We start from the raw sequence: 57,671 nt of genomic DNA, 5'->3' as shown, positions 1-57,671 counted from the left end.
AATCTATGAAATCGAGGGTGGGATTTTTTCTAACGAAACCAAACCATTCTCTTCAAAATCTATCTCTAAATGATATCCTCCCATCAAAGCAGTTCCAAGTAAAGGTTTATAACCCAAAGCTAAAATAGGGACTACTTTTTCTATATTGTCCCAAACAATTGTTGCTAAATGTATAGATAATAAAGCTTCGCTACCGTCAGCTAATCTTGCAAGTGTGCTGGAATATAACAGAAGATTTATCGCACTGACTGAAGAGTGCTGGTAGAGTAAGATGGTCGTTGAATCCAGTATCGATAACAAAATCTAGAGAAAATTTCGTAAAGTTGTTTGGCTCTGTGGGCGACTTCTTCTACACTCCAAAAAATAGCTTGCACGATAATTACACCTACTTTTTGCTCTTTAATTATTGTAACCGAATCCCTGATACCGATGCGTAGGCGTAGCCCGCCGCAGGCATCACCTTTTTCAATATCAGCGTCTCTGAGAACAAGTAAAACGATGTAAAAGTGTCTCTATGTATACATTTGAGGCTATTTTATGGGTGTTTTTTGTCTAAGTCCTATTAGATGCGATCGCATTACAAGCTCAGGCGATTATATTCTTAGAGGTCAATTCAATTAACCTGTAGGACAAATATCATTGTTGGATAAATTTCCCCTGGTTGGGATAGTACTTAACAGAGAGCTTCTTGTTAGTGCTAAAATCTAATTCGGTAGCCACACTCTCTGCACTACCAGAAACTAATTGTTTTGAAGCAATTTTACTCAAGTCAGACTCTAAAATTACCTGATTATGGATAGTGCCATTGATAATGTTATTTGCCAAAAATATCAAAACTTTATCTTCAGGTATGAATTTTACAAATTGTTTGGCAGGCACTAAAGCGGCATTTAGCGGCAGGGCTTGTCTTTCAGAATTATTGAGTTGAAAGGCTTGAGCCATGCCAAAAGTTAACGATTCCGCTTGATTATAAGGCACATCGTTTAAAATCATGTATTGATTGGGTAGTAACATCTGGTTAGATTGTGGAGCAGAAAAAGTTCTATCACTCTTAAATATAAATCTATTCTGTGCTTGTGCTTGAGTTATCGATAATCCTGAAAGGTTGATTCCTTCTACAGGTTGGGTTGGAGAAGCGTATAAAGAATAGTCACTATCCCATGTCACTAAATTTGTTTCAAATGGCTCAAACGTTGCCCAGGCGACCTTATATCCTCCATTAAATACTTTTTTTATTAGTACAACTCTTTGACCAGCTTGATAAATAAGTGGCAAATCTTTTTTATCAATTATTACTTTGAGTGAATCAGCACTTGAACTATCTTGTATATAAAATAAGAACAAGACCAGACTAGCAATTGCCATAAAAACCTGTTTTTGGCAATAACAGCAGTAATAGATTTGAGCAGGTAATTCGATAAACGATCGAAGTCTAGCAACTATTGACATATGAGTATAACTCTTGCCCCATAAAAAACCTTACAGTATACATTTAGTTTATCAACTATGACAACTAGCTTATACAAAAAATATCTAGCAATATAAATAAAACAAAATTGCTAGATAAGGATTTCACAATCATTTATTTTACAACTTAACATCCGATTGCTAGAAGATATCTCCAAAAAAGATGCTGAAATCCAAAATGTCAGGAGTCCATCCTCAGTTTCTGGAGATGTCTATAATTATGCCGTTGCTAAAGCAGATGCCATCACGAATGTACCGGATGACTGGTCGTACTTAATGGTAGGATTGGGGTCCTTGGTGAGATCTACTATCAAAGCATTGCTTGTAATATTGCTAATAATCACACCGTTATCGAAATTACCAAACAAGAAGACCTTGACTATTTCAATTGGTGTAAAAACTGCATTTTGCTTGCTCAGAACTGGGACAGCATTAAGGGGATTAGCGTCAAAAGTATTGCCATTAGCAGTTACTGACTGCGCCATCCCGAAGGTAAACTGTTGAGAATAGTTATTACTAATCCCATAGGTATTATCCCCACCACCAGGAGGATTCGGTGAGTTGAATGTACCATTTACAAAAGGATAAAAAGTATTCGCACTCGCCGGATTTACAGCAGAAGTTTTGAAGATCGTGGCTCCGCTCTGTACCTGGGTACTCGATGCATAAACACCATATTGATTCTGCCATGAAACTTGGTTGTTTTCAAAAGGAGCAAAACCTACCCAAATGACTGGGGTGCCACTAGTGTTACCAACTGACTTAACGATTGCTACCTTTTGTCCAGCACCATTTATCGTTCGTACATCCTGAGTTGCTAGGCGAATATTAAGCTGGTAGTTAACCATACTTGTTTCCTCATTTTTTGTGAATGTTCATTATTAAGACGATCTCACAGAGTAATTTCTGAATTTTTCGAGTTAGAGGCTTTTTTTTATAACCTGATGCACCCGATGAAACAAGCATCAAGAAGATAAACCATTTTGTGCTATTGATTAATAGACGCTACTAATTAAGCAATCATTTTCCTTTAATAGATTAAGAGGGGCGATCGCCCCTCTTAATTGTTGCAAGCTCGAACAAAAAGCCATCCTTTACTTCAACTATTTACATATGAATATAGCGTTTCTCAGACTTCTGAGGTACACTTTATCCCACCAGCTTATTTTACGCAGGAGAAGAGATAAAAATTGACTGTACCTCACCAATATGAGAATTGCTATATTTCCATCTAAATCTTTACCCTAATCTACATTACAACCATCAAATTCAATGAAATCATCTATCATTGGATCGTCAACCATACTCCTGAAAACTGATATACAACATTCATCCCGGCTATAATTGTATTATTAACAACATCTACATTCCATTGATTGTTCATCAACCCGGTGCCTGGATCGTACCACTGACCGTTCGATCCTCGCACTACCCAATGTAAATTATGATTAGCCTGCACACAGACTATTTGCGTTTGGTTTAGAGCAGGCAAAGCGTATACCGCTGTCCCAGTCTCGTTCACATTGGCCATACCGACAGCACATTGACAACGTTGCACTTCGTTTGGATAAAACTGTAATAGCTGTAACCCAGCAGCACTGGTGTCCACCCTAACTGTTAATTGAGGGAGTGGCGCTCCTATCTGCATCGCCACACTGGCAATCGCTGCTGGCGAATTATACAAGTTAAGCCCATTTCCTAATTCTGGGGTTACTGGAAAAACGAGGGGATTGGGTAGTAAGTTTAGAATTCCAACAACTTGATATACCAATGCGGCCAATTGTGCGTAAGTGTTTGTAGGCATTAACACTGCATTTCTAGCGACGGGGAAAGGTCCAGCGTTTTGGTAAGCTATTGGTAATCCTCCTACTTGTACCGGAAATCTTCCAAATGCTCCAATCGCCGCTACTAATGCATATGCTCCGCAGTGATTCTGATTAACTTGTGTCATCTGAGCAACTGTGTTGACGCGTAGACTATCAATACCATCTAGCGTCGTTATATTAATGTTTGCCATAGAAATCCCTCCATTGCATTTATCGTCATTCCAATTTCCTTGATAAATAAGACGGTTCGATTGTGGAATTTCAGAATTTTCGACTCATAAGCCGAGTTGCTTCATTGCCTACCTTGGGTCAGGCATTCTCATAAACCACGATGCCTAGCCTGCCCTTTGCGTAGCATCCCTTGGGCAAGGCATCCCCTCTAGCTCTTATCCCATTGATTCAAAAGAAATGAACTTTCATCATCCCCGACAGATTCTTGACAAAGGATTGAAAATAGGGAAAACGATCCAAAGGAGGAGAGCGGGAAGGTAGCACAAATTCTCCCCATCCTTTCCCTACCTCTAGCTGTTGTTGCATCCTCTGCACCACCAGACAGGAATTCCCCCAACTTCCAGTTTCATTATCAAATTGTGCCAAAGCCAAAATCGGTACAGACCAACTTTCACACAGCGCCGCCTCAACGCAGCGAGAACTATCTCTCTTGACCTCTAACTTCTCATCAGAGATCGCCACAACAGAAGCCGAGTCAGAGTGCTGCACCGATCGCGCTACCTCAATCGATTTCTCACCAACAACACTCTCCACTTCCTCCACCGCAACAGATAATGTCACCGTCTCGCCTACGATCGCTTTAACTCCCACATTCTCCTCGGACATTTCCCCAATTGCCGATTTCGTTGCTGTCGGTGGAACCGATAAATCCGTATCAGTCCCATCCTCCCCGATGAAATATCCCCTCAACTCCTCTCGCAGAATAGCCCGCGCTTGGGAGATGCGCTTGCAGACATTTTGGTAGGAAATCTCTTGCTGTTGGGCAATTTCGTGATAAGACAGTTCTCGATCAAAGTGCAGGATATACGTCTCGCGCAGCCTAGTTGGTAAATTAGCGATCGCACGACGAATCACAATCCTTTTCTCGCCAGTCTCCATTGCAATTTCTGGCGTATCCTCAAAGGAAACCAGTCCTTGCTCCTCACTAGAGGCGTATACTTCTATATTCTCAACTCTATTCGCACCGCGATCGCGTTCTCGATGAATATCCACGCAGAGATTATGAGTCAGTCGAGTCAGCCACGCCTTAAAATTAGCAATTTCCTCCGCATACTTTTGCACCTTCTCCCAAGCCTTGAGCATCGCCCGACTCAGGGCATCTTCCGCATCAGTCAGATTCCCACCCATCCACTTGAGACAGCAACGATAGAGATCATCTCGATATTGCTGCCATTGTTGCCAAAACCTTTTCCCTGAATCTTCATCTTCCGAGTTATTCCGCAGGCAGGACGTAACTGATGCAACCACTGATTGATAATTTGACATAATTTTTGACCTAATAGTGTATCCAATTGGTACAAAATTAATGCCTTCAATTCCTTATAGTGCTAGGCGTTTGAGTATGAAATGTGGTCTGAGATTCAAATAATAAGGTAGTTATATCTGCTTGATATCTGCTGGGACTCTAACATCCCTCTTAATGGGTGTCCTCAGTGAAATCACGGACTTTAATTAAAGAATATTAAATTAACGTGAATTCGATGTTTATAAAAAGGCAAAAAGCTTGCTAGATATGAAGCGCAAGAAACTGGGGAGGTAATGATCTACTGACAGGTGGTGCGGATACTGACAGATTCCTTTATAATACCAGTGCTGCTTTTAACGGCTCTGCTATTGGTCTAAATACCATTAGTGACTTCAACAGATCCCAAGGTGACAAGATTGTACTGGATAAGACTATTTTTAGTGCGTTCCCGCTTCTCCTGTCGGAGACGCTATGCGTAGCTTGCTTCCACGTTGCGCCTTGCGCTTCCCGCAGGGTAGTGGTACGGGTTGCCATAGGCATCGCTTCTAATCCCGTAACTATTTTAAGTAATATTAATGATTATTAAAGTATTGGTTTAGACTTGCATCAACTGATAATTTTAGAAGTCCTTACTTCAAGCGCCCAGACCCCGAAGAGTCTGAGCGCTTGAATATTAGGTTGCAGAGAAACTTCTGCGAGGTAGGGAAATTATGCAGGCATCATGTGCATACTTCTGCAAGACTCTGCACACTTGCGGCAAGCAGCAGCACATTCCATCATTTTCGCGTCATCGCTCATCATCTCACAAGCCATTGCAGTGCGATCGCACATTTCAGCACAGAGCATACAAGTGCGTTCCATGAACTCAGAACCACTCATCATCATATTCATGCACATCATGCACATTTCAGAGCAATCGCGCATCATGCTCATCATGCTCATCATGCTCTTGTCCATGTGCTTACCACCTTTGCTCATGCAGTAAGTCATGGTTTCCATGCACATTTTGTGACAGTCCATACAAACTTCCATGCAGGTTTGCATTTCGGGAGTCATGGTTTCAGCCATCGTCATCATCATCATCGCAAATACCTCCTGATTTTTTGATGCATAAATACTGTCCTTAAAAGGACTACTCATAACATTAGTCCTATCTTTTTAAAGAGTCAATGGGGTTTTTAATTCGGAATTTATAAGCCTACTATCCCGATATAATTACCGGAAATTTGAACGAATTCTACACTAGCTTAGTGTTGTTTTTCTGGGAATTATTACGTACTAAGGCTTATAAACCCCCGTTTTTAAGTGGGGTTTTCTTGAACAAGTTAATTTTCCGTCAGGGATCAAAAGTTAGAGTTAAATCTGGAACAAAAATAATGTCATGTTTTTTAACAAACGCCTAAATAAAGCATTTATGAACTTATATTATTAACCCAGCATTTATTAACTTCTATTAACTTGAAGATAGACACCCTTAAAAATTCGTAATCCATAATTCGTAATTATGTTTCTGGTTGGCTTTAAATCCCTACCAGAAACAAAGCTATCTGTGAAAGTAGGGCGACAAATCAAGTTTACAACGCCAAATGAAAATCGGTTTTTCCCATGCCCAATTTTCAACTTAGAGCATTTTCTAAATCAGCTTGCAAATCTTGCTGATGTTCAATTCCTACCGAAAGACGGACTAAATTATCCTTTATTCCGCGTTTTAATCTTTCTGCTTCTGGTAAAGAACCGTGAGTCATTTTGGTAGGATAGCAAAGCAGCGATTCCACCCCTCCTAAACTTTCAGCCAGCAAAAATAACTTAAGTCGGGAAGCGAATCTTTCAACCTCAGCAAAACCACCTTTTAATTCCAAGCTAATCATCCCCCCAAAGCCAGACATTTGCTCTTTTGCTAGTTGATGCTGTTCATGACTGGGTAATCCTGGATAATAAATTCGCTCAATTTTGGAATGCTTTTCTAAAAATTCAGCCAAAAATAAAGCGTTTTTTTCATGTTCTCGCATTCTCACCGCCAGAGTTTTAATACCTCGCAGCACTAACCAACTATCAAAAGGGCTAGGAATCGCCCCGATCGCATTTTGATAAAACTTCAGTCCGGTGTATAGTTGCTCGTTAGATGTGATGACTGCGCCACCAATAATATCGCTGTGTCCCCCTAGATATTTGGTAGTGCTGTGAACTACAATATCAGCACCTAAATCTAACGGTGTTTGAAAATAAGGACTAGCAAAGGTATTATCAACTACTAATATGATGTTGTTTTTACGGGCAACATTTGCCAGTGCGGCAATATCAATAATTTTTAACAAAGGGTTGGTAGGAGTTTCAATCCAAATCAGCTTAGTATTTGGTAGAATGGCAGTTTCAAAATCAGCGATGTTATCAATATCTACATAGCTAGTTGTCACACCCCAATTCTTTATAACCTTTTCTAGCAAACGATAAGTGCCCCCATACAAATCATCACCAGCAACAATATGATCGCCACTTTTGAGTAGACTTAATACTGTGGTAGTTGCAGCCAACCCAGAGGCAAATGCTAAACCAAATTTCCCATTTTCAAGAGAAGCTAAAGCAGATTCTAAAGCAGTACGGGTGGGGTTTCCCGTGCGAGAATATTCATATCCTTTGTGTTTACCTATAGATTCTTGTTCATAAGTAGAAGTCAAATAAATAGGAACAATTACAGCCCCTGTTTGTGGATCTGATTGTTGACCTTCATGAATTGCTCTAGTCTCAAATTCCATGATTTTTCCTTGATTATTCTTGGTTTTGACTAATCCAATATTTGATTAAATCGGCTCTGGTAATTAATCCAATGGGAACATCATGCCGCGTAATAATAATCCCTGTAGTTCCTGATAAAAGAACTCGATAAGCTTCGGAAACATCAACTTCTTCATCAAGAATTGGCAGCGGTTTACCCATGACTGCGGAAACTTCCTGGTTATAAAAGTTGATACCATCATGAAGAAATTTCATTAAAGAGGCTTCATTGACGCTTCCTACTACATGATTATTATCAATCACAGGTAGCTGGGAAATATTCAGCTTTTGTAGGTAGTTTGTGGCTTTGTTCAAGGTATCACGAGGACTGACAGCAACTAGAGAAGGAAAATCTGTTTTTTGAGCAAGAATTTCACCAATTTTGATGCTTTTTACTGTTGCACCTTCCCAAAAACCATTTTCCTGCATCCAGGCATCAGAGTAGATTTTATTAATGTAGTTTCTTCCGGTATCTGGTAATAGGGCTACAATATACTTCGGCTCTGTTAATCTGGCTACATACTTGAGCGCTGCGGCTACTGCTGTACCACAGGAACCACCTACTAATAAACCTTCTTCTCGTGCTAGACGACGAGCCATATTAAAAGATTCTTTATCACTAACCCGAACCATTTCATCGACTAATTGACGATTAAATGTCTTGGGAATAAAGTCTTCACCAATTCCTTCAACTTTGTAAGATTTAGGGGTGTCACCAGAAAGAATTGAACCCTCTGGATCTGCACCAACAATTACTATATTTGGATTTTGCTCTTTCAGGTATCTAGCAACTCCTGAAATTGTACCACCTGTGCCCATACCTGCAACAAAAACATCAACTTTGCCATTACTATCTGACCAGATTTCTGGGCCTGTAGTCAAATAATGTGCTAACGGATTGTTCGGGTTTTCAAATTGATTTGGTCTGTAAGCTCCTGGTATTTCTTTGGCGAGTCTTTCCGCTACACCGTTATAACTTTCTGGCGAGTCAGGCGGTACTGATGTGGGAGTAACAACTACTTCAGCACCATAAGCTTTGAGTAGGTTGATTTTATCCTGGCTCATTTTATCAGGCATGACGAAAATACAGCGATATTTTTTCACTGCTGCAATTAATGCCAGTCCCACACCAGTATTACCTGCGGTAGCTTCAATAATAGTGCCACCCGGTTGCAGTTGACCTGTTTTTTCTGCGGCTTCAATCATGGTGAGGGCAATTCTATCTTTGGTACTCCCGCCAGGATTGAGATATTCTACTTTGGCATAAATAGTTGAGTGAATGTCTTCGGTAATTTTGTTAAGTCTGACTAATGGAGTTCTACCAATTGCTTGCAAAATATTGTCGTAACTGGTCATATTTACTCCTTATCAGGTTATATAAATTAGGTGTTATGGGTTTTTCATGTTGGATAAATTTGGGATGTTGAAGATAAACGAATCACAGAGGCGCAGAGAGAAGAAATTAGTATTAGGATGTGGGTTGTAGGGTTGCTTGGAGTTTGAGTAAGCGATCGCTCGCTGATTGTAATGTCTCAGGTCTTTTGCTGAAGCAAAATCTGATCAATGAATGTCCTTTTTCTGGTTGGCTGAAAAAGCTGGAACCAGGAACTACGGCAACACCAATCTCTTTAATTAGATGGTAAGTGAATTCTATATCTGTTTTGTAGCCAAATTTGGAAATATCTGCAAGAACGTAATAGGCTCCTTTAGGAACGAAATAGGGAATGCCAACTTGATCTAGAATCTGTAAAATGCACTCTCGCTTCTGGTGATAAAGTTTGCCTAGTTCTTCATAATAGGATGGTGGCAGTTGCATGGCGGCAACTCCGGCTCGTTGCAATGGTGCAGGAGCGCCAACGGTGAGAAAATCATGGACTTTGCGAATCGCTCCCGTCAATTCGGGGTTGGCCAAAATGTAGCCGACTCGCCAGCCAGTGACGCTATAAGTTTTGGATAGACCGTTGATGGTAATTGTGCGTTCTTCCATACCGGGAAGGGTCGCTAGGGCAATATGTTGAGTGCCGTCATAGAGAATATGTTCGTAGATTTCGTCAGTGAACGCTAACACATCCCACTTTTGACAAAGTTCAGCAATTAGGGTGAGTTCTTCACGGGTGAAGACTTTGCCGGTAGGGTTGTGGGGTGTGTTGATAATAATAGCTTTGGTATTGGCATTGAAAGCTTGACGCAACTGTGCTTCATCAAATGTCCAATGGGGGGGATGCAGTGTCACGTACCGGGGTTTAGCACCAGCTAAAATCGCATCGGGGCCGTAGTTTTCGTAATACGGCTCAAATACAATTACTTCCTCACCGGGATCGACTGTCGCTAGCATCACAGCTGCCATTGCTTCTGTGGAACCGCAGGTGACAGTGATTTGGGTTTCGGGATCGATATCTAAGCCGAGATACCAACGAACTTTGTTGGCGATCGCCTGACGAAATGGGCGTAGACGCGCAGCGGCTTGTCGCCAGACATCGCCCCAAGTAATGGCATACTGGTTGACATCTGCCTCTATTGCCTCATAAGCTGCCTGTTTCAACTCCAAGGGACAGGGAAAATCGGGGAACCCCTGCGCCAGATTCACTGCACTGTATTGCAGTGCCACCCGCGTCATCTCTCGAATCACCGACTCTGTAAACTGGTCTGCTTTCGCTGATATTTTTTGGCGCTGCATCTCACTCACTCCTATACCTCCGTTGATCTCGATTGCGCTTCGGCGGGAATTTCTGTCAACCCGATCAAATTCATAATCTCGATAGATTTATCGTAGTATACTCAAATTCCAGATCCAGAGGGAATGCAACCTTATAATCTATATACTTAATTATTGAGATTAATAGTCAATTATTGAAGTACTGATCCAGAATCATCATGAAATCTTTGCACCGTCCCGATCTCTATAGCTGGTCTAATTTCAATCCGGCAAGAAATATTGATTTCAATGGGATTGCCTGGATTCGCCCAGATGGCAACATCTTGATTGACCCAGTAGCCCTATCAAACCATGATTGGAATCATCTGAAATCCCTCGGTGGTGTAGTTTGGATTGTGCTGACGAATTCTGAGCATGTCAGGGCAAGTAAAGAAATTGCCGATCAAACTTATGCTAAGATAGCTGGCCCTCTGGCAGAAAAAGACATTTTCCCCATACATTGCGATCGCTGGCTGTCTGATGGTGAAGAATTTGTACCAGGACTTAAGGTGATTGAACTCCAAGGTTCTAAAACGCCCGGTGAATTGGCTCTGTTACTGGAGGAGACAACTTTGATTACAGGAGATTTAGTCAGGGCACGCAAAGCAGGTAGCTTAACTATATTGCCAGATGACAAGCTGCTGAATCGAGAGGAGGCTGTTGCTTCTGTTCGCAGGTTGGCTCAACTGAGTCGGGTAGAAGCAGTGCTGGTGGGGGATGGTTGGCCCGTCTTCCGCGATGGAAGCGATCGCTTACAAGAACTTGCAGCGACGCTGTAAATGGCTGGGTAGCATAGCTAGCTGTGCTACCCAACAAGAGATTGTGGTTTAAATAGATGAAAAAGGCTGTAAAAAGAATTGTAATGTGAATATTACAGACTGATGCAAGTTAAAACAGCTAATAATAGCGCCTGAATTTGACTCTGTTTAATTAATTATCAGGAGCAAAGCGCGATTCTCCTGTGGAAAGGCTGCGCGATCGCGTGCAGAATATTTACAGTATTGTCTAAAATTATGGATAATTTCCCAGTGGTCGCTCAAGCAGATGCATCCTTACCAAATTCCACTCAGGAAAATATACTTCTAGTGGAGTCAGTAGTTGGCTCGAATTCTCCTATAAAGGAAAAGGTAGGAACTGACTTTGACTCTCGCATGATGCTGCGGTGTTTGGAACTTGCTCGCCGCGCTTTAGGACGGACTTCGCCAAATCCGCTAGTGGGAGCGGTGATTGTCAAGGATGGCGAGATTGTTGGCGAAGGGTTTCATCCTCGTGCAGGTGAGCCTCATGCAGAAGTGTTTGCCTTGAGGGCAGCAGGCGTTGGCGCAGCCTCTCCCCAGGAGAATCGCTCTCGTGGTGCAACAATCTATGTCAGCCTCGAACCTTGCAATCACTACGGACGGACTCCCCCTTGTTCGGAAGGATTGATCCAAGCTGGAGTGGCAAAAGTGGTGGTGGGTATGGTTGACCCCAATCCACTGGTAGCTGGAGGTGGTATTGCCCGTTTACGGGCGGCGGGGATCGAAGTGTTGGTAGGAGTAGAAGAAGAAGCTTGTCATCAGCTAAATGAAGCTTTTGTGCATCGCATTCTCTACAAGCGACCTTTGGGAATTTTAAAATATGCCATGACTTTAGATGGCAAAATTGCTACCACCTCTGGCCATAGTGCCTGGGTGACAAGCCAAGAGGCCCGCAGTGAAGTACATCAACTGCGGGCGGCTTGTGATGCAATAATTGTCGGCGGTAATACAGTCCGACAGGATAATCCTTACTTAACCAGCCATCAGGTGGAGGCACATAATCCCCTGCGGGTGGTGATGAGTCGCCATCTCAACTTACCGGAAAGTGCCCATCTGTGGCAAACTGCGGATGCTCCGACTTTGGTGTTGACACAAGAGGGTGCTAACCCCCATTTCCAAGAACTGTTGCGAAAACTTGGGGTGGAGGTGGTGGAATTAACATCACTTACACCAGATAAAGCTATGGCTTACTTATATGAGCGGGGTTTTTGTAGCGTGTTGTGGGAATGTGGTGGTACTTTAGCTGCTAGTGCGATCGCTCAAGGAGCAGTGCAAAAAGTTCTAGCATTTATCGCCCCGAAAATCATTGGTGGTAGTATTGCTCCCACACCTGTGGGCGATTTAGGTTTTACTACCATGACTGAGGCGTTGTCTCTAGAACGTGTTCGTTGGCGTGTAGTCGGCTCTGACTGCTTAGTGGAAGGTTATTTTCCCCAAAAAACCCCATAGTCAATAGTAATAACACTTGACTATCAATCAATTAATTGTAATTTTGCTATCATGAACACTGGCGTTCATGGGCAATATCACGTATAAGGGCTAGCCGAGATTGAATGTAGTGGCACAGAAAATCAGTTTCGTTAGAATCTAACAACACTTGCGTTTCGGTTTGTTTGACTAACCACTGCACCAAGCTAGCATCATCCAGTTGCAAGAGGAGCTTGGCTTGGGCGGTTTCAACCACTGACCAAAGCTGACGCATAATCGTAGGAGTCATCAGACCTCAATTGAATAATTAGCTTAGTTGTCTTCAGATTACACAATTTTGATCGCACTTTACGATATGAATGTAGAAGCTGAGACAAGTATTATTAAAAACTTAATAATGGTATTTATAACTTTATGAAGATTAAGAATTTAAAACTTAGTTTGAAAAGGGGCATTGGGGATTGGGCATGGGGAAGACAGATTTTCATGGGTTTAGTTGCAAAATCTAGAAAATAAAATGCACTCATTCTAAAAAGTTGGTTTTTGTGCTTGGTAAGACCGAAATTGTGTTGATTTTAGCGCCATAAAACCAGTTTTTTAAGGACTATCTTGAATACTGAATCTGTCTTATGGGATACAAAAATCTCACTTTTTAGTTCAACTTTTCCTAAAAAATTAACACCTTTTGGCTGTCGATGGACTCACAAAATCATGTAAATCTGCATCCCAAATGCTGATGTAAATAAAATCACATTCTTGGCGGATAATCTGACCTTGAACTGAGCCATTCTTAAAACTAAAATTATCAGACTGGCGCTGTTGTACCTGTTTAAGTCCCTGTTTAATTTCTTCAGTGGCTTGCCCACCTAACAATCCATTCAAGGTAGTTTCCATTACCTGCGGGTCTACCGATTGGGCAAAAGATACCTCAGTTTGACGCAGCACTTTAGAATTACGATCAAATAAGTAGCCAAGGTCAATTTTGTCTGGTACTAGTTTGTAAACCACAGCACGGGTTTTGCCCCATGCGCCTCTTAAATCTTGATTTGGTTTGCCGAGGGTAGCTTCTACGATGTTTCTTGTTGTACCTGTAGGGAATGCGGGAACGCTTTCTCTGCTGGTAGTGGCAGCTAATTTACTGCGCGGTTTGTTTTGTGGTGTGGAACGCGCTTCTGGTGTGGGATTGACCACCGGAGGCATCGTCTGATTCTCTGGTTCTGGCTGTGGTGTGGATACTGCTACCGGTGCTGGAGTATCTGAAATTACAGGTTCTTTTTCTGGCTGTGGTCTGGATACAACTGGGGGATCAGAAGCTGGCAAAGGATCGGGAATTACTCGCTGTCGTGGTCGTGATCTCGGTACAACTGGAACTGGAGAAGTTTGGGAAGAAACAGGCGGATTGGGAGATGCAGGAGTGGGCAAAGATTCTGGCGATGGGGTGGGAGTTGTGGCAATGGTTGTTTCTGGTTGTTGCTGACGAGTGATGTTAGAAATTGCGATCGCACCAAGTAAGCCGCCGATCAGCAAACTACCAACAATCACAGCCGGTTTTTGCCAGTTTCCACCAGAATAAGACGGTGCGATCGCAGAATTTTTTTGCGGAGAATATAATGCCTGGGTTTGTCGAGTCGATGCAACAGTGGAATTAGTTTCAGTCGATTGTGGGGGAATATGACTAGTAGATTGCAAGGCGTGTAGCATTTTACTGGCAGTACTGTAGCGATCGCCAGCATGAGGCTTTATAGCTCGATTGAGTACCGCCGCAAATTGGGAAGAGACGTTAGGGGCGTATTGCTGCCAAAGTATTTCCCCAGTTTTCAGATCAGTTATTAGTTCTTGCGCGTATTTGCCAGTCAGCAGATAAATCGCCGTTAAACCTAAGCTGTAGATATCAGTGGCGTAAACTGGGCGGCCAACGGCTTGTTCGCTAGGCATATACCCAGGCGTACCAATGACGAGCGATCGCGTCGGGTATCCTGGAGAATTCACCACTGAACGGATTGTTTCTTTGACTGCACCAAAATCAATCAAAACTGGCTTACCATCAGTAGAACGGAGAATGATGTTCTCAGGCTTGATATCCCGGTGAATAATGCCTTTGCTGTGGACATAATCTAAGACTGAAAGCAGACTCAAGAGAATTTGCCGAACAGCAGTTTCACTCTCAAATCCTTTGGCTTCGACAATTTTTGTCAGGGTTTGGCCGTGAATCCATTCTTGGACGAGGTAAAATTGCCCGTTCTCAGAAAAGTAGGCGTAGAGTTTAGGAATTTGGTGACAACTTTCACCCAAATACTCCAAGGTTGCGGCTTCCCGTTCAAACCGCTGTTGGATAAGTTGGTAGGTTTGCGGGTCATTATTGGTTATCGGTTTGAGTTGCTTAATCACACAGCGACGGCGAGAAGGCATATGGACATCTTCTGCTAGAAAGGTTTCGCCAAACCCACCAGCACCGATTACCTGGATAATTTGATAGCGATTGTTCAGCAGGGTTATTGTCATGAAAAATTACAAGCGTAGATACCGGAGACACTTTGCCTCTGGGCTTGTCGTCAGACATCGCCCTTTCCAAATGTACATCAGAATAAGCAAAGCCAGGGCGAATGGAATTCGCGGCTACACAGCCAAAGTCCGCCTCTGCGGACTAAGAATTTAAACCCACGGAGGTGGGTTTTGCTTGTATAGACGCGGTTTCTAACCGCCGATTTAACTAAGGAAAAGTTGAGGGTTTGAAACCCACGGAGATGTCTTAAGTGAACTCTATAGTCTGAACAAACTCTAAAATACTCTCCTTGATGTCTTCGGCTTCTTCTTCAACGGAATCGGGAGTTTCACCGTTAATAAAGCTGTGCTGACTACTAACTATATACAAAAATTCACCACTGATAAAGGTGAGCAGCCCTCGGTAAGCGTCTAATCTCATCGCAGTTCCATTATTTTCTTGCTTAGAAATCGTCGAACCTTTGGGCATATCGATTAACACATAGTAAGCGCCTCGCAAAGTGTCTTTCAGATATTCGGTATATTCCACAGAAGCATCTGGTACATTGGCAAAAATCGCTTGGGGTACATACTTGTCTACTAAGATTGTTTGTAAATATTCTTCTTGTCCAACAGACTCCAGTTCCTCTAACTGTTCCAGGGGGAAAGGATAATAATCGATTCTCAGCAAAGTCCCGATGTCATCAGAAAAGCCAACTACTCCTTCCTGGCTTTGAATTCTACCGCCCTGCTGCGGATCAACCGGAATTGGCACCGTAAAATTACCTAAAGGGGATTCATAGGTCTGTTCACTAAAATCTTCTATGACTACTGTTTCATCTTCGTCCTCTGCATATTCTTCTTCTGCTTCTTTAAAGGCTGCAATTACCTCCTTAATGATTTCCTCTGCTTCTTCATCCTCCAGTTCCAAAGCTGCTTGTAGCTTTTTGAGGTAGGGTTGTTTCGATTTGGGGATGGCGAGTTCATCGTCTAAAAGCACTATCACCCCAGCTGCAAAACCATCTAGCACTAATTCATCTGAGAGAGATACTTTGGCGACATTAAACAAAGGCCCAATTCCCTCTTCTTCTGCAATGCCTATGAGTCTATCGACTATTTCTGCGATTTCATCTTCTGAGTATTCCTCGAAGACCTCGAATTCCCAGAGGATACCCGCTAAACTTTCTGCATCTACATCTTCAATGGATAAATCAAAGATCGCAGTGACAGTTGCGATCGCCGCCACCGCTTCCTCTGGACTTAGTGATTCCTCTGATGTCTTTGGTGAGTTAAAAACCTTGTCATATTTGGTCATAATTGCTACCTGAATTAATTGCTTGATAGTAATAACAGATTGAAAGTGACAATGGTCAGTTTACCAATGGAGCGAATCTTCTAGAGAAAAAGTTGGCTAATACGTGGTTTACTCAGTATTGCTCAGGTGTAACAAAACCTTGTTGACAAAAATCTCTAAAGAGTTGAGGTATTCTAAAATCTGTTGTCGAATATACACTTAAATCCGATCTAGGCTCAATATTTACCGCAGGTCACTTTGACTAGATATTGTAAATTTTTGTGATCAAGCAATTACCGTTAATAACTGCTATATTCTTTTGTTTTTATCCTCTAGCAGATGAATTATGTCTACCGATCGAATTATAAACTAGCTAGCGATAGATACCTACACCGTGGGCCAGATGTCACAATACCGAAGTTTGTAGTCACACACAATACTCGAAACGTTGTACTGTTGGTTCTACAAATGTGAATTACATGAAATTTTGAGTTTTTTTATGGTACAAACCCCTGCATCCCAGTTTTCACCAGATCAATACAAAGTTGATTCTGCACAAGAAAAAGTAGAAGCTATTATAGAAACACCACCATCAGATACTGAGATTGACCTAGAGTTTCTTTACACCAGAGATATTGAATTTCGTCAGGAAACCATTTACTTTCTTGTGGTCGATCGCTTTCATGATGGCGATCCAGATAATAGCGAAGGTGCAAATTCAGAACTGTACGATCCCAGTAGACAAGAATGGGGTAAGTACTGGGGTGGTGACTTGCAAGGTGTTATCGATAAATTGGATTATCTCAAAAACATGGGAGTGACAGCCCTTTGGCTAACTCCACTGTTTGAGCAGGTAGAAGAATTATTTGTTGGCAATGCAGCGCTACATGGCTATTGGACAAAAGACTTTAAGCGGATTAATCCTCGCTACATTGCTGATGGAGAGAATCCTTCTTTAAACGCCACCCAAGAAGAAAAAAATACGACCTTTGATCGGTTAATTGCGGAACTGCACAAACGGAATATGAAGCTGGTGCTGGATATTGTCTGCAACCATAGCAGCCCTGATACCAGCGGTAGCAAAGGCGAATTGTTTGACGATGGAGTGAAAATTGCTGACTTCAATAATGATGTGAATAATTGGTATCACCATTATGGCGAAGTGCAAAACTGGGAAGACGATTGGCAAGTACAGAACTGTGAACTATCTGGTCTAGCAACCTTCAATGAAAACAATACTGAATATCGGGAGTATATCAAGTCAGCAATTAAACAATGGCTAGACCGGGGTGTGGATGCACTGCGGGTGGATACTGTCAAGCATATGCCTATCTGGTTTTGGCAAGAATTCACTGGCGAGATGAGCAATCACAAACCAGATGTATTTATTTTTGGTGAATGGATTTACAGTAATCCTACTGACGATCGCTCAGTGGAATTTGTTAACCACTCAGGCATGACACTTCTAGACTTTGGGTTGTGCGTGGCAATTCGAGCCGCACTGGCGCAAGGTTCAGAAAATGGATTCCAAACAATTCAATATATTTTTGACCAGGATTATCGCTATAAGGGGGCAACAGAGTTAGTCACTTTCATCGATAACCATGATATGTCCCGGTTTCAATCGCTGAACCCCGATCCAGCGATGCTTAAGATTGCGATCGCCTTAATTATGACATCTCGCGGCATTCCCTGTATATATTACGGCACAGAACAGTATCTGCATAACGATACTGATGGCGGTAACGACCCATATAACCGCCCGATGATGGAAAATTGGGATACCGAGAGTGAGATTTATCGTTGCATCAGGCTGTTGTCTGGTTTACGGCGACTGAATCCCGCAGTGTCAATGGGTAGCCACTGGCAAAAATACTTGACCCCCGACATTTACTGTTATGTGCGCCGCTATCGTGACTCCTTGTGTTTTGTAGCTTTAAACCGGGGAGGAGAAGTTACCTTACCAGAAGTAGAAACAGAATTGCCCGATGGGGAACATACCTGCGTGGTGACTCGCAATAAGTATGAAGTGAAAGACGGCAAGATTTATGACCTAGTACTAGAAGAACGGGGAGTGCTTGTTTTCAGCCACGTTGGCGAACGGATAAAAGCACAGACAATTGTGCGCGTCCAACTCAATGGCGTGGATACCAAACCCGGTGAAATCATTGTGGTGACAGGAGATTGCCCAGAGTTGGGTAACTGGGATATCAGCAAAGCATATCCTTTAGAGTACATCAACTCGAATACCTGGTCTGCTGAGATTCCCTTTGATGAGAGTGCTGGTAAGCTGATTGCTTATAAATATGCCATGTGGCGGGAAGGGCAATCGCCTCTGCGGGAAAATTTGGTAAATCGCCGTTGGGTAATTGCGAGAGAAGGTACCGTAAAATGGCGTGATACCTGGGCATCGGGAAGAGAATCTTAGAAATATAGAATGAGGTAGAGTGAAGGATTAAAATTTTAATTCTTCACTCTATTTAGGAATTTTAAGTAACAAAAAATACACAAATAAGCGGATAAAAACGTAATTACGAATTAGTAATTACGAATTACGAATTGTTAAGTTGGATCTTTTGGTGCGTTACTTGTAAATCGCTGCTGGGTAATTACCAAAGAAGGCACTGTAAAATGGCGTGATACCTGGGCATCGGCAAGAAAATCTTATAAATTTCAGATAAATAATGAAGTGTGAAGGAGCAAAATTTTCATCCTTCGCAATTCATTGTATGTGAATTGATAACGCTTCTCGTACCCTGTTTTAAGCCGCTACATGTCTATGTATGCAATACTCTAATTTCTAAATGCTTCTTGAATATATTTTAGTTTACAGTGATCTGGATCACACCATTTTATGAGTAAAAGTAGATAGTATCAAGCACATAAACACGTAACAACTGTCAAAAGCAGGAGCGAAAAGGCTTTACCTTTTACAGGTTTACAGAATAAAAGGATGCATAATACCTTTATGAGCAGTAAACTCACCAGTTTTTAATTCTTACCAAGTCATCTAAACAAATGAGAAAAAGGTAAATGGTAATGCTCGACCTCTTACAAAAAAATCAATTAACTGCTACAAAAACACTAAAAGTTAAAAATGAAATTTTGGCACGAGTTCAAGGTCGAAAGCCAGAGACTTTAAATGCCGAAATAAATTTTTATAAAACTGAATTACTTCCCTATTTTCTAAAGTTGAGCGAATACAATCCTGTTTTCAGTGTTACAGAGCAATTACGGCTTTTAGTGGGTGTTTGGACACCAATCTGGTCTACCATATCGTTTCATGAAAGTTTACCAAAAAGAATACAAGAGCAGTCCTTCCAAATTTTCCAGCATGATGGTTACTGTGCCAGTATAGCTCGCTATATAATGGGAAAAGAGTCGTCTTTATCCCATAATTTTCAATCAAATTTACCAGCTTATGATTTCATGCTGATTCAAAAATATGGGGTTCAAAATGGTAAATGGTCTCTTCAAAACATTGATAGATTTCAGGCTTTTACAAATAGAGAAATTCCTCTAACTTTAGAATCAGTCTACAACTGGTTTACTAATGTAGTTAACACTAAAGTCAAACCGAATGCGTCAAAACTGGCTTTGCCTGAAGCTATCAAATTAGAAAATATAGAGATAAATGATGCTAATGAATTTAAAAAAACATATTTAGCAAGTTCTCAAGTGTTTGAGCATTTATATATAGATAATGACTGGCGGCTTGTGAAAACTCAAACAGATGCCTCACATCTACCTAGTTACACAATTGCTGTGAAGAGGCAATAAGGATGGTAATTTCTGTAAGATGTCTAGTAAAGCACTGCATTGGACGAAAATAGACGAAATGTTGCTGAAAACAGTGGGATAACTGTTGATGAGTAAAGCGACGCTCTACAATCAAGACTTTCTGGTGTGGACACAACAACAAGCTGAGTGCCTGAAGACAGGACGCTGGGCTGAGTTAGACGTTGAACATCTGGTAGAGGAACTAGAGGCTTTGGGTCGAAGTGAACAAAAGGAACTTGGAAGTTATTTGCAAGTGCTTTTAATGCACTTACTCAAATGCCAATATCAACCAGAGCGAAAAATCAAAAGTTGGGTTAACACAATCTCTAACAGCCGAAACCAAATTCAAGATTGCTTGGAAGATACTCCTAGTTTGCGGTGCTTTCTTGAGGACTGGGAGTGGATAGAGAAATATTATCGCCGTGCCCGTAGAGATGCAGCAAATGAGACTCAAATGCCAATAGAAACTTTTCCCCTTGAGTATCCTTTCACTATGGAACAAGTTCTTAATGCTGACTTCCTCTAAGTTAGACTGCTGATCCTAAGCAAGATGGATGAGTGGTATAAAAAATACCTCGCATCCACGCAAACTAGCATCATAAATACCTGAATCAAATCCTATATCTAATTTTTTTGCTCTGGTGATCCCAAAGAAATTATTAAGTACTTACAAGGTGTCAATCAAGTGACTAGTTGATATAATTGTATATTAAAATACAAATTTACAGAGGTATTTTCTCTTGAAAATGGATCTATTTTGTTACTTATTTGGTTGGGCAATACGCGCTTCAATATCTTCCAATGTTTGTAACAATAGAGTCCTTGCCTGCAATTGCCAACCCCATTTCTGAATTCTGTAAGCTAATACAGTGCCAACTACAGACGCTAACAAGCCTATGGGTTGATTTAAAGAAATTCCGAATAACAAACCCAATCCAGCAATTCCCCAAAATGGTAAAGCTACTGCTTGCCTTTGTTCTTCCACAACTTGGGTAATTATATTAGATTTCATAGTAGCCAGTAATGCCTCTTTGACTTGCTGCTGTTCTGTTGCCGATACTGTTAAACCTATTTTACGGCGCAGTTTTTCAATTTTACGGGCATCAGTGCTGTATTCAGTTAGCTGATCTTCTGCCATTTTCAGCAGTCGTTCTAGTTGCACCATTGTGGATTGCTTCAGGTATTCATATATACCCATTATCTCGAATAATTGTTATTTATAGACTATAGCTAGGAATTTAATTGCACAATCTAAAATCACCTGACTGGCTGCAAAATATAAAATTGAATATGGGAAAAATATACTAGCGGTTACGCACTTACAAATTGAGTATAAACTTAAAAGGTAATATTTATGGCTACAGTATCTAAAAGCACTTTATCTCCATCTGCCCAAGAGCGATCGCTCATCTTGTGGTTTGATGAAGTTGGCATTGCTGATATCGCCGTAGTTGGTGGTAAAAATGCCTCACTGGGGGAAATGATTCAACAGCTAACGCCCAAAGGGATTAACGTTCCCACAGGATTTGCCACCACTGCTTACGCTTATCGTCATTTCATTCAATCAGCGGGGTTAGAAGCAAAGTTACGCAAACTCTTTGCTGACTTGGATGTTGAGGATGTCAAAAATTTACGAGAACGGGGAAAAAAAGCGCGATCGCTATTAATCCACACCCCATTTCCTTTAGAATTGCGGGAGGCGATCGCTACAGCCTACCAGAGTCTCTGCGAGCAATACAACGCAGAGACAGATGTTGCAGTCCGTTCCAGCGCGACTGCTGAGGATCTGCCCGATGCTAGTTTTGCCGGACAGCAGGAAACTTACCTCAACGTTGTCGGTGCTGAAGGAGTTTTAGCAGCTTGTCACAAGTGCTTTGCTTCCATATTTACCGATCGCGCCATTTCTTATCGCCATACCAAGGGATTTGACCACTTTAGCATTGCTCTAGCTGTGGGCGTACAAAAAATGGTGCGCTCTGACTTAGCAACCTCTGGGGTGATGTTCTCCATTGATACAGAAACCGGATTTAAGGATGCGGCACTGATTACAGCCGCCTACGGTTTAGGTGAAAATGTTGTTCAAGGGTCTGTAAATCCCGATGAATACTATGTTTTTAAACCAACTTTAAAAGCTGGTTTCCGCCCAATTATCGATAAAAAATTGGGCAGCAAAGAACTGAAAATGATTTATGATGATGGCTCCAAATTTACGAAAAATGTGGCTGTTCCGGCCAGCGAAAGAGGCAAATTCGCCCTGAGTGATGAAGAGATTCTACAACTAGCAAATTGGGCGTGTTTAATTGAAGACCATTATTCCCAAGTCCACGGCATTTCGACTCCAATGGATATCGAGTGGGCAAAAGATGGAATTACTAACCAACTTTTTATTGTGCAAGCGCGTCCCGAAACTGTGCAATCGCAGAAGACGGGAAATATATTGCGGAGTTATCGGTTGTTATTGGAGACTGGGAACTGGGGACTAGGGACTGGGGAAAAATCTTCCCAATCTCCAACACCTCTAATTACGGGACGGGCGATTGGAGAAGCAATTAGTCAAGGGAAAGCACGCCTAATTTTAGATATTCAAAAACTTGGACAGTTCAAAGCCGGGGAAGTTTTGGTGACAGAGAGAACTGATCCCGATTGGGAACCAATTATGAAACGCGCTAGTGCAATTGTCACCAACTCTGGTGGTAGGACATGCTTTGATGGAAAAACAAAGGTCTTAACCAATAAAGGCTTTATGACCTTGCGTCAGATTTATGAGCAAGGTTATGAAGGTTTGCTAACTCTATCATTAAATACCCAGACAAACAAAATAGAGTGGCAACCAATTCTTGATTCCATGAAAAGACAATCAAGAATGATTAGTGTCAGCGTCTCTCAAACAGCTAGAGTTACTGACAACTGCTTACATCTGACTCCAGATCACAAAATGATTAACATCAGAGGTGGTGAATATCTAAAAACTGAAATTCAAGATATGCTTGCAGCCCAAGAAATGGTGATAGTAGCAAAAAATATCCCCCAGTTGGATGCGCCTCAAAAAGAAAACATCAAGATGGCTTACTTCTTAGGGGGTATTCTCACAGATGGATCAATTTACAAACGCCGTACTCATGGAGAGGTACAGTTTATCCAAAAGGATACTTTGCCAAAGCAGCAATTTATAGCTGCTATGCACGAATGCGTGAATACACTTTACAATAAATCATTTGTCGCATATCCAAAAAATCCGTCTTCTGGGTATATAAGAGGTCAATTAGTAGTAGGTCAAGCAACAGCTTACAGACTCTACTCTAAACAAATAGCCTACGATTTGCACGACAAAGAGCAAAATATTGTTAGTATATTGCTCAACAACTCTGTGGAATTTGCTTATAATTTTCTGGCAGGTGTGATTGATGGAGATGGTTGTTACTTTAATAATCGCATTCATATATATGTGTCAGAAGAACTTTTATTACAAGCTGTAATTGTCGCTTGTTTAAAAATAGGTACTGTTCCTCAAGTGACAAAAAATAGAGGAATACACAATGTCCAGTTGATTGAAAAATTAGTAGAGATATTGCAATTTACCAACAGAGTTAAAGGGAAAGTTAGGGATAGAGTAATACAAACACGCTTTTTTGCTACCAAACAACTATTTGATGAAAATGCCACAGGACAGATAAAACTCAGAAGAGATAATAATTTCCTGATTTCTGACAAACAACTAGATGAAATTGGCAAATTTAATCACCTACTTGCAGGTGATATTCGGATGCATCGGGTGGTTGCAGTTGATGAAGAGACTCATGATGATGTGTTCAATGTTACAGTTGCCGAACATCATAACTATGTTGTATTTACCAGCAAATATACACCAGTGATTGTCTGTAATTGTCATGCAGCAATTATTGCGCGAGAATTGGGTGTACCTGCGATCGTGGGATGTGGCAATGCTACGGAAATTTTGAAACCTGGTCAAGAGGTAACAATTTCTTGCGCTGAAGGGGAAGAGGGAAAAGTTTATGCAGGTTTATTACCTTTTGAAGTTCAAGAAGTTCCTTTAGAGAACTTACCCCGCACCCGCACTCAAATTTTAATGAATGTGGGTAATCCTCAAGAAGCATTGAGTTTATCGGCAATTCCCAATGATGGCGTAGGTTTAGCGCGGACAGAATTTATCATCGCTACCCAAATCCAAATTCATCCAATGGCGTTGATTCACTATCACTTGTTAAAAGATGAATTTGTCAAAGCTAAAATTGCTGACATTACTGCACTTTACGATGATAAACCCCAATATTTTGTAGATAAATTAGCTCAAGGCATAGGTAGAATTGCGGCGGCATTTTATCCTAAACCAGTAATTGTAAGAATGTCAGATTTCAAAAGTAATGAATATGCTAATTTGTTAGGTGGGCGACAGTTTGAACCCCATGAAGAAAACCCAATGCTGGGTTGGCGAGGAGCGGCGCGTTACTATGATGAAGGCTACAGAGAAGCTTTTGCCTTAGAGTGTCATGCCCTCAAACGAGTACGGGAAGAAATGGGTTTGACGAATGTGATCCCGATGATTCCTTTTTGTCGCACTCCCGATGAAGGGCGGTTGGTTTTGGCAGAGATGGCAAAAAATGGTTTAAAGCAAGGTGTTAACGACTTGCAGGTTTATGTGATGTGTGAGTTGCCCAGTAATGTTATTCTGGCTGAGGAATTTGCTGAGGTATTTGATGGTTTCTCGATTGGTTCTAATGATCTAACTCAGCTGACACTAGGGATAGATCGGGATTCGGCTTTGGTGGCGCGGTTATTTGATGAGCGCAGTCCAGCTGTCAAGCGAATGGTGAAAATGGCCATAGAAGCGGCGAAAAAATGCGATCGCAAAATCGGCATTTGTGGACAAGCACCCAGCGATTACCCAGAATTTGCCCAGTTTTTAGTTGAACAAGGAATTGACTCTATTAGTCTGAATCCAGATTCGGTTTTAAAGACGATGCTGGAAGTGGCAAAAGTCGAGAGTGCTGAATCTTAATTGTAAAGGGTTTTAGTGTGTTAAATATTCGAGTAATGTATGCCAGCTAAAGACCGCTATCACGATAACGTCAAAAATGCCCTAATCAAAGATGGCTGGACGATTACCGACGATCCCTTTCATCTAAAGTGGGGAAAAAGGGATATGTATGTTGACTTGGGTGCAGAGAAATTGATTGCTGCTGAAAAGGAAGGACAGCAGATAGCCGTTGAGATTAAAACGTTTCGCAGCGTATCGGACATGACCGCTCTCGAACACGCATTGGGACAGTACCTTGCATACCGCTCTGTGATGATTAGAACTAATCCCGATCGCGTCCTTTATCTCGCCGTTCAGGATGAAGTATACGCCGATATCTTTGATGAGCCAATTGCTAAACTTTTAGTAGAAGATTACAAAGTTAATATTGTTCTATTTCAGCTAGAGCAAGAGGTTATTTTTAGATGGATACCTTGGAGCAATACAGGCAGTTGATTCGGAATATTCTGATTGAACATACAAAAATCCCCTTCAGCGCTGGTAATATTCAATTTGAAACAGTTTTTGATGGCGAACAAGACCGCTATCTTTTGATGATTTTGGGAAGAGAACCAGCCTATGATTTGTCTCCTACTGTGACTCGTCGCGTTCACGGCTGTATGATTCACATTGATATTATTGATGGCAAAATTTGGATTCAACGTGATGGTACTGAAGAGGGGATTGCAATGGAACTAGTTAGGGCAGGTGTGGCGAAGGATCGGATTGTATTGGGATTTCGGTCTGAGGAACTGAGAGAAAATTCAGAATTTGCTGTTGCATAGTGGGGAGTGGGGAGTGGGGAGTGGGGAGATGAGGGGGATGAGGGGAAATATAGCGTTTCCTAATAAGGTACATCATAGCCCCCTCCTCGCTTGCGGGGAGGGGGTTGGGGGTGGGGTTCTTGTACCTCACAAGGGACGAGAACCAATGCCCAATGCCCAATGCCCAATGCCAAATGCCCATTGACAAATCACAAATGACAAATAACTAATGAATAAAAAGTGGTTTCAAATTGGGATGGTGTGTGTATTTCTTCTCTCACTTGCCTTACGGTTTTGGGGACTGGAGCGATTCAACACTCTGGTATTTGATGAAGTTTACTTTGCTAAATTCGGTAATAATTATCTCACGCATACGCCATTTTTTAATGCCCATCCACCCCTGAGTCAATATATTATTGGTATCGGCATTTGGATTGGTAGTCACATTCCTTTTTGGCACGATACGGTAAATGGGCTGACAGGTTCATTGCGATCGCCTTGGACTTATCGGTGGTTAAATGCCCTCACAGGCTCATTTATCCCCTTAGTTGTGGCTGCGATCGCTTATCAATTGAGTTATCGCCGTAGCTTTGCCATCCTTGCAGGTTTGTTCACAGCTTGTGATGGCATCTTTCTAGTTGAATCTCGCTATGCTTTAAGTAATATTTATATCGTCATCTTTGGTTTATTAGGGCACTGGTTTTTATTATTAGCATTAGATAACCAAAATCGGCGACGTTCTTTTTGGTTAGTTTTTGCTGGCATTACTTTTGGTGCGTCAGTCGGTACTAAGTGGAATGGTTTATGGTTTCTGTCAGGTGCTTATCTCATTTGGATAGCAGCTTGGGTAATTTATTTAATCCATTTTTTTCCTAACCCCAAACTCTTTTTTACATCCCCCTCATTGAAGGAGACAGAAGTCAGTACTTATTCTTCCTCATCTCAGACACCACTACAAAAATTGACTCAGCTAAACATTTTTCAGATGCTGTTTTATCTAGGAATTATCCCAGCTTTTATCTACAGCATCATCTGGATTCCCCACCTTCAACTAGATAAAAGGTACGGATTTATCGCAGTACATCAGGAAATTTTGAAGTTTCACTTACATTTAGGTGGCAATAGTCCTAATGTGCATCCTTACTGTGCTGCTTGGTACAAATGGCCTTTGATGACTCGGCCAATGGCATATTATTATCAAACGGCTGAAAGTATCACCGAACCGTTACCTGTGATGGGGCCACCTTTGCCTGCTGGTGCTGGGCAAGTTGTTTATGATGTCCATGCAATGGGCAATCCATTTTTGTGGTGGTTTGGTATTGCTGCCATGTTGTTTTTAGTTGGGATGCTGGTGTCACAATTAGTAATTTCTTGTGTGAAGGAAAAGCGTTTTTCTGTACCTGCAACTCTAAGTGTTGATACTTGGATTGCCTTGTATTTAGTGATCAATTATGTTGCTAACTTATTACCTTGGGTGGAGGTGACGAGGTGCGCTTTTATTTACCATTATATGTGTGCAGTGGTGTTTGTATTTTTAGCGATCGCTTGGTTTGTTGATCAGTGTCTTCGCAGTTATTATCAACCACTCCGGGCGGTAGGTGTCACTATTACTTTTATCATTCTGGTTGCTTTTATTTTCTGGATGCCCATTTATTTGGGTTTACCCCTCTCCCCTGACGGTTATAAACTGCGAATGTGGTTCAACTCTTGGATTTGATTGAATAAAGGGGTATTGGGCATTGGGCATGGGAAGAATAATAACTCCTAACTCATGTACAGACGCGATTAATCGCGTCTGTCCTAACTAATTTCTCAACTTAACATAGCTACACATATACAGATTTGTTTAATCATATAGGTTTCACATTTCTTATCACTATGTAGCTTTATTTACTGTTAAACTGTTCAAAGCGCAAGCAGATGATATTAAGGCTGCAAAACGCAACACCAGGGCATGGTGAATTAAATACTAAGTAAAAATAATGAATGAGAAATTATAAAATTTTTTTACATTTATCATTCTCCATTATTATTAAGTACCTAGTTTTGATGCTCCCGAACAATAGAGGAGGATCGTCATGAAAATGAACTTAGAATTGCCAGATATTAATTTAATTGGCTTACAAGAAGCACCGATTCATCTTTCTAGTCAAATTCAGCCTCATGGTGTTCTGTTAGTCTTGGAAGAGCCTGAGCTAAAAATATTACAAGTTAGCGCTAATACATTAAATATTTTCGGAATGACTCCCGAAAATATATTGCAAAAAAAACTAGAAGATTTACTCGAACCATTCCAAATAGAGAAAATTAAAACAGGGCTATCTGCCACAAATCTTGATTTCATCAATTCCACCAAAGTTTGGGTGCGGAAAAAAGGTGACGACTACATAGTATTTGATGCAGTATTTCACCGCAATGAAGAGGGATTTTTAATTATGGAATTAGAACCTGCTATTACTCAAGAAAATATTCCATTTTTAAACTTTTATCATCTAGCTAGAGCCTCCATAAATCAACTAGAAAAAGTATCAAATTTCCGTGATTTTTGTCAAGTTATCGTTGAAGAAGTTCAGAAACTAACGGAATTTGACCGGGTAATGCTATATAAATTCGATGATGATGGACATGGTTCCGTTGTCGCTGAAGAAAAATTAGAAAGCCTAGAACCATACTTAGGACTGCATTACCCAGAATCGGATATTCCCAAACCAGCAAGAAAATTATTTATTGCCAATTCGATCAGAATCATACCCGATTCTTCTTCTGAGCCAGTAAAAGTTTTTCCTGTCAATAATCGAATTAGCGATCGCCCGATTAATTTAACCAACTCTATTCTCAGAAGTGCTGCTCCCTGTCATCTGGAGTACTTGCATAATATGGGTGTTGCTGCAACCCTGACTATCTCTTTAATTAAAGACCAAAAACTCTGGGGGCTAATTGCTTGTCATCATCAGTCCCCTAAATATATTTCCTACGAATTGCGTAAAGCTTGCGAATTTCTGGGGCGATTAATATTTACCGAAATCTCAGCTAGAGAAGAGACAGAAGACTACGATCACCGGATAAATATGACATATATTCAATCAGCCTTGATTGAATATATGTCTCAAGACGAAAACTTTATTGATGGTTTAGTTAAAAACTCACAAAATCTTCTAGATTTGACCAGCGCTCAAGGCGCAGCCGTGTGTTTTGGGGGAAATTGTACGGTAGTTGGTGAAACGCCTAAAAAAGAAGACCTGAATTTTTTAGTCCAATGGCTCAAGAATAACGTTGAGGAAGAAGTCTTCTATACAGATTCTTTGCCGCAGATTTATCCAGATGCCGAAAGTTTTAAAAACGTCGCTAGCGGTTTATTAGCTATTCCCATCGCCAAACGAAATTATGTTTTATGGTTTCGACCGGAAGTAATTCAAACTGTAAATTGGGGTGGCGATCCTAATAAGGCTTTTGAAGTTAGCCAGTCAGAAGGAAATGTCTGTTTATGTCCACGCAAATCATTTGAACTGTGGAAAGAAACCGTCCGCTTAACATCTTTACCTTGGAAAGATGTAGAAGTTAAAGCAGCATTGGAACTGCGGAAAGCAATTGTCAATATAGTGCTGCGTCAAGCCGATGAACTTGCCCAGTTAGCGGAGGATTTAGAACGTTCTAACGCAGACCTGAAAAAGTTTGCCTACATCGCCTCCCATGACTTGCAAGAACCTCTTAATCAAGTTGTGAATTACGTGCAGCTGTTGGAGATGCGCTATGGCGAAAAACTTGACGAAGAAGCCCACGAGTTTATCAGCTATGCTGTAGAGGGAGTTACCCTCATGCAGACTTTGATTGATGACGTGCTGGCATACTCAAAAGTGGATATGCAGGCGATCGCATTTCAATTGACCGAGGTAGAGACAGCCTTAAATCGGGCGCTGGGCAATTTGCGCCAACGCATTAATGAAACTGGGGCTACTATTACCCACGATCCCTTACCAACGGTGATGGCTGACAGCACCCAACTGATGCAGCTATTCCAAAACCTCATTGGTAACGCCATTAAGTTCCACAGTCACCAACCGCCACAAATCCATCTGGGAGCAGAAAGGATAGAAGATGCATGGCTGTTCTCAGTCCGGGATAACGGAATTGGCATTGACCCACAATTTAGCGATCGCATTTTCGTCATCTTTCAGCGCCTACATACACGGGATGAATATATCGGTACAGGTATGGGTTTAGCTATATGTAAGAAGATTGTCGAATGCCACCGGGGGCGGATCTGGATAGAGTCAAAGCTGGGTGAAGGCGCAACCTTCTACTTTACAATTCCAGTTGGAGGACGTGACCTTGAGCGGAGAAAGGGGAGAAAAACACAAAATGATCTTTTTGGTCGAGGACAATAAAGCCGACATTCGCTTAATCCAAGAAGCGTTGAAAAATAGTTCAGTGCCACACGAGGTGGTAACGGTCAAAGATGGCATAGATGCTATGGCTTATTTACGTCAAGAAGGCGAATATGCTAATGCACCGCGCCCTGACCTTATCCTCCTAGATTTGAATTTGCCCAAGAAAGATGGTAGAGAAGTGCTAGGGGAAATTAAAACTGACCCAGTGCTAAAACGTATTCCAGTCGTTGTGTTAACAACCTCAAAAAATGAGGATGACATTATTGAGAGCTACAATTTGCATGTGAATTGCTATATTACTAAATCCCGCAACCTTAACCAGCTATTCCAAATCGTCAAGAGTATTGAAGATTTTTGGCTCTCGACTGTGACGCTGCCATTAGAGTAAACCCCCAAGATTATGGTTGTGAGCTACTCAGTAAAAATCTTGTTAGTTGAGGATAACCTATCTTACGCTAGGTTGTTACAAGAGTTTTTGATGCAAGTCCAGTCCCAAGAGTTTACTCTGGTTCATGTGAAGCGATTGGGGGAAGCACTTCAGGAACTAACTCAGTGTAATTATGATGTTATTTTGTTAGATTTATCTCTACCTGACAGCCAAGGATTGTTATCTCTGCCTCCTCTGATTGATCAAGTCCCAAACATCCCGATTGTTGTCCTAACCAATACAAATGACGAAGAAGTGGCAATTGAGGCAGTGCGGCAGGGGGCACAAGATTATCTAATCAAGCGCCAGGTAAATTCAGATGTGTTGGTTCGCTCTTTGCGTTATGCCATCGAGCGCAAGCAGCTTTTAGAATCATTACGCACGGTCAATGAAACGTTACAAATCCGGGTTGAAGAACGAACTGCTGAACTGGTGAAAGCCAATGAAATCAACCAATTAAAATCTGAATTTGTCTCAATGTTCTCCCATGACATCCGCAATCCCCTAAATACTATTCTCTTGGCTGCTGGATTCCTACAAAACTACGACGAAAAATTGACCAAAGAGAAAAAACTGAATCATTTGCAAATGATTCGCTCGGCGATCAAAAACATGGGGCAGCTATTAGATGAAGTTTCATTCATCGGTAAAGCTGATTCTGGTAAACTGCGATCTCAAGTCATTCGTTTAGATTTAGAAGCTTTTTGCCGCCAACTGGTTGAAGAAGTTCGATTAATGGCAGGCGAGAAACATCTGACTTTAGTGTTTGCCAGTTTTGGGCAATTAGGCGAAGCACTATGGGATAAAAGCTTGCTGCGGCATATTTTTAGTAATTTACTTACTAATGCTATTAAATATTCACTACCGGACGGCATAGTGCGCTTTGAACTAATTGGTGAGAAAAAAACAGTAATTTTCCGAATTCAAGATTGGGGAATTGGCATTCCTAAAGAAGACCAAAAGCGACTGTTTCAGCCTTTCCAACGTGCGGACAATGTTGGAACCATTCCTGGTACCGGCTTGGGGCTAGCGATCGCCAAAAAGGCTGTCGAAGCACACGGTGGCGAAATTATAGTTAATAGTCAACTTGGAGTGGGCACTACATTTACTGTCACTCTCCCTTTGCTCAGAATTTAAGCTGTTAGGCAGATAAAAATCCTAGTTGATTTCGACACAGATCGGGTGAGGTTAACAAATTATCCACCCAGTAATTACGTTGAACTTTCATACTGCTGTACCAGTGCTTAAGAGCCTCGTTAGATAAGGGACTTCCAGAAAATAAATTATCCAATTTATTCAGATTATATTTTTCTTACTCCCCCTGCCCCCCTGCTTACACAGCGATTGGTTATTTTTTTATTTGGAAGTCCCTAATACTCTTAGCAGCAATCTCTAGTTATAGGTTCTTGATAAAACTTAGCTATATTTAACTAAATCTAAATTTCTTTAAACATATCACACAAGTATAAATACTTATAATTAATAATACAGAAACTTTGTCTGATTTTTGAACAATATTTCAGATAAAACCCTTATAAAACAGGCATTTCAGTCTCAGTATGTTTTCAAAAATATAAATCGGAGTCCTATATAGAATAGTGGTTTTAAGGCTATTTTATTCCTCTCTCCAGATAAAAAACAATAATCCTTGCTACACAAAACTTTCATCTCAAACAGATGATTCTAGCCATAATGTTAGAAAATAAAGCTCGAAACTCAGTTTCCGTCTGTTGTTTAAAAGTTGGCTGAGATTTTTCTTTGACCAGAGTGATGGAAGAGCGCTAAGTAAGTCGGCGTAAATATTTGTAGTTGCGATCAGGCAAAAAGCAGAAAGCATGAGGCAAGAGGGAAGAAGGTTTTAATTCAGTTTATCTTTGTTTACATAGTTGAGTTTTATTGTGCCCACTTATTTACATAGAACATAGTTTTTGAGCAAGCATTTTAAGAAAATTAATTGATGATTTTTCGGAATTTACAAACTTGATTTGTAGTTAATCTATATCTCCACTGTGCGATTGCCACTTTTAGGGTAAAAACTAACACCCGAAAGACTCATTCACAAGTGCTTGATCATTGCTGAAAACATATGATAATCAACAATTTGTCAATAAGCAATAGGGCTTAAAATTTTGCCGAAAATCGGGGTAGAAAACACAATTTTTAAGCTAACGATGCCTACGACTGGCTACGCCTACGCGTGATATTTCAAAGCATCATTCATTTTTACCCTCACGATTCAGTACTAAGTAAAATTTTTTACTTAATAAGTTGGCTGATTATTAGCGTAATTACTATTGACAAAACTGATTTTGTTTTAGCCTGTCATTAATGGAGCTTGACAAATCATGCTACAAGTACGAGTATTCTTATGTCTGCAAAAATAGCAAATTCTACGTATATGTTCGACTGCCAAGCGAAACATGAAACTAAATATTCAAGTGCAACTGGTGGTAAATGTTTAACATCATTTCAACGGAAACTACTGATAGAAAATTTTCACAAAAATTTACCTGAATCCTACCGCCAACGAATTGAAATCATGTTGTTGGCAGATGAGGGAAAAACTCAAAGGTCGATTTGTCAAACATTAAAGTGTTGTCCAGCAACAGCAAGTCATTGGATGCACATAGCCCGGACTGGGATGGCGCACCTATGGCAAGATTGCCCCGTTGGTCGTCCTAAAGCAATAAATGACCAGTATTTAGAACGTTTGAAAGAGCTGATTAGTAGTAGTCCCCGCGATCATGGCTATGTTTTTCGACGGTGGACAACAAACTGGCTGGGGAAACATCTGGCAAAAGAATTTGGAATTGAGGTGAGCGATCGCCATATAAATCGACTGCTCAAACAGATGGGATTATCCACACTACCTAAATCCAGCAATTCTGAAACAAACAGCAATGAACAGGCTAAACGTTCCAAAATTTTGATTAGTGACCTGAAATCGACAACTATTCCCGATAATTCGGAATTGTTACTTATTAACTTTCCAAAATCAACAAAAGATGTAGACATTCATGGCGCAAGATATATCCGCTCAGTTGGTTTCTCTGCAACAGTTCAACAATACTCTGGGTTATTCTCTTTCGGCAGAGGAATTTCAACACTGTCTTCAACAAGTTAAATTGATCAACCCGAAAGTCGGCAAATTCTGGCAAGGAACTGATGCTCAACCAGGTATCTATATTGCGATCGCTGGTAAGGTCAGGTTGCTAGATAGCACCGATGAGTTAATCGCCACCTTGGAGGCGGGAGACTCTTTTGGGGAATTTACCTTGTTTAAGGAGGGTGACTTAAGACCTTATGCAGCAAGGGCTTCAGTCAACTTGCAACTGTGCTTTGTTCCGGGTGAGGCGTTGTGGCCATTGATAGCTAAATATCCTCAAATTCGGGAGCATTTGTGGGCTAAGGCACTATCTCGTAACCCCCAACAGATGGAGTCAGATAACTCCCTAGTACCGCCATCTGACTCCAAACGGCAGCATGAAACAAAGATTTTGTCAACGCTAGCAGTAAAGCCACACGAGAAAAAGATTAGCAAAGCCTATTTTCCTAACTCTACGCAGCGAGTGGGGCATTTATTACAGCGGGTGATTCGGCGCTATCCGTTTTTTGCCCAGCAGAGTGGATCGGATTGCGGTGCAGCTTGTTTAGTGATGGTGTCTCGCTATTGGGGGAAAAACTTTAGTCTAAATCGCCTGCGGGATATGGCCAATGTTGACCGCAATGGCTCGTCGCTGCGGGGGTTATCGGCGGCGGCGGAAAGTATTGGGTTTAGCACGCGACCTGTGAAAGCGAGTCTTGACCAATTGGCGAAGCAAAAATTGCCTGCGATCGCTCACTGGGAGGGCAACCATTACATTGTTGTCTACGAAATTACACCCAAACACGTCATTGTAGGCGACCCCGCCATTGGGCAACGCAGCCTCAGCCATACCGAATTTAAAGCCAACTGGATTGGTTACACATTGCTGCTGCAACCGACAGCCATGCTCAAGGATACCAAAGAGACTTCTACTCCCTTTTGGCAATTCTTTGAGTTGCTCAAGCCTCACTCTTTAGTAATACTGGAAGTGTTTATCGCTTCGGTATTTATCCAGATATTTGGACTTGTTACCCCTCTATTCACGCAGTTAATTTTAGACCGAGTGGTGGTGCAGCGTTCTGAACTAACCTTAACGGCCGTCGGGTTAGGGTTACTGATTTTTAGTTTATTCCGTGTGGCAATGACAGGATTGCGGCAATATCTGTTAGACCATACGGCGAATAAGCTCGATTTAGCACTGATTGTGGGATTTATTCGCCATACCCTGCGGCTACCCTTGAGTTATTTTGAGTCCCGTTATGTGGGGGATATTATCTCTCGTGTACAGGAAAACCGCAAAATTCAACGCTTCCTCTCCGGTGAGGCGTTATCCATCCTGCTAGATTTAGTCACTATCTTTATCTATTTAGGATTGATGTTTTGGTACAGCTGGAAAATGGCGTTGTTGGTGTTGGTGATTATACCGCCTTTTTTCCTGCTGGCATTGATTGCCACACCTTTTTTACAAAAGATTTCTAGGGAAATCTTTACTGCTGTTGCTAAGGAAAGTAGCTATCTGATTGAAGCCCTTTCTGGTGTACGAACAGTTAAATCCACAGCGGTAGAACAGACAGTACGTTGGCATTGGGAAGAGTTATTAAGTAAGGAAGTAAAAACTAATTTTTCCGGGCAAATTATCAGCAATCGCCTACAAATATTCAGCAACACAATTGAAGCAGTAGTAACTACCATCTTGCTGTGGTTTGGGGCGTACCAAGTGATTCACAACCAGCTAACCATTGGGCAATTGGTAGCATTTAATATGTTGTTGGGAAATATTATTACACCTTTTCAACGATTAACAGTTTTGTGGAATCAATTGCAAGAAGTGGTGATTGCTGTGGAACGCATTAATGATGTGTTAGATGCGGAACCAGAAGAGGATTTGCAGCACCAGGTGCGGCAATCTTTACCACCCATTCAAGGTAACATTCGCTTTGACAACGTGACGTTTCGCTATCACCCTGAAAGTGATATCAATGTTTTGGAAAATCTCAGTTTTGAAATACACAGCGGGCAAATGGTTGCCCTAGTGGGACGGAGTGGTTCGGGGAAAACCACGATTTCTAAGCTGGTTTTGGGGTTATATACCCCCACAGATGGCAAAGTGTTGATTGATGGGCACGATATTACCAGTCTTTCGTTGCGTTCTCTACGCGAGCAGGTTGGGGTAGTTGACCAAGATACCTTTTTGTTTGGCGGAACAATTCGGGAAAGTATTAGCTTGGCACATCCTGGGGCCACTTTAGCAGAGATTATTGAGGCGGCGCGATTGGCGGGTGCTGATCAGTTTATTAAAAATTTACCTATGGGTTATGAAAGCCAGATTGGTGAAGGAGGGGGGATGTTATCTGGAGGACAACGACAAAGAATTGCGATCGCTAAGGCGTTGTTAGGCAATCCCAAGCTGTTGATTTTGGATGAGGCGACTTCCCATCTCGATGCAGAGTCAGAAAGGATTATTCAGACGAATTTAAACACAATTCTTCAGGGCAGAACCACCTTAGTAATCGCTCATCGCCTTTCAACTGTGCGGAATGCAGATTTGATTTTGGTGCTAGATCGCGGCGTGTTGATTGAGAGTGGGACTCACCAAGAGTTGATGGCGAAGCGGGGACATTATTTTTATCTCAATCATCAGCAGTTGGATGTTGCGGAGTGAAAGAAGAGGAAAACTAGGAAGTTTTTCTTGTCTCCCCACTCCTAAAATCCCAAATCCCAAATTGATATCAGGAAAAATCATGCCAAAGACATTGAATGGAAAGGTTCAAACCCAAATCCATGAGGTAGAACAGGGGGAAGAAATTTTAAGGGAGCAAACACCAGCTAGATCCACTGATGATTGGGCTGACTCGACCAAGGATTTACTTGATAGCTTGCCCCAAGTTTGGACAAGGGGATTACTATATTTTTTGGTAGTGTTTGTGTCGATCATTTTACCTTGGGCGATGCTATCTAAGGTGGATGAAACGGGTACGGCAACAGGGCGACTTGAGCCAAAGGGAAAGACGGTTAGGCTGGATGCTGCTGTGGCAGGTACTGTTGCCCAAATTCGGGTAAAGGAAGGTGATTCAGTTAAAGTTGGGCAAACTTTATTGGTGTTGGAATCAGAATTAGTTAAGGCGGAATTGCGTCAGGCACAGGAGAAGTTGGAGGGACAATTAAATCGACTTTCTCAATTAAATTCATCTAAAAGTCAGTTAGTTGTATCTTTGACAACGCAACAGCAACAAAATCAATCTCAACAGTTAGAAAAGCAGGCTCAAGTTGATCAAGCGCGACAGAATCTGAATGCTCTTAAGAATTCCTATGATTTACAAAAAGACGAAAAATTGGCTCAAGTAAATCAGGCACGGCAAACTGTTGAGCATAATCAAACTGCTAAGAAGTTAATAAACAGTATTTTGGCGAGTAGCGAGCAAGAAGTTGAACGCTATCGCCGTCTTTGGCAGTCAGGGGTTATTTCAGAAACTTATGTTGTGGAGAAGCAAGACATAGCTAAAGAGAAGCAACAGTTATACGAACAAAATCAGTCAGATATTCAGCAGGCTAAACTACGTTTGGTAGAACAACAGAGTAGTTATGAGCGGACTATTCGACAAGCAAATGCAGATATTGAGCAGGCACAGTTGCGACTGAAAGAACAGGAAAGAAGTTATCAGACCTTAACTCGTTCCGGCAAGCTTGCTTTGCTAAAAATCGATGAAGAACAGAAGAATTTGGAGACAGAAATTACTACGCTTCAGGCAGAAATTGCTCAAAGTAATAGTCAGATTGTCTCGTTAAAATTTCAGTTAGGACAACGAGAGTTAAGAGCCACTGTAAATGGTAGAGTGTTTCAGTTACCGATACAACGGGCTGGATCTGTAGTGCAGCCTGGAGCAATGATTGCGGAGATTGCACCCCAAGGTTCGCCTTTAATAATTCGGGCGCAAATGGCGACAACTGAGAGTGGTTTTTTGCGAAAAGGGTTGCCAGTCAAGTTAAAATTTGATGCTTATCCGTTTCAAGATTATGGAATAGTGGAAGGAGAATTGTTAGAGATTTCTCCTACTACCATCGAGGTAGAAACACCTAATGGAAAGGTGGCAGCTTATGACTTGGAAATTGCCCTAAAACAAAATTGTATTCTCTCAGCTAATAAGTGTATTGCCCTGCGTCCTGGGGATACAGCGACGGCTGAGGTAGTTGTGCGTCAGCGTCGGATTATTGATTTTCTGCTTGATCCGTTTAAGCAGTTGCAGCAGGGTGGGGTGAAATTGTAGGAATTTCGCGGTACTTATACATTCCTAAACCTAACCACCTAACCTTTTCAGGACTATTCCCATGAGAGCATGGGAACGAGAGAACAATTGGAAATCGAGCTTTTTTCGACTTGTGTTCACACTGTAGCTTAAAAAGGGAGGGATCTTAAAGAGCCAACTTTTTAAGGGGGCTGGGGGATCTCTTCTGCATAAATCCTACTCTTTACAAGTAAGGAAAGGGAACGGAAAGCTCTCCTCTCAGTGAAAAATATTTAATTTAGTCTATCTACTTAGGAGAAACATCATGTCACAAACTATCACTATTACCAACCAAGATATTATTTCTCAAGTCAAGCTATCTTGCAAAATTCCTGAGTTTGTTGAGGGGATTGTTACCCGCAAGGTTGTAGAAAACGCCGCATTTGAGGCGAATCTCAAAGTAGAGACAGAGGAACTTCAGATAGTAGCAGACCAAATCCGGTTAATGAACAAACTCAATAGTGCTGATGAAACCTGGGCGTGGTTGGAAAAACATAGTCTTTCCATAGATGATTATGAGGAAATTGTCTACAGCACCGTCATTTCTGGGAAGTTAGCGGCTTATCTGTTTCCAGATAAAGTTGAACCCTATTTCTTGGAACACCAGCTAGATTATGCCGGTGTGGTCATGTATGAGGTTTTTCTGGATGATGAAGACTTGGCGATAGAACTCTTTTATGCGATTAAGGAAGGTGAGATAAGTTTTTATGATGTTGCTCACAAATACATCCAGGATACGGAATTACGTCGAAAAGGTGGATACCGGGGGATAGTGTATCGTCAGGATTTGAAGCCAGAAATTTCTGCTGCTGTTTTTGCGGCTAAACCGCCGCAGCTTCTCAAACCGATTGTTAGTTCTAAGGGAGTACACCTGATTTTGGTGGAGGAGATTATTCAACTGGAATTGGATAATGCCCTATACCAAAAAATTGCTTCAGATTTGTTTTCTGAATGGCTAAAGAAACAAATCGCTAAAGTTGATATTGTTAGGCAGTTAGACTCTAATTGTTTAAGCTCTAATTCCGAAGCCTAACCTTAAGTCCTATAATAATCCTATCTGATTTGTGAAAATTCGCAGTGTCCAGATCCCCGACTTCGTAAAAGTTGTCGGGGATCTAATATCATGTCCGGGCAATTAAGCATAATACCTGGAACCCCACCCCGCCAAAGCTGCGCTTTAGTTCCCCTTCCCGCCTGAGGGGAGGGGTTGGGGGTGGGGTTCTTTTATTAAAAAGTTATTCATTCGTAATCACCTACAATTTCCCTTTAGTATAAAAATACCATAAGATGACAACTCAGATAGGATTGCTATAGTCGCTCAGAGAAAACATTAAAAGACAAAACTCCTGTACTAATGTCTGTAAAAGTAGTCATAAAACATTGGCTTTTTCAATGTAAGGGACTTCCAAGGAATAAATTATTCCAAAAAAACAAGAGACAGCAGATATTTAATAATGATTATGAGGGGGAAAAAATGGGTGGACGACGACAACCAATTTTCTCCCCCTCAGCCTTGTTTCACAAGACTTTTGGATGAAAATATGACTAAAGCCATACCCAACTATAAAAAATGGATGAGGCGTAGTAAAGCTCTATCCCAATATAATTTACTGCCAAAGCAATATTTTAATTTAGTGACATAAAACCTTTAGTTGTGTCTCTAAAAGCGACTGAGAAAGCTTGATTTTCAAGGTTTGTTCAATAATAATGAAATCAAGCGATTAAACAAAACAAAGTTTAATCACTCTAACGAAAGTTGCTCAAATTATTTTTTTTGAAGGAGAAATCTCATGGCTTCCATTAAAATTTCTGAATTACGTCCTGTTGGTTCTGAATTGTTCCAAGATTCCGAAAGTTTTCTTCAAGAACTAGGCGCTCAAGAAATGGGAATCACAGGTGGTGGATTCACTTTCGCCAACTCAATAGGAAACACCGCAGGTAATACTAGTGTAGTTGTAGCAACCAAGAACGCCAACACTGTCAATGCTAATACCTACGGTAACGCAAATACAGTTGTTGTATAATAGTTAATCAAATCAAGGGTTAAACAAAACCAAGTTTAATCCTTGTTAGGCACTAACGAAATTTGCTCAAATTATTTTTTTTGAAGGAGAAACATCATGGCTTCCATTAAAATTTTTGAATTGCGTCCTGTTGGTTCTGAATTGTTCCAAGATTCCGAAAGCTTTCTTCAAGAACTAGGCGCTCAAGAAATGGGGATCACAGGTGGATTCACCGCCGCCAACTCAATAGCAAACACCATATTGAATAGTAGTGTAGTAGTAGCAACCAAGAACGCCAACACTGTCAATGCTAATACCTACGGTAACGCAAATACAGTTGTTGGATAATAGTTAATAAAATCAATGGTTAAACAAAACCAAGTTTAATCCTTGTTAGTGACTTACAAGTAATAAAATGCCCAACCGACCCTTTTGTCCTCTGGGCAAAAGCGCCAAAATATCAAAATAAGCGGCTGGGTATTTTATTTTTTTATCTCCCTAATATCTAATTGGTATTAACTAAAACTTTTTGACATTTTCAACTATTAAATACTTATTGAAGTATGGCATTTTGTTTGAGTTCCCAAAATATTTTTGATTATCTAATCAAGTATGGTTTCTGTACGCCAGAAGAACAGGCTGACACCCAGATTGAACCGAAATCCGCCAAAAATTTTAATTTATTGCTAAATTTACCAAACGCCCGTAAACTCCTGGTCAAGCAAGAACCTCTCAATCCAGAAGGAAAAGGAGCAGGTGAATTTTTACAGGAATGGCAAATTCAAGAATTTGTCCAGAAATTCCCAGAATTAAGTCAGTTACGTAACTGGATATCAGAGGGCATTCATTTTAATCCAGATGATTCCATTATTATTTTTAATTACCTAGACAATTATCAGGATGTAATGGCTTTTTATGGAAAAGAAAACATTTTTCCTACAGAGATCGCCTCTAGTATCGGTACAATTATAGCCAGCATCCATCGCCTGACTTTTAACCATCAAGATTATCAAGATTTTTTCTCTTCATCTTTGGAAAATCAAGCCAGCAGTCTAGTTCACAATTTAGTTAAAAAGCTGGGACGAATTAGCCCAGAAATTTTTGCTTCTGTTCCTGCTGATGGGCTGAAATTCTTTTCTCTGTATCAACGATATGACAGTTTAGGTGAAGCCATAGCCGAACTGGGAAATTCTTTAAAACCCAGTTGTTTAACACACAATGATCTGAAATTGAATAATATCCTTGTGGCTGATGATTGGGAACAAGGTATTGGCAATAGCACGATAAGATTAATTGATTGGGAAAGATGTAGTTGGGGAGATCCAGCTTTTGATTTAGGTACACTCATTGGTAGTTATTTGCATATCTGGTTGAGTAGCATGATTACCAGTAAAACCATGAGTATCGATGAATCCTTGCGGATGGCTACAACACCCTTGGAGATAATCCAACCTTCTGTTGCTGCTTTAGCGATCGCATATTTAAATCACTTTCCAGAAATCTTAGAGCATCGGACTGACTTTTTACAGCGAGTCGTACAGTTTGCTGGTTGGAATTTGATTCTCGCTATTCAATCAACCCTGCAATACCAAAAATCTTTTGGTAATACGGGTATCTGTATGCTGCAAGTGGCTAAGTCTTTGTTATGCCGTCCAGAAGCATCGATTCCCACAATTTTTGGAGTGCAAGCATCAGAACTTACATCCACAAGCTTATCTCCCGTTTAGCTTAAACCAAAAGAATTTTCTCACTCTACCCCGAAAGAGCGCGTCCCGTTGGTGCAGCCTCTCGTAGAGAAGGGAATGGGAGTGATGAGATGAATTTTGGAGCGGTGATAGCGACACGAGAAAGCGAGTATTATAGCGTCGAGTCCCACCCCTGAGCAATATTTGATTTCAATCAGATGAGTGATCGGGTGGGTGACGAATCGCCAATTTAACAAGTTTTTTCTGGTAAAATACTTGTGGTTTACTTCACCCACATTGGTGTCTGATAAGCCTCTGTCCAGTTGCATAATGACAACTGGTAAGCGACTCAGTTGCCGTGCCGTGAAAGTAAGTTGGCACATCTTAAGGTAAGGAATTCATAGTCTGCGGTAGGGCATTCCGTGGACTTTAAACAAAGCTCAACGCCTCCGTTCGCGTAGCGTCTCCGTAGGAGAAGCTGTCTTCTGGATTGGTTGAGAAGCCTACACTGTACAGCTTGCTGTCAGTGTAGAAGTATGTCACAAAATGGCATTTTTCTTCCCATCTCCCCTTAGTTAAAGGCAAGCACCTATGCAACTACTAGATCCGTTGCCAATACAACTAGCAGCTATTCCAGAGTCATTGCAGCATTCATTGCAAGATATCGTTAATAAAATACAGATAGAATCCATATTTTGTATTAGCCATCCCGATTATAAACCCGTAGAAGTACCAGCTGAGACACTTCCACGATTTCAGCAATTGCCCTCAGATGTACAAAATAAGTATTTAAACGCCCAACTATCTAATTTTCTCTACGGCATTTATTACAACGGTTCCCTAAAACGTGCTTTAGCACTTGATGGGGAGACAACAAATTTAGCAGTTAACCAAAATTTAGAAAATAACACCTTTTTAGGCGTGGATGTGGTGTTTTACAATCGCCTCCATGAAAGTAACAAGGGTGAAGGCTACTTTAGTGCCGATTGGCTGGTGGTGAAAGAAGAATCAGATGGCGCTTTAGCAGTACACAAAGGTGGTTTGACTCTGCACATTGAGCGCAGTAAACATTTACAACCGCAAGACGAAGCTGTGACTGTGGGGAACCCAGTTGCTATCAAACTGCCGAAAAATTTGGTGCAAAACGGTTTTTACATAGCAGTTAGTAATGCAGGCTCTCACAGGGGTGAAGATATAGTCCGAGTCTATTTCAACTTAACTACTGATGGTGCAGTTGCAGTCATGGAAAGCTTGACTACCCAACTTAATGCCATCGCCCTGCCTTTCAACTTTAAAGCGTTATACAACCCTTCAGATTATGGGCGTTATGACTCAGCGGTGCTTTATTTTGACAAAAACAACTATGAAGCTGTCCATTCAGTACTAGAAAAGGTATATGCAGAACACCAATCCCATTTTCTGCCAGAAGTGCCTTTATTTACTAAAATTATTGCACCAGGGTTGGCGATCGCTGAAGAACCAGACCAAAAATTTGCCGAAAAAGAAAGCTTTGGGATGAATCGCTGTCAAATTATAACCAATGGTTTGATAGAAGCTTGGGAGCAAGAGGATAATTCGCCAGAAGGTCGGATGGCATCGATTTTGGCACAATTCTCCGCGCGGGAAATTGACCTGCAACGTCCTTACCTCAATGCCAAATCTGATGATATTTATCCACCTTTAAAGTCATGAAAATTACTAATCTTGCTCCTGATATTCAGACTCCTGATTTTCAGCCGCAGTTAACAGCCGCTGAGGAACTTGCTATTGCTAATAGTAGATTTGCTCAATCAGATCTACCTTTTTACCGCAAACTTGGGCGGACTGACTTAACTGTTAGTTGTTTAGGACTGGGAGGTGGGGGCCACATCTCCAGTGAAGATACCCTTTACGCTTTCGACCAAGGCATCAACTACTTTTTCTACTCCAGCGATTTACATCAATATCTTTATAGTTCTATGCGTCCCGCGCTCCGCCAATTATGCGGACGCGGTTCCTCAATGCGTGAGAAGGTAGTTCTGGCAACTGTCAGTTACATGATTAGAACCCCAGACACAGTATTCACCTATTTATTCGATCAATTTATCGACCTGGGTATTGACTACATTGATGTGTTTTTCTGGGGCTGGATTGATGAGCATAATCATCCTGCTTTTGAGAAATGCATTAGCGCCTCTGACGATATCCGTGGCCCCAATACAGTGTATCAGCGCCAGATAGAAAGAATGTTTGGCGTATCCGAAAAGCTGAAAAAAATGGGTGCAGTGCGCTATATTGGTGCTTCTTTTCACGACCATGACCTAGCAAAACAGTGGTTAAATAGCCCTTTGTTGGATGTTGTGATGGTGAGGCACAACGTGGCACATCGGACTGCCCAAAGAAAGGTTTTCCCCCATTTGGATGCCAACGATCCTCATCGGCCTGGTATTGTTACTTTTAAGTCATCAGGTATGTTTAATGCCCTTTGGGAACCCCCAGCTGGTCTACCAACTGGATGCTGGCAACCTTCAGTCCCAGATTTATATCGCTATTCTTTAAGTCAAAACTCAGTAGATGTTGCCTTAGCAGGTTGGCAAACTCGTGAACATGTAGATGCAGCGATTCAGGGTGTGCAAAAGGGCAAATTTACTCCTGAAGAAATCGACTACCTCAACCTTTACGGTGACTTACATCGCAACCGCATCAAACCTCACGAAATTCCTACAGAACGTTTGCTTGTTGGCAGATAGAAAACAATATTACTTAAATATCATCAAGCCATGACAGAACAATTAGAACAAACTTTACCGCTTAAGGTTTTAACCAACGAACCCGTGCAAGCGCATCCAGCAACCGATGCAGAAATCCTGACATATCTGCGTCGTTCTGCTAGGTTTGCAGAAATAGCGATCGCTGCTGAACGTGAGGCATTAGTTTTAGCCAACTGCAATCAGTTAGGAATTGAAATATCTGATGATGAATGGCAAGCCGCTGGCGATGCTTTTCGCTTGGAACACAAGTTATGGGGAAACGCAGAAACTAGTGCATGGCTAGAGGAGCAGCGCATTAGTGTAGACGAGTGGTCGCAAGGAATTAAAGTGGCGCTGTTGGAGAAAAAGCTTAAAGAACATCTGTTCGGTGCAGCAGTGGATGGCGCTTATGTTTCTAACCGCGACAACTATAGACGGGTGGCGCTATCGCAAATTCTGGTTACTGACCTGGCAACTGCTTGGAAAATCGTGCAAATACTCCGCGAAGGACAAGCTTCTTTCTGTGCTTTGGCTTTGGAACATTCTAAGGGGAAGCAGTCGCAAGAAAATGGCGGTTTTGTCGGAATTCGCTATTTAGTAGAACTGGTACCGGAAATTGTCCAACCTCTTACCGAAGCTAAGGAAGGTGAAATTATTGGTCCTGTGCAAACAAAAGTGGGGTATCACGTTCTGAGAGTGGAAAAGTGGTTCCCCATAGAATTGAATCAAGCAGTAAGAGAACAAATTATGGACTCGTTGTTTGAAGCGTGGTTGCAAAATTTGAAAAATGTTTAGTTTAATCTTATTCGGATTTTTGCCAGAAGATTAATTTTCACAGGACTTACATAAACAATAGCCGAAAGCGTGATTTTATTCTTAGGGGCAATTCATGAATTGCCCCTGAGCGTGTGTAATTTTGCGTAAGTCCTATTTGAAATTATTCAGTTTTCAATTCTCAAAATACCTGCTTCTTTTTCGATGCGGTCTAAAGCCTTTTTTGCTCGAAAAAGAACTCTCAAATAAGCTAATTGACTATTCCAACCTGAACGAGGTAATAGGGTTGCTTGAGAGTCAGGAATAGTCGTATTTTCTGAAGGGATAGAGTCACTAGAGATATTATTCATAGAAATGGGATTTTGCAGTTTTTAATTACTAGAAGCAGCTAAAGATGGTGCTAGATTTGGTTCTTCTTCCCAACTTTCTGGCCATTGAATGCGATCGCTAGTAAAATGAAGTGGATCGTTTTCAGGCCAAGGGGCATTAATTGGTTCTTCAATTAGCCCAAACTCGCCATTGTCAAAGGGATTCCCATCTGCACGACGCTGGAGATATACGCGCTCTCGAATACCGTGTTTTTCCTGAGTCAAGGCGCGATGATGACAATAAGGATTGTTCCCTCTCTTATCAAAGAAAACGTGAGCTGTCCAAGTGCAACCGCCTCGACAAAGTTCAGCAAATTCACAAGTCTTGCAAAAACCCCATAAGTGTGATGTTCCTTTAGGAGTATCAGCGCCGAGATTAAACCGTAGTTCTTCAGTTTCTTCAATAATTGTTCGCAGTGAATAGTCGCGGATGTTGCCGCCAGTGTATGCCGTGGTAGGCAGTGAGGGACAACCTTTGATCGCACCATCGGCTTCGATGCCTAAAGAAGACAATCCAGCATTGCACCCCTGCCAAAAAGTCCAAGCATCTCCTTCTCCCCGCAACATTCGTTCATAAGGCCCGTAGTAGCCAATATTATTTCCTGGCTGTACTTGTACCCCTTCTCGCTTTGCGCGTTGGGCAACACGAGCAATCATCGGATATACATCTAGTAGTTCATAAGGTTGCAGCAGAATTTCACTATTATCTGCGGCATTCCCCATTGGTACAGTCAACTGAATTTGCCAAGCCAAGATGCCAGCGTCGCGCAGATGCTCGTAAATTCGTGGAAATTCTGGTGCGGAGAGACGATTGATTTGAGTATTGCAACCAAAGGGTATACCAACTTGTTTGAGATTGCTCATAGTCTTAAACGCCCATTGCCAGGAGCCTTGTCTACCACGGAGGCGATCGTGAGCTGCTTCTAAGCCATCAACTGAGACAGATACCACACTAATTCCAGCTTCCTTCATCCGGTGTGCTGTCTCCAAAGTGATCCCATAACCCCCAGTCGTCATACCACAAAGCATCCCAGCTTTGGTAATTGCTTGGGCAATCTCTAGCCAGTCAGGACGCAGAAACGCTTCACCACCAATTATGGTTACTTCTGTGATTCCAACTTCCGCCATTTGTCTAACTAAATCAAGGGCTTCTGCTGTAGAAAGCTCGTTCGCCCTTGTATGTCCTGCGCGAGAACCGCAGTGCTGGCAAGCTAGATTACACTTTAATGTAATTTCCCAAACTGCATAACTAATTCGGCGATAAGTCATTAGAATACCCTCAATTAATTTCTTGAGAAAAGGACGAATATATCCCTATCCGTCCCCATAAACCTAAACTGTTATCTAAGTAAGAAAATCTGGCTGAATAACTCCATAAGCAAGCTGATACCCAGGTGGCTTATGCGGACAATGAGGCGGTGAAACAATAACTCCATAAAACGGCCGGATAGTAGGCTTTCCAGTAATTGATGAAGCACCACCAAAAACTGCTTCTAGTTCTTGTTCATTTAAATCCTTGAGTTCATCTTCGCCAGCAGTTGACTCTAACAATTGATCCGTATATTCTTCAAACTCATCCTGGGTGAAATTGTAGCCAGCACTTTTAACAATTTGGCTACATTCATCTTTACTTGTCACTCCTTGAATTTGAGCGCGAAAAGCCTCATCATTTGCTAGCTTTGCATAAAAGGCTTGAACATTTTCTATAGACACGATTTTCTCCTGAAATTATTTAACTACAGACCTAGCTTTGCTTAACCAAAAATCGGTGTTGCCACCTCAACTGCTAGCTCAGATGCGTTGTAGTTATCTGTAATAACTTGCGGACAACGCATACAAGCTGCCTTGCCTTCTTGCTGCCACCACCGACAATCTCGGCGTATGGAACAGGGTGGTAGTTCTTCTGCTACTACAGCGAACTTTTCTACAATTCGCATTGCTAGACGACAATCTTGTCCATCAAAATGCTGACAACCCTTAGTAGCGCAAGGTGCTGCAGTCCGAAAAATTTCGGCAGGTGTAATTGGACTAGCTTTTGCTATTAGTTCATCCGTGATCGGTTGGGGCTTTTTGAGATAAGCTACACGGGGTTCTGTCACTGTCCCACCGACTACGCCAAAGACAACACTATCCACGGATTCGGGTCTAGCACTGGGACAAAGTGTAGGTTTATCAGCAGCAAATTCTTCCATCAATTGAGCCTCCAAGGAAGAGAACCGTTATGACAAAAGGGTTTTATCTGGATATGGATATGCTACGATTCCTATCAAAATAGGGGGTTTAATAACATTACTAGTTATTCCACCTGCAACACTTTTCATTTCCTCATCAGACAAAGCATCTTCTGAATCTAAACCTTGGTTCCGTCGTTCCACCGCATTTTTTACGGCATCATCAATTAGATCGTTAATTTCAAGTTGACCGTTATACTTCCTTTCCATGTTATTTTTCCTCCGAATATTGACAATTTTAGGCTTAGAGACTGAATGAAATTGCCTAACTATCTCCTCATTTTAGAAAAAATGAAAGCTACTAACTCTATTGTTAAGATTCTCAATTAGACATAAATAAAACTTTTATGTCCCTAAAAAATAACTTTTTAAATATCCGATTTTTGAGGAAGAACATATATCAGTTAATCAAGCCATATACTCTTGCATACTAATGCAAATTGAATATTTCGATAATTATGGCCATTAACTATAATGATTATGTCCCAAAATTATTGCCAACTGCCAGGCAATGTCCAATGAAAATACACTCCAGTTAACAATTCAAAATTCACGCATTCAAACATTTTAGACAATTTCAGACTCTTATTTAAACCACGACTGAAATTGAGCAGAGTCGGAGACACTCCACCTCCGAGGTACGTGTAATGGTACACATCTTATATCATGTCCGCTTGATTAAGTAGGAAGGCACAATTAAATATAAGATAAAACCTCACCCTCAATCCCTCTCCTTACTAAGGAGAGGGAAGCGGGAGGCAGGGTGAGGTTTTATATTTAATTTGACCCACTTACTTACTATCACTACCCTTTATTTACAACTTATTGCTTGACAAATAAAGCCCGATAAACAGGCTCACCCTTTTTTTGCGTACCTATTTCCCTTTCTGTGGGGACTGGTAAGGGATTTTCGGCTAACCATTCTTCTGTACCAACTCTTTGAAAAGCGGGATTTTCAGCAAAGCGATCGCGCATTTCCACCGCGACAAATTCCATATCTGATTGCAGAAATACAACTCCCCCAACCGCAAGATAATTAGCTAATTCTGCCACTAGTTCTGGTTGGACTACACGACGTTTAGCATGGCGGGTTTTAAACCAAGGATCGGGGAATTGAATTGTAACGCGTTGTAAACTTCCTGGAGGGAGGGAAGATAAAAGCGATCGCAATGAATTATTCACATTGCAAAATAAGTAATGCAGATTTGTTAAACCTAACTCAGAACGCAACTTATTCGCCTCCCCCACCAGCGGTTCCCGAATTTCTAAGCCGAGATAATTCCAGTCGGGTTCTATCTTGGCCATATTCATCAAAAACTGTCCCTTAGCGCAGCCAATATCTAAATGTAGTGGTTGATTTGGCTTTGCATAAATTTTTTCCCAGTCAAGGGGACTTGCTGGTGTTTGATACTTTTTATTAAATGGATTAACATGCTGGCGGACTCGGACTGCTGCCAAAATTTGCTCTCCTTTACGTGAAAATATCCTGTGGTGTCGGGCGATCGCAATCAGTTGGGTTTGTTAACAAAATGGACTAACTGTGAAACTCCTTTTCGATTGATGAACTATCACAAACGTTTGAAATTATACTCGATCGGGAAGCGATCGCTTTTTGTAGACGATGATTCAGTAAACTAAATAGCCTATACCATAAAAAACGTAAATATTCAGTACTTTACGTTTCACAAAATTAGGAAATAAGCAGTGTTACCAAAAAAGCCCTCCACTACCAATGAAACTCAACGCTGGACATTTGCTCAACTTTTTGGACTGGTAAAGCGTAATCCGCTGATGATTTCGCAGTGGGCGATCCGCTGGGCAGTTGTGGGAACTGCTGGCGGTCTATTTGCGGCGTTGTACTGGAATGTTTTAGAGCTTTTAACTCATCAACTGCAACGATTTGAAGGTTTTAGCCTTTTGATAGTGATGCCATTAGCCGGTTTAGTTATCGGGCTGGTGATTCATTTTTTGGGAAATCCCGGTGAAATTGCTGTGATTGTCGATAATATTCATTTTCGCGGCGGACGCTTAGATCCTCGCAAAAATCCTTCAATGATTCTGGCTTCTCTAGTCAGCATAGCGGCTGGGGGCAGTGCTGGCCCAGAAGCACCACTCGTACAAGTAACAGGTTCTTTTGGTACTTGGGTTGCCGATCACCTAAAACTTCAAGGTGAAGACCTCAGAACTTTGAGTTTAGCAGCGATGGCTGCTGGTTTCACTGCCTTGTTTGGCGCACCCCTTGGCGGTGCAATGTTCGCTTTGGAGATTTTGCACCATCAGCATATCGTCGAATATTACGAAGCCTTGATGCCAGCTATTGTTTCAAGTTGTGCTAGTTATCTGGTATTTGCCGCAATTACACATTTGGGAATTGCACCCGCTTGGCATTTTCCCCAGTACCACCTAGAGAAGATTGATGATTTTGCGATCGCTATTATGTTCGGAATTATTGGGGCGGTAGCGGGATGGATTTTTATGGGGATTTTTCGCGCCTGCGATCGCCTCTTTGCCCGAATTCCCGCCCCGATCTATGTACGCACAACCATAGCAGGACTAGGACTTGGCACTTTAGCAGTTTTATTCCCGCTAACCCGTTATTTTGGACATGAAGAGTTAGAGTCAGTCCTAAATACTAGTTTTCCTGCTGTTTTTCTCTTAACTCTAGCTCTTGCTAAAATGGCTGCCATTAGCATTACCGTCACAGGTGGGTGGCGCGGTGGATTCATCATCCCCCTGTTTTTCACTGGTGCTTGTATTGGTAAAGCAGTAGCACTCTTAATTCCAGGACTTAATCCCGCCCTTGCGATGATTTGTACAATGGCGGCGATCAATGCAGCCGTAACGCGTACACCTATAAGTACCACTTTGCTACTGTCAAAACTGACTAACTTAAGTCCTTTGACACCGATCCTATTTGCGAGTTTAGTTGGATTTTTTCTCGCTCCCAAAGTTCCCTTGATTGCATCTCAACTCAAGTCCCAGCAAACTTTTGAGGGAACTCAAAATTAAACCAATTCGCAATGACGCTCTCTTACGAGACGCTGTACGTAGCTTGCTTCCCCGTAGGGGTACGCGGACTCGCTAACGCAATTCGCAATTACGTTACTTAGACTGCGCTCAATAATCATTTGTAATGGGAATTTAACCCCGACACAAAAGGTGCTGCTACAAGAGGCAGGGGACTTAAACCCCGATAATTTGTAAAAAATTAGAATTTGGAGCAAAGCTTAAGAGTATTTACTATATCCCAGCAAGACGCCTGAGTTACCCTTCCAGGCAAAAAAAAGCAATATATGTTAGGATTCTATCAAATTATGGCAATTATTCAAGAGCAATTTAGAATAATTTTGCGCTTTGTTGAGTAAAAAAGCTAAAATCTACGATTTTTGGAGATTTTTAGGTTATGACAACCTCACAGGAGAGGATTATCCCGATAGACTTGCGAACCGAAATGTCGCAGTCTTATCTGGAATACGCCATGAGCGTGATAGTGGGTCGGGCGTTGCCAGATGCCAGGGATGGTCTAAAACCTGTGCATCGTCGCATTCTCTACGCAATGCACGAGCTAGGTCTGCTCCACGATCGCCCGTTTAAGAAATGCGCCCGTGTGGTGGGGGAAGTGCTGGGTAAATATCACCCCCACGGCGACACGGCAGTGTATGATGCCTTGGTGCGGATGGCACAGGATTTTTCCATGCGATCGCCCCTAGTTAACGGACATGGTAACTTTGGTTCGGTAGATAACGATCCACCAGCCGCAATGCGATACACTGAATGCCGCTTGCAAGCTTTAACTAGTGCTGGTCTACTCCACGACATCGAATTAGAAACTGTAGATTTTGCCGATAACTTCGACGGTTCCCAGCAAGAACCGACAGTCTTACCGGCGCGGATTCCGCAGTTATTGCTCAACGGTTCCTCTGGAATTGCCGTGGGTATGGCAACCAACATTCCGCCGCACAATTTGGGCGAATTGATTGATGCTTTGGTGGCTGTAATCCACAATCCAGAAATCACCGATCTGGAATTAATGCAGTATGTCCACGGCCCAGACTTTCCGACTGGGGCGCAGATTTTGGGGACATCTGCCATTCGAGAAGCTTACACCACCGGGCGTGGTTCCATTACCATGCGTGGTGTCGCTAACATTGAAACCGTTGAACAGCGGGGACGCCCAGATAGAGAAGCAATTATCATCACCGAATTGCCCTATCAAACCAACAAAGCGGCGCTGATTGAAAAAATCGCCGAAATGGTCAACGAGAAGCGTCTAGAGGGCATTGCAGATATCCGGGATGAGAGCGATCGCGACGGGATGCGAATTGTGATCGAACTCAAGCGTGATGCTTATCCTCGCGTCGTTCTAAACAACCTCTACAAGCAAACGCCACTGCAAGCCAACTTTGGGGCGAATATGCTGGCGTTGGTGAATAGCGAACCCCAAGTACTCACCCTCAAGCAGTTCTTAAGCGTCTTCTTAGATTTCCGGATCGAATCCATTGCCAGACGCACCCGTTACGAACTGCGGAAAGCTGAAGAACGCGACCATCTCCTGCAAGGGTTATTGATTGCTCTTTCCCAGTTAGATCCAATTATTGTCTTGATTCGCCATGCACCAGATGCGCCCACAGCTAAAGGCGAACTGATCACAACTTACGGACTCTCCGAAGTGCAAGCAGATGCCATTTTACAAATGCAATTGCGGCGGTTGACTGCCTTAGAAGCAGATAAAATTCGTCTGGAACACGATGAATTACAAGCGAAAATTACCGACTTGCAAGATATTTTAGCACGCCGGGAGAGAGTGCTGGAAATCATTGAAACCGAAGTCGGGCAACTGAAAACTAGCTTTGCCACACCCCGCCGCACGGTGATTTTACCAGGGGAAGGGGAACTAGATGACCGTGACCTAATTGCCAATGAAAAAGCGATAATTTTGGTTACAGAGCAAGGCTACATCAAACGGATGCCAGTTAACACCTTTGAAGCCCAAAGCCGTGCTACCAGAGGTAAAGCCGCAGCTAAAGTAAAAGATGATGATACCGTTGAGCATTTCTTGACTTGCTGCGATCACGACAGTATTTTATTCTTTAGCCAGCGTGGTGTCGTTTACTGCCTGAGAGCGTATCAAATTCCAGTGAGTTCGCGTACCAGTCGCGGGACACCAATCGTGCAGATGTTACCCATTCCCAAAGAGGAGAAAATCACCTCGATTGTACCCGTTGACGAGTTTAGCAAAGAAGAATATCTCGTAATGCTCACTAAGGGCGGCAATATTAAGAAAACCGAATTGGCAGCGTTTAGTCACATTCGCGCCAATGGTTTGATTGCCATTTCCTTAGAAGAAGGCGACCAACTCCGATGGGTGCGACGCGCTAGAGTAGAAGACAGTGTAATCATTGGTTCTCGTAACGGAATGGCGATTAACTTCCGGTGCAACCATGAACAACTGCGTCCTTTAAGTAGGGCGACTCGTGGGGTGAAAGCCATGAAACTCAAAAATAAAGATGAACTGGTGGGTATGGATATTCTTCCCGCAGCAATTCTTGAAACTTTGGATTCAGTTACAGAAGCCGAAATTGAAGATATCGAAACTATCGAAACTATCGAAACAGAAGATATCGAAATTACCGAAATTAATGAAGAGTCCGCAGAAGTGCCTAGCAGTGGCATTGTTGGCCCTTGGGTATTGGTAATTACAATGGCAGGATATGGTAAGCGCGTACCAGTTGCCCAATTCCGGCTGCAAAACCGTGCTGGTCAGGGTTTAATGGCAACCAAGTTCAAAAACCGCAAAAACAAAGACAAGTTGGCAACCCTACGCATTGTGAATAATGATGATGATGAAATCATGATGGTAACAAATCGCGGTATTATCATCCGTCAAGCGTTGAATGCGATTTCTATCCAATCGCGATCGGCAACTGGAGTCAGAGTGCAGCGTTTAGATGAAGACGACGCGATTACCGGAGTGGCAATAGTTCCACCTGATGCTGTCGATGCAGAAGAAGCAGAATAAAAAGCAGGGGGAGAGGTTAACCACCTTACTCCCTTATTTAAGTGCCTTCGCTAGCGGCATTTTAATGGGGCTAACCGTAGCCCCAGTAGGTGCATGGTTATTGGCCTGGATTGCCTTAGCTCCCCTATGGATCTTGGTTGTTAGTTCTAGCTCAATCCAAAATCCAAAATCCAAAATCCAAAATGCCTTCCTCTGGGGTATCGGTTATCACGGTGTCGCCTTATTCTGGATTACGGGAATTCATCCGATGACATGGTTGGGCGTTCCGTGGTTGCCGAGTCTAGCAATCACGCTTTTTTGTTGGGGATTCATCAGTGTCCTGGGAGGGATATTCGTTGCTATTTGGGCGGCTGTGATGGTTCGCCTGGGCGGGCAAAAACCGTGGCTACGTATACTAATTGGTACAGCTGTCTGGTGCGGCTTAGAAAGTCTGTGGAGTGCCGGGCCTTTGTGGTGGAGTTCTCTTGCTTACACCCAAAGTCCGCATAATCTCGTGATTTTACATCTGGGCCAACTCTCTGGGCCTAATACTGTGACAGCAGCGATCGCAGCCGTCAATGGTTTAATTGCAGAAGGATGGATGAACCGCCGACAACATGGCAAGGACACCGAGATTTCCTCTGTGTTCTCCGCGCCTCTGCGGTTCGTTAATCAATACTTAGCTACTGCCATAGGATTATTAATTAGCTTACACTTGATTGGTTTTATCTTATATAGCCGTCCCATCGCCCAACCCCCAGAAGCAGCCTTGAAAGTGGGGATTGTTCAGGGTAATATACCGAACCGACTTTTACGAAGTTCTGAAGGGTTTCGTCGCGCTCAAGAAAATTACACCAATGGATATCTAACTTTAGCAAACCAAGGTGTAGATGCAGTCCTCACCCCAGAAGGAGCCTTACCTATTTTCCAGCGCAACTTGATGCAAACTGCCTTAGTCGCAGCCGTGAAACTAAAAGGTGTAGTTGCTTGGATTGGGGCTTTTGGCGAACGGGGAGACAGTTATACAATTAGTTTGTTTACTTTCAATAATAAAGGTGAAATTGTCAGCCGCTACGATAAGTCCAAACTAGTACCTTTGGGAGAATATATTCCTTTTGAAGGAATTTTAGGCGGGATAATTCAACGCTTGTCGCCTTTGGATGCACACCAAGTTCCCGGTTCAGCAAATCAGGTATTTGACACCCCTTTTGGTCGCGCGATCGCTAGTATATGTTATGAATCTGCTTTTCCTGAGCAATTTCGCCGTCAAGCTGCGGCGGGTGGGCAATTTATCCTCAGTTCTTCCAACGATGCTCATTACACTGCATCCATGCCATTTCAGCACCATGCACAGGATATGATGCGGGCAATTGAAACTGATCGATGGTCAGCACGAGCAACTAATACGGGATATTCAGCCTTTGTAGATCCTCACGGTAGAACCTTGTGGATATCTGGATATAATACCTATGAAACTCATGCTGAAACAATTTATCGGCGACAGACAAAGACTTTATATGTGCGTTGGGGTGATTGGTTGACACCATTGTTGTTGATATCTTCTGGAGCAGCTTGGCTGGTAATTCAACTTAGGGATACAAAAAAAATAAACAAAAACCTCACCCTGTCCTAACGGACATCCTTCTCCTTACCAAGGCTACGGTGTACACACAAGTCTGAAATAGCTGATTAACCAGGATTTTACCCCACCCTAACCCTCCCCTTGGAAAGAGGAGGGAACTAGATTTCTTTTTTCCCCCCTTGGAAAGGGGGGATTAAGGGGGGTAATCCAACTTGTGTGTACACGGTAGCCTTACCAAGGAGAGGGACAGGTTTTGCTATGCAAAACCAGGGTGAGGTATCTTTTATATTAACTCTGTAGAACCTGTGCGATCGCCTGAGAAATCGGTAAGCCAGGAGTGCGTTCCAGCCAAAAAAACTCGCCAACTGGGTTGACTTCAAGGAATATATGACGACCATCTGGAGTTAAAATTATATCAATTGCTCCGTAGTTCAAACCAAATTCTGCCATGAGTTTGAGCAGCTTCTCTTCCACATCTTGGGGTAAAGTGTAAAGCTGCCAAGCGTCAAGGAAAGCAACTCCCTGTTTGCGCCAGTCGTAACGTGCTTTATCCAAAGCCTGGGAATCAACTGCGGCTGTAAACACATTTTTACCTACAATAATTGTCCGCAGTTCCAAAGCTTTTGGGATTTTCTCTTGAAACGTCATTGGGCAAAAACGCAATCCATCAAGATTGTCGAGATCCTCAGATGAAATTGGATTTGTAAACACAACTTTTTCTCGTCCTTGTTCGTCGTAGATGGCAAAGGAAGAGAGCATCTTAGTAATCATACCCTGTTCGCACTCTTGAGCGAATTGCTTTACTGCCTGTGGGTTATTAGTAGTTAAGGTGCGTGGAGTATCTAGACCTATTTTCCTTGCTACTTGTAATTGAAGCTGCTTATTTTCGGCTCGACGGATATTTGGCACGGAGTCGAGATGAAACCCCTGAATACAGGCAATCATCCCCTGAATAGTGACGCGAGATTCCTGAATGGAGGCTTGTCGCATTTGCTTATCCATCGTAGTGGGAATTTTTGATCCAATGGCAATCCGCCGATACCAAACTGCGGATACTTCACTCAAATCTAGCTTCTGGTCATCTGCTGAGAGAATTACTTGCTCAGTTGCACCGTAGTAAACATCTAGCTGCACTTCTGTAGGAAATCGGTCTGTATCAAAACGAAATGCTTTGCTTCCTTGAGCTTCAATTGCTTGAATAACCAGGGGAATACTTTCGTTGTCTTCGCTGTGGGTAATGATTAAAACAGTCATATTAACTGCCGAGTTTTAAATTTTTCCGGGGCAAAGTTATTACTAGGCACTTGTTGAGAGTAGTGCATCTGCGATCGCATCCGCAATCGGATATTCCAAATCTCTCTCCAACATTCCCCATTCTCCTGTAGGGTTAATTTCCAAAAAAACGTATTCCCCTGATGGTGTTTGGATGAAGTCAAACGCTCCAAAAACTAGCCCAAATTTTGCCATAAAGGCATGGAGACAACTGATTATTTCATCAGGTAATTCATCGGCTTGCCACACACAAGCCTCTTTTGTCGCACGTCGCCAGTCTTGGGTAGATGCTGAATAATCAGATGCGTTTAATGCTCCAACAAACAGCTTGCCATTTACATATACTACCCGTAGTTCTTGCTGTTTGGGGATTTGTTCTTGAAACACAACTGGACAATAGCGCAGTGTCTCTGCATCAACTAAATCTTCTTCTTTGACTGCGCTGGTGTACATAAAAAAAGAGGAGCCTTCCATACTGTAAGAAAGAGGTGTGAGGAGTTTAGCGACCATTTTTCCCTTTACTCGGTGGAAAAACTCTCGTGCTTCTTGAGGATTGTTGGTGACAAGAGTCTGAGGTATGACAAGACCAACTTCTGAAGCAACCCGCAGTTGGCGTAACTTGTTTTCAGCTGCATTAATCCGTTGTAAATCATCCACCCACCTAGCTTCTCTGAGACTATCCCAAAAGCCATCTAAAGCGGCCAATGATTCTCTAGTGCAGGCTGCTTGAAATTGCGGAGCCAATTCTTTACTCAACTCAGGTTGCCAAATACGCCGCATCCATACTGCTTGTACTTGCTCAGTATTGAAAGAGCGTAGACGCAAAGCGGCTTGTCCTAAGACATCGCCATATTCTAATTTATGATTGCTCCCAAAGTTACTAAAATTAGCCTGGAGTTGGACTGTCATTGGAAATTTATCGGTGTCTAGCCGAAATGGCTGTGCGCCTCGTCTTGATAGGGCTTGGGCAACTCTATCTATTGTGAAGTAATCACCACTGTGGCTAATTAATAAAACTACATTACGCTCA

The 57,671-nt window shown here is 42.0% G+C and carries 46 protein-coding genes (1 of these 46 only partly in view); 25 read left to right on the top strand and 21 right to left on the bottom strand.

Annotation, left to right across the window (positions count from 1 at the left end; all coding sequences use genetic code 11):
• Nucleotides 1-3: 3 nt before the first annotated feature.
• From V7K30_RS12720 to V7K30_RS12680, 9 genes are all read right to left on the bottom strand, one after another.
• A complete protein-coding gene (locus tag V7K30_RS12720) occupies nt 4-300 on the bottom strand; it encodes a hypothetical protein (protein WP_334999588.1) in 297 nt (98 codons plus the stop codon).
• A gap of 336 nt (nt 301-636) precedes the next feature.
• Nucleotides 637-1,365, bottom strand: a complete 729-nt coding sequence (locus tag V7K30_RS12715) for a hypothetical protein (RefSeq protein ID WP_334999586.1) — start codon at nt 1,363-1,365, stop codon at nt 637-639.
• A 320-nt stretch (nt 1,366-1,685) separates the two neighbouring features.
• Nucleotides 1,686-2,315: a hypothetical protein gene (locus tag V7K30_RS12710; RefSeq protein ID WP_334999585.1), complete on the bottom strand. Its 630-nt coding sequence runs from the start codon at nt 2,313-2,315 to the stop codon at nt 1,686-1,688.
• Nucleotides 2,316-2,752: 437 nt separating this feature from the next.
• Nucleotides 2,753-3,484 (bottom strand): hypothetical protein, encoded by a 732-nt coding sequence (locus tag V7K30_RS12705; RefSeq protein WP_334999583.1) that lies wholly within the window; start codon nt 3,482-3,484, stop codon nt 2,753-2,755.
• 208 nt (nt 3,485-3,692) lie between these two features.
• The gene (locus tag V7K30_RS12700) at nt 3,693-4,790 is read right to left on the bottom strand and encodes an RNA polymerase sigma factor (RefSeq protein WP_334999581.1); all 1,098 of its coding nucleotides are present in this window, start codon (nt 4,788-4,790) and stop codon (nt 3,693-3,695) included.
• A 688-nt stretch (nt 4,791-5,478) separates the two neighbouring features.
• Nucleotides 5,479-5,850 carry a four-helix bundle copper-binding protein gene (locus tag V7K30_RS12695; RefSeq protein WP_334999762.1) on the bottom strand — a complete coding sequence of 124 codons (372 nt, stop codon included), beginning with the start codon at nt 5,848-5,850 and terminating at the stop codon, nt 5,479-5,481.
• A gap of 536 nt (nt 5,851-6,386) precedes the next feature.
• Nucleotides 6,387-7,523 (bottom strand): cystathionine gamma-synthase, encoded by a 1,137-nt coding sequence (locus V7K30_RS12690; protein ID WP_334999579.1) that lies wholly within the window; start codon nt 7,521-7,523, stop codon nt 6,387-6,389.
• 13 nt (nt 7,524-7,536) lie between these two features.
• Nucleotides 7,537-8,898, bottom strand: coding sequence for a cystathionine beta-synthase (locus V7K30_RS12685; protein ID WP_334999577.1), 1,362 nt, complete (start codon nt 8,896-8,898; stop codon nt 7,537-7,539).
• A 112-nt stretch (nt 8,899-9,010) separates the two neighbouring features.
• Complete coding sequence (locus tag V7K30_RS12680; protein ID WP_334999575.1) at nt 9,011-10,219, bottom strand: pyridoxal phosphate-dependent aminotransferase; 1,209 nt, start codon at nt 10,217-10,219, stop codon at nt 9,011-9,013.
• Between the two features lie 197 nt (nt 10,220-10,416).
• On the opposite strand from V7K30_RS12680, the gene V7K30_RS12675 reads away from it, so the two are divergent.
• Both V7K30_RS12675 and ribD read left to right on the top strand, forming a co-directional pair.
• Nucleotides 10,417-11,016 carry an MBL fold metallo-hydrolase gene (locus V7K30_RS12675; protein ID WP_334999573.1) on the top strand — a complete coding sequence of 200 codons (600 nt, stop codon included), beginning with the start codon at nt 10,417-10,419 and terminating at the stop codon, nt 11,014-11,016.
• Between the two features lie 234 nt (nt 11,017-11,250).
• On the top strand, nt 11,251-12,483 hold the full coding sequence (ribD, locus tag V7K30_RS12670) for a bifunctional diaminohydroxyphosphoribosylaminopyrimidine deaminase/5-amino-6-(5-phosphoribosylamino)uracil reductase RibD (protein WP_334999571.1): 1,233 nt from the start codon (nt 11,251-11,253) through the stop codon (nt 12,481-12,483).
• Between the two features lie 49 nt (nt 12,484-12,532).
• On the opposite strand, the gene V7K30_RS12665 is transcribed toward ribD, so the two are convergent.
• The 3 genes from V7K30_RS12665 to V7K30_RS12655 form a co-directional block, all read right to left on the bottom strand.
• On the bottom strand, nt 12,533-12,751 hold the full coding sequence (locus tag V7K30_RS12665) for a hypothetical protein (protein WP_163937100.1): 219 nt from the start codon (nt 12,749-12,751) through the stop codon (nt 12,533-12,535).
• A 386-nt stretch (nt 12,752-13,137) separates the two neighbouring features.
• Nucleotides 13,138-14,964 (bottom strand): protein kinase domain-containing protein, encoded by a 1,827-nt coding sequence (locus V7K30_RS12660; RefSeq protein WP_334999569.1) that lies wholly within the window; start codon nt 14,962-14,964, stop codon nt 13,138-13,140.
• 247 nt (nt 14,965-15,211) lie between these two features.
• Nucleotides 15,212-16,258 (bottom strand): hypothetical protein, encoded by a 1,047-nt coding sequence (locus V7K30_RS12655; RefSeq protein WP_334999567.1) that lies wholly within the window; start codon nt 16,256-16,258, stop codon nt 15,212-15,214.
• A gap of 478 nt (nt 16,259-16,736) precedes the next feature.
• Here V7K30_RS12655 and V7K30_RS12650 point away from each other — a divergent pair, with 478 nt between their 5' ends.
• The 3 genes from V7K30_RS12650 to V7K30_RS12640 all read left to right on the top strand — a co-directional run bounded on the left by V7K30_RS12650 (nt 16,737) and on the right by V7K30_RS12640 (nt 20,543).
• Nucleotides 16,737-18,665, top strand: coding sequence for an alpha-amylase family glycosyl hydrolase (locus V7K30_RS12650; RefSeq protein WP_334999565.1), 1,929 nt, complete (start codon nt 16,737-16,739; stop codon nt 18,663-18,665).
• A gap of 611 nt (nt 18,666-19,276) precedes the next feature.
• Entirely contained in the window at nt 19,277-20,017 is a 741-nt protein-coding gene (locus tag V7K30_RS12645) for a hypothetical protein (protein WP_334999563.1), read from the top strand.
• Nucleotides 20,018-20,105: 88 nt separating this feature from the next.
• Complete coding sequence (locus V7K30_RS12640; RefSeq protein WP_334999561.1) at nt 20,106-20,543, top strand: DUF29 domain-containing protein; 438 nt, start codon at nt 20,106-20,108, stop codon at nt 20,541-20,543.
• A 234-nt stretch (nt 20,544-20,777) separates the two neighbouring features.
• On the opposite strand, the gene V7K30_RS12635 is transcribed toward V7K30_RS12640, so the two are convergent.
• Nucleotides 20,778-21,182: a hypothetical protein gene (locus V7K30_RS12635; RefSeq protein WP_334999760.1), complete on the bottom strand. Its 405-nt coding sequence runs from the start codon at nt 21,180-21,182 to the stop codon at nt 20,778-20,780.
• Nucleotides 21,183-21,371: 189 nt separating this feature from the next.
• Here V7K30_RS12635 and ppsA point away from each other — a divergent pair, with 189 nt between their 5' ends.
• The 17 genes from ppsA to V7K30_RS12550 all read left to right on the top strand — a co-directional run bounded on the left by ppsA (nt 21,372) and on the right by V7K30_RS12550 (nt 45,211).
• The gene (gene ppsA, locus V7K30_RS12630) at nt 21,372-25,034 is read left to right on the top strand and encodes a phosphoenolpyruvate synthase (protein ID WP_334999559.1); all 3,663 of its coding nucleotides are present in this window, start codon (nt 21,372-21,374) and stop codon (nt 25,032-25,034) included.
• A 39-nt stretch (nt 25,035-25,073) separates the two neighbouring features.
• A complete protein-coding gene (locus tag V7K30_RS12625) occupies nt 25,074-25,508 on the top strand; it encodes an element excision factor XisH family protein (protein WP_334999557.1) in 435 nt (144 codons plus the stop codon).
• The gene (locus V7K30_RS12620) at nt 25,478-25,837 is read left to right on the top strand and encodes a XisI protein (protein ID WP_334999555.1); all 360 of its coding nucleotides are present in this window, start codon (nt 25,478-25,480) and stop codon (nt 25,835-25,837) included. The genes V7K30_RS12625 and V7K30_RS12620 overlap by 31 nt, the downstream gene beginning before the upstream one ends.
• A gap of 208 nt (nt 25,838-26,045) precedes the next feature.
• Nucleotides 26,046-27,533 carry a dolichyl-phosphate-mannose--protein mannosyltransferase gene (locus V7K30_RS12615; RefSeq protein ID WP_334999553.1) on the top strand — a complete coding sequence of 496 codons (1,488 nt, stop codon included), beginning with the start codon at nt 26,046-26,048 and terminating at the stop codon, nt 27,531-27,533.
• Nucleotides 27,534-27,894: 361 nt separating this feature from the next.
• On the top strand, nt 27,895-30,201 hold the full coding sequence (locus V7K30_RS12610) for an ATP-binding protein (RefSeq protein WP_334999551.1): 2,307 nt from the start codon (nt 27,895-27,897) through the stop codon (nt 30,199-30,201).
• Complete coding sequence (locus V7K30_RS12605) at nt 30,176-30,592, top strand: response regulator (protein ID WP_334999549.1); 417 nt, start codon at nt 30,176-30,178, stop codon at nt 30,590-30,592. The genes V7K30_RS12610 and V7K30_RS12605 overlap by 26 nt, the downstream gene beginning before the upstream one ends.
• 12 nt (nt 30,593-30,604) lie before the next feature.
• The gene (locus tag V7K30_RS12600) at nt 30,605-31,768 is read left to right on the top strand and encodes a hybrid sensor histidine kinase/response regulator (protein ID WP_334999547.1); all 1,164 of its coding nucleotides are present in this window, start codon (nt 30,605-30,607) and stop codon (nt 31,766-31,768) included.
• A 1,231-nt stretch (nt 31,769-32,999) separates the two neighbouring features.
• Nucleotides 33,000-33,755 (top strand): helix-turn-helix domain-containing protein, encoded by a 756-nt coding sequence (locus tag V7K30_RS12595; RefSeq protein WP_334999545.1) that lies wholly within the window; start codon nt 33,000-33,002, stop codon nt 33,753-33,755.
• The gene (locus tag V7K30_RS12590) at nt 33,649-36,378 is read left to right on the top strand and encodes a peptidase domain-containing ABC transporter (protein WP_334999543.1); all 2,730 of its coding nucleotides are present in this window, start codon (nt 33,649-33,651) and stop codon (nt 36,376-36,378) included. The genes V7K30_RS12595 and V7K30_RS12590 overlap by 107 nt, the downstream gene beginning before the upstream one ends.
• Nucleotides 36,379-36,457: 79 nt before the next feature.
• Nucleotides 36,458-37,981: an HlyD family efflux transporter periplasmic adaptor subunit gene (locus V7K30_RS12585; protein WP_334999542.1), complete on the top strand. Its 1,524-nt coding sequence runs from the start codon at nt 36,458-36,460 to the stop codon at nt 37,979-37,981.
• A gap of 283 nt (nt 37,982-38,264) precedes the next feature.
• Nucleotides 38,265-39,032, top strand: a complete 768-nt coding sequence (locus V7K30_RS12580) for a peptidylprolyl isomerase (protein ID WP_334999540.1) — start codon at nt 38,265-38,267, stop codon at nt 39,030-39,032.
• A gap of 757 nt (nt 39,033-39,789) precedes the next feature.
• Entirely contained in the window at nt 39,790-40,023 is a 234-nt protein-coding gene (locus V7K30_RS12575; RefSeq protein ID WP_334999538.1) for a hypothetical protein, read from the top strand.
• A 96-nt stretch (nt 40,024-40,119) separates the two neighbouring features.
• Nucleotides 40,120-40,350 carry a hypothetical protein gene (locus V7K30_RS12570; RefSeq protein ID WP_334999536.1) on the top strand — a complete coding sequence of 77 codons (231 nt, stop codon included), beginning with the start codon at nt 40,120-40,122 and terminating at the stop codon, nt 40,348-40,350.
• A gap of 215 nt (nt 40,351-40,565) precedes the next feature.
• The gene (locus V7K30_RS12565) at nt 40,566-41,729 is read left to right on the top strand and encodes a phosphotransferase (RefSeq protein WP_334999534.1); all 1,164 of its coding nucleotides are present in this window, start codon (nt 40,566-40,568) and stop codon (nt 41,727-41,729) included.
• A 549-nt stretch (nt 41,730-42,278) separates the two neighbouring features.
• On the top strand, nt 42,279-43,379 hold the full coding sequence (locus V7K30_RS12560) for a T3SS effector HopA1 family protein (protein ID WP_334999532.1): 1,101 nt from the start codon (nt 42,279-42,281) through the stop codon (nt 43,377-43,379).
• Nucleotides 43,376-44,416: an aldo/keto reductase gene (locus V7K30_RS12555; protein ID WP_334999530.1), complete on the top strand. Its 1,041-nt coding sequence runs from the start codon at nt 43,376-43,378 to the stop codon at nt 44,414-44,416. The genes V7K30_RS12560 and V7K30_RS12555 overlap by 4 nt, the downstream gene beginning before the upstream one ends.
• Before the next feature lie 30 nt (nt 44,417-44,446).
• Nucleotides 44,447-45,211 carry a peptidylprolyl isomerase gene (locus V7K30_RS12550; RefSeq protein WP_334999528.1) on the top strand — a complete coding sequence of 255 codons (765 nt, stop codon included), beginning with the start codon at nt 44,447-44,449 and terminating at the stop codon, nt 45,209-45,211.
• Between the two features lie 146 nt (nt 45,212-45,357).
• On the opposite strand, the gene V7K30_RS12545 is transcribed toward V7K30_RS12550, so the two are convergent.
• The 6 genes from V7K30_RS12545 to trmB all read right to left on the bottom strand — a co-directional run bounded on the left by V7K30_RS12545 (nt 45,358) and on the right by trmB (nt 49,247).
• Nucleotides 45,358-45,540: a hypothetical protein gene (locus V7K30_RS12545; protein WP_334999527.1), complete on the bottom strand. Its 183-nt coding sequence runs from the start codon at nt 45,538-45,540 to the stop codon at nt 45,358-45,360.
• A 21-nt stretch (nt 45,541-45,561) separates the two neighbouring features.
• Nucleotides 45,562-46,827 carry a nif11-class peptide radical SAM maturase 3 gene (locus V7K30_RS12540; protein WP_334999526.1) on the bottom strand — a complete coding sequence of 422 codons (1,266 nt, stop codon included), beginning with the start codon at nt 46,825-46,827 and terminating at the stop codon, nt 45,562-45,564.
• A 75-nt stretch (nt 46,828-46,902) separates the two neighbouring features.
• Nucleotides 46,903-47,271, bottom strand: coding sequence for a Nif11-like leader peptide family natural product precursor (locus V7K30_RS12535; protein WP_334999524.1), 369 nt, complete (start codon nt 47,269-47,271; stop codon nt 46,903-46,905).
• 41 nt (nt 47,272-47,312) lie between these two features.
• Nucleotides 47,313-47,750 carry a nitrogen fixation protein gene (locus V7K30_RS12530; RefSeq protein WP_334999522.1) on the bottom strand — a complete coding sequence of 146 codons (438 nt, stop codon included), beginning with the start codon at nt 47,748-47,750 and terminating at the stop codon, nt 47,313-47,315.
• Nucleotides 47,751-47,777: 27 nt separating this feature from the next.
• The gene (locus V7K30_RS12525) at nt 47,778-47,999 is read right to left on the bottom strand and encodes a hypothetical protein (RefSeq protein WP_334999520.1); all 222 of its coding nucleotides are present in this window, start codon (nt 47,997-47,999) and stop codon (nt 47,778-47,780) included.
• A 612-nt stretch (nt 48,000-48,611) separates the two neighbouring features.
• Entirely contained in the window at nt 48,612-49,247 is a 636-nt protein-coding gene (gene trmB / locus V7K30_RS12520; protein ID WP_334999518.1) for a tRNA (guanosine(46)-N7)-methyltransferase TrmB, read from the bottom strand.
• Between the two features lie 246 nt (nt 49,248-49,493).
• Between trmB and V7K30_RS12515 the strand changes: the two genes are divergently transcribed.
• From V7K30_RS12515 to lnt, 3 genes are all read left to right on the top strand, one after another.
• Nucleotides 49,494-50,798 (top strand): chloride channel protein, encoded by a 1,305-nt coding sequence (locus V7K30_RS12515; RefSeq protein ID WP_334999516.1) that lies wholly within the window; start codon nt 49,494-49,496, stop codon nt 50,796-50,798.
• 394 nt (nt 50,799-51,192) lie between these two features.
• Nucleotides 51,193-53,808, top strand: a complete 2,616-nt coding sequence (gene gyrA, locus V7K30_RS12510; RefSeq protein WP_334999514.1) for a DNA topoisomerase (ATP-hydrolyzing) subunit A — start codon at nt 51,193-51,195, stop codon at nt 53,806-53,808.
• On the top strand, nt 53,789-55,420 hold the full coding sequence (gene lnt, locus V7K30_RS12505; protein WP_334999758.1) for an apolipoprotein N-acyltransferase: 1,632 nt from the start codon (nt 53,789-53,791) through the stop codon (nt 55,418-55,420). Before gyrA ends, lnt begins: the two co-directional genes overlap by 20 nt.
• 237 nt (nt 55,421-55,657) lie before the next feature.
• Here the strand turns inward: lnt and V7K30_RS12500 are convergent, their stop codons facing one another.
• Together V7K30_RS12500 and V7K30_RS12495 are read right to left on the bottom strand one after the other, a co-directional pair.
• Complete coding sequence (locus V7K30_RS12500; protein ID WP_334999512.1) at nt 55,658-56,623, bottom strand: MvdD family ATP-grasp ribosomal peptide maturase; 966 nt, start codon at nt 56,621-56,623, stop codon at nt 55,658-55,660.
• Nucleotides 56,624-56,665: 42 nt separating this feature from the next.
• Nucleotides 56,666-57,671 carry the 3' portion of an MvdC family ATP-grasp ribosomal peptide maturase gene (locus V7K30_RS12495; RefSeq protein WP_334999510.1) on the bottom strand. Its footprint extends 8 nt past the window's final position, so the window shows 1,006 of its 1,014 coding nt (coding positions 9-1,014); its start codon lies off the right edge, out of view; the stop codon is at nt 56,666-56,668.

Origin of the sequence: Nostoc sp. (genome assembly GCF_036917655.1) — a bacterium.
Classification (GTDB): domain Bacteria; phylum Cyanobacteriota; class Cyanobacteriia; order Cyanobacteriales; family Nostocaceae; genus Nostoc.
This window is presented reverse-complemented; position numbering and strand designations above follow the sequence as displayed.

Excerpts from the sequence above, each read along its gene's own strand:
- V7K30_RS12645 (WP_334999563.1), top strand. The coding sequence starts at position 19,277 with ATGCTCGACCTCTTACAAAAAAATCAATTAACTGCTACAAAAACACTA.
- V7K30_RS12600 (WP_334999547.1), top strand. The coding sequence starts at position 30,605 with ATGGTTGTGAGCTACTCAGTAAAAATCTTGTTAGTTGAGGATAACCTA.
- V7K30_RS12585 (WP_334999542.1), top strand. The coding sequence starts at position 36,458 with ATGCCAAAGACATTGAATGGAAAGGTTCAAACCCAAATCCATGAGGTA.
- V7K30_RS12715 (WP_334999586.1), bottom strand. The coding sequence starts at position 1,365 with ATGGCAATTGCTAGTCTGGTCTTGTTCTTATTTTATATACAAGATAGT.
- V7K30_RS12700 (WP_334999581.1), bottom strand. The coding sequence starts at position 4,790 with ATGTCAAATTATCAATCAGTGGTTGCATCAGTTACGTCCTGCCTGCGG.
- V7K30_RS12580 (WP_334999540.1), top strand. The coding sequence starts at position 38,265 with ATGTCACAAACTATCACTATTACCAACCAAGATATTATTTCTCAAGTC.
- V7K30_RS12530 (WP_334999522.1), bottom strand. The coding sequence starts at position 47,750 with ATGGAAGAATTTGCTGCTGATAAACCTACACTTTGTCCCAGTGCTAGA.
- gyrA (WP_334999514.1), top strand. The coding sequence starts at position 51,193 with ATGACAACCTCACAGGAGAGGATTATCCCGATAGACTTGCGAACCGAA.
- V7K30_RS12640 (WP_334999561.1), top strand. The coding sequence starts at position 20,106 with ATGAGTAAAGCGACGCTCTACAATCAAGACTTTCTGGTGTGGACACAA.
- V7K30_RS12660 (WP_334999569.1), bottom strand. The coding sequence starts at position 14,964 with ATGACAATAACCCTGCTGAACAATCGCTATCAAATTATCCAGGTAATC.
- V7K30_RS12710 (WP_334999585.1), bottom strand. The coding sequence starts at position 2,315 with ATGGTTAACTACCAGCTTAATATTCGCCTAGCAACTCAGGATGTACGA.
- V7K30_RS12500 (WP_334999512.1), bottom strand. The coding sequence starts at position 56,623 with ATGACTGTTTTAATCATTACCCACAGCGAAGACAACGAAAGTATTCCC.
- lnt (WP_334999758.1), top strand. The coding sequence starts at position 53,789 with ATGCAGAAGAAGCAGAATAAAAAGCAGGGGGAGAGGTTAACCACCTTA.
- V7K30_RS12635 (WP_334999760.1), bottom strand. The coding sequence starts at position 21,182 with ATGGTGCAACTAGAACGACTGCTGAAAATGGCAGAAGATCAGCTAACT.
- V7K30_RS12685 (WP_334999577.1), bottom strand. The coding sequence starts at position 8,898 with ATGACCAGTTACGACAATATTTTGCAAGCAATTGGTAGAACTCCATTA.
- V7K30_RS12625 (WP_334999557.1), top strand. The coding sequence starts at position 25,074 with ATGCCAGCTAAAGACCGCTATCACGATAACGTCAAAAATGCCCTAATC.
- V7K30_RS12610 (WP_334999551.1), top strand. The coding sequence starts at position 27,895 with ATGAAAATGAACTTAGAATTGCCAGATATTAATTTAATTGGCTTACAA.
- V7K30_RS12605 (WP_334999549.1), top strand. The coding sequence starts at position 30,176 with ATGATCTTTTTGGTCGAGGACAATAAAGCCGACATTCGCTTAATCCAA.
- V7K30_RS12695 (WP_334999762.1), bottom strand. The coding sequence starts at position 5,850 with ATGATGATGACGATGGCTGAAACCATGACTCCCGAAATGCAAACCTGC.
- V7K30_RS12690 (WP_334999579.1), bottom strand. The coding sequence starts at position 7,523 with ATGGAATTTGAGACTAGAGCAATTCATGAAGGTCAACAATCAGATCCA.
- V7K30_RS12650 (WP_334999565.1), top strand. The coding sequence starts at position 16,737 with ATGGTACAAACCCCTGCATCCCAGTTTTCACCAGATCAATACAAAGTT.
- ppsA (WP_334999559.1), top strand. The coding sequence starts at position 21,372 with ATGGCTACAGTATCTAAAAGCACTTTATCTCCATCTGCCCAAGAGCGA.
- V7K30_RS12655 (WP_334999567.1), bottom strand. The coding sequence starts at position 16,258 with ATGACCAAATATGACAAGGTTTTTAACTCACCAAAGACATCAGAGGAA.
- V7K30_RS12620 (WP_334999555.1), top strand. The coding sequence starts at position 25,478 with ATGGATACCTTGGAGCAATACAGGCAGTTGATTCGGAATATTCTGATT.
- V7K30_RS12570 (WP_334999536.1), top strand. The coding sequence starts at position 40,120 with ATGGCTTCCATTAAAATTTTTGAATTGCGTCCTGTTGGTTCTGAATTG.
- V7K30_RS12615 (WP_334999553.1), top strand. The coding sequence starts at position 26,046 with ATGAATAAAAAGTGGTTTCAAATTGGGATGGTGTGTGTATTTCTTCTC.
- V7K30_RS12565 (WP_334999534.1), top strand. The coding sequence starts at position 40,566 with ATGGCATTTTGTTTGAGTTCCCAAAATATTTTTGATTATCTAATCAAG.
- V7K30_RS12560 (WP_334999532.1), top strand. The coding sequence starts at position 42,279 with ATGCAACTACTAGATCCGTTGCCAATACAACTAGCAGCTATTCCAGAG.
- V7K30_RS12680 (WP_334999575.1), bottom strand. The coding sequence starts at position 10,219 with ATGCAGCGCCAAAAAATATCAGCGAAAGCAGACCAGTTTACAGAGTCG.
- V7K30_RS12590 (WP_334999543.1), top strand. The coding sequence starts at position 33,649 with ATGGCGCAAGATATATCCGCTCAGTTGGTTTCTCTGCAACAGTTCAAC.
- V7K30_RS12595 (WP_334999545.1), top strand. The coding sequence starts at position 33,000 with ATGTCTGCAAAAATAGCAAATTCTACGTATATGTTCGACTGCCAAGCG.
- V7K30_RS12545 (WP_334999527.1), bottom strand. The coding sequence starts at position 45,540 with ATGAATAATATCTCTAGTGACTCTATCCCTTCAGAAAATACGACTATT.
- V7K30_RS12540 (WP_334999526.1), bottom strand. The coding sequence starts at position 46,827 with ATGACTTATCGCCGAATTAGTTATGCAGTTTGGGAAATTACATTAAAG.
- V7K30_RS12675 (WP_334999573.1), top strand. The coding sequence starts at position 10,417 with ATGAAATCTTTGCACCGTCCCGATCTCTATAGCTGGTCTAATTTCAAT.
- V7K30_RS12705 (WP_334999583.1), bottom strand. The coding sequence starts at position 3,484 with ATGGCAAACATTAATATAACGACGCTAGATGGTATTGATAGTCTACGC.
- ribD (WP_334999571.1), top strand. The coding sequence starts at position 11,251 with ATGGATAATTTCCCAGTGGTCGCTCAAGCAGATGCATCCTTACCAAAT.
- V7K30_RS12525 (WP_334999520.1), bottom strand. The coding sequence starts at position 47,999 with ATGGAAAGGAAGTATAACGGTCAACTTGAAATTAACGATCTAATTGAT.
- V7K30_RS12555 (WP_334999530.1), top strand. The coding sequence starts at position 43,376 with ATGAAAATTACTAATCTTGCTCCTGATATTCAGACTCCTGATTTTCAG.
- V7K30_RS12575 (WP_334999538.1), top strand. The coding sequence starts at position 39,790 with ATGGCTTCCATTAAAATTTCTGAATTACGTCCTGTTGGTTCTGAATTG.
- V7K30_RS12665 (WP_163937100.1), bottom strand. The coding sequence starts at position 12,751 with ATGACTCCTACGATTATGCGTCAGCTTTGGTCAGTGGTTGAAACCGCC.
- V7K30_RS12550 (WP_334999528.1), top strand. The coding sequence starts at position 44,447 with ATGACAGAACAATTAGAACAAACTTTACCGCTTAAGGTTTTAACCAAC.